The sequence below is a fragment of the Arthrobacter sp. NicSoilC5 genome (assembly GCF_019977395.1).
Taxonomy (GTDB): domain Bacteria; phylum Actinomycetota; class Actinomycetes; order Actinomycetales; family Micrococcaceae; genus Arthrobacter.
In genome coordinates, this window is the sequence record NZ_AP024660.1 from 2,446,644 (window position 1) to 2,502,635 (window position 55,992).

The window sequence follows — 55,992 nt, forward strand, 5'->3', positions numbered from 1 at the left end:
ACCACGGCGCCGACCAGGATGATCAGCGTAAAAATCCAGAACCATGGCTGCCCCAGGTCCAGCAGGGATGGGGCAGGCGTGAGCAGGAACATCACCCCTGACAGCACGAACATCACCAGGGTGAGTCCGGCGGCGAACCGCATCACGGCCAGCTTCCGGTACCGGTCCACGAACGTGCCGAAGCTGATGCTGGACAGGGCAATCAGCAGCATGTACGCGCCGCCCACCACCCCGGTGGCTATGACGTTGCGCGTCTCCAGGTACAGCCAGAACGTCAGGGCGAACCACAGGTAGCTGGTGGTGATGTTGGCCAGTGCCGTGTTGACCAGGATTCCGGCGAAGGTGCGGGAGCGCTCAGCCGGCGTGCGCAGGGAGGCGGCAACGGTATCCGGATCCGCGGCAGCACTGCCCGGTTCCTGCTGGGTCATGCGTCCCAGTGTAATGACGGGCAACAGGAGCCAACAGGGTGGAAACTGGGCTGATGGGGAGACAATCAGTTCCACGGGATGGGGAAGGGAGGGTCATGGACAGCGAAACGGACAAGGAAACACCTGCAGCCGGAGCGGATCCCCGCCTGACGCTGCTGCTGGCCTCGATCTTTGAGGCAGGCGACGACGCAACTGTGGAGCTCACCGTGGTGGTTGATGGTGCCGTGATCTCCGGATCGGCTGTATCGGAGCACGCCTGGACGCAGCGGCAAAATGACCAGGTCCGGATCGGCAGCTGGGCCATCGCCGGAGTTCTCGACGCCTATGGGTCCCCGGCGGGCGAGGCCGGCACGGAAGCCCAGCCACGGTACCTCCATTTCCTGGCGCCGGTGCTTCTCTCAGGGGGAACCAGGGTTCCGCTGCAGGCCACCCGGGTTGACCTGCGCAGGGTCGCTGCCTGGAGCATCGGCCGGATTCCCGGGGACTAGGATCGCACCATGGCCATTGAGGTGCGCCCGGCAACCAGCTTCGAGGACGTCAAAATACTCGTGGGGCCCAAACGGCCCGACGCCACCGTCTGCTGGTGCCTGAGCTACCGGATTCCCTCGAAGCAGAACGTGTCATTGCGGGGCGAAGAGCGCGGGGAGCTGGCCAGGCAGCTGGTGGCGCAGGATCCACCGCCAGGCGTGGTGGCGTACGACGGCGGCGAACCGGTCGGGTGGGCAGCGGTGCACCCGCGCGCGGACACCAGTTTCGCCCGGAACCGCAGAATCCCGCATGTGGATGACAGGGACGCCTGGTCTGTCTGGTGCTTGCGCGTCCGTCCCGGCCAGCGGGGCAAGGGAATCTCGCACCACCTGCTGGCCGGCGCAGTGGCTCTGGCGCGCGCTTATGGGGCTCCCGTGGTGGAGGGCTATCCCGTGGACAACGGCGGCCACAAGGTGGACCTCACCATGGCTTATGTGGGAACCCGCAGGCTGTTCGAGGATGCCGGCTTCACCAAGGCGGCAGACACAACCTCGGTGCTCAACGGCTTTCCCCGGGTGCTGATGCGCCTGGAGCTGGCATGACGGCGCTACTTCCGGCGCCAGTACTTCCCCCAGTCGACTTCCATGGCCCACAACGCAAGCAGCAGCGCGTCCATGGTCATGAGTCCTGCCATCAGGTACGACCAGCCCAGCAACAAACTCACAGCAATCTCCTGACTATCCCCCAGCCAATCGATTGCTGCTAAGTGTGGCACCTACAGGGCCGCGACGGAATGCCCTCCGCCCGCAGTCTTTAAAAGGGCCTCAAGCCTGTGGTGCGCCTCGGTCTCCAGCTTGAGCCGGTGCGTGAGCCTTTCCACCTGGCGGGACATGTCCTCCCCCACCTGCAGCCGGTCCCCCGGCCAACTGGATACTTCCCGCGATTCGGCGAGCGCATGCTCAAGTTCCCGGGCGGCGGCCCGCACTTTCCGGGAGTGGAAGAGGACGCGCAGCAGCGCCCTGGCTTTGTCCATCCCGCTCTTTTTGACGTATTCCATTGGCTTCCCCGCCTTCCGCAAGCCGTACAGCCCCCGCGCGGATCGTCGTCGTACCCTGTTGCCTGGAAAGCTGTTGCCGTTCTTCGAGTGTGACCGGCGTTCCTCAACGTCCCGGCAAGCAGGTGCCAAGATTTCCGCAAGATCTGCTGGGTGCGGAATTAATGCATCGGGACCTGTCAGCCACGTCACGGGAAACTGTGAAGCCTAAGACATGCCCTGTGCGCCTTAATACTGTAGAAGTAGAGCTATGGTCTCTCCCTCCGAATCCCGCCGTGCGGTTGTCATCGAAGATGACCCGGACATCCGCGGACTGCTGGTCCGTGTCCTGGTCAAGCAGGGCTTCGACGTCACCCAGGCGGGAGCCGGCCTGCCGGGCGTGGAGGAGGTCCGCCGCCGCAAGCCCGACCTGGTGACGCTGGACCTCAACCTGCCGGACCTCGACGGACTCGAGGTCTGCAAGCTGTTAAGGGAGTTCTCGGACGCCTTCATCGTGATGCTCACCGCGCGGGCAGACGAACTGGACAAGCTGACCGGCCTGGACAACGGCGCCGACGAATACATCAGCAAGCCGTTCAGCCCCCGCGAGCTGCAGTCCCGGATCAACGCGCTGTTCCGCCGGCGGCCCTCCGCCGCCGCTGAATCCGCAGCCCGCGGCGAGCTGGAACGCGCCACCGAGGTGCAGCAAAGCCTCCTCCCAAAGGAGGACATCCGGGTGGACGGCTACGATGTGGCGGGCCTCTTCCGGCCCTCCCGCAATGTGGGCGGCGACTTCTATGACTGGTACCAGACCCCGGGCGGGCTCCACCTGACGTTCGCCGACGCCATGGGCAAAGGCATGGGCGCGGCACTGATCGCAGCCACCGTCCGCGCCGTCATGCGCTCCACCGGCCTGCGCCAGGATCTCGACGCCGGGTTCGCCTCAGCCAGCAAGGCGATCGCTGCGGACCTGGACTCCTCCAACTCCTTCGTCACCCTGTTCCACGCCCGGCTGGACGCAGCGTCCGGCAACGTCAGCTACGTCGACGCCGGCCACGGCCTTGCGCTGCACGTCCAGCCCGCAGGCCCGGCGGACCGCCTCCCCTCCGCAGGACCGCCAGTGGGTGCCTGGCCCGGGACCCAGTGGCCCCAGGCAGAACTGGAACTGGCCCCGGGGGATTCCCTGGTAGTGGTCAGCGATGGCGTCCTGGACGTCTTTGAATCAGTGGAGGACTTCACCGACGCCGTGCAGGAGGCCACGCAGGCGGCTGCTTCGGCGCAGGAAGCGACCAACTCCATCCTGGCCCTCGCCCCCGCAGAGACCGCCCAGGACGACGTCACGGTGGTCGTGGTCCGCCGGCTCCCCCGGGAGGTGGCCGCGTGACCCGCTTCTGGACCCGCGTGGTGGTGGTGCTCACCGTCCTGACCGGCCTGAACTACATCGCCTGGCGCTGGGCGGCATCCCTCAACTGGGATGCCTGGTGGATTGCCCTCCCCCTGGTGGTGGCTGAAACTTACAGCCTCATCGACGTCATGCTCTTCGGCATGACGGTGTGGAAGCTGAAGATCCGCAAGGGGGCGCCGCAGCCCCCGCACGATGCCACCGTGGACGTCTTCATCACCACCTACAACGAGGACCTGGACATGGTCCTCACCACGGCGCTGGCGGCCCAGAAAATCCGGCACCCGCACAGCACCTGGATCCTGGACGACGGCGCACGGCCGGAACTCAAGGCGCTGTGCGAACAGCACGGCCTGGGCTACGTCACCCGGAGCGAAGACTGGACCAAAGACCTCCCCCGGCATGCCAAGGCGGGCAACCTCAACAACGCCCTCATGGTCACCCACGGCGAGTTCCTGCTGATCCTGGACGCGGACCAGATCCCCGAGCCGGACATCCTGGAAAAGACCCTGGGCTACTTCAACAACCGCCGGGTGGCCCTGGTCCAGACACCCCAGTACTTCAGCAACGTTCCTGACAGCGACCCGCTGGGCAGCCAGGCACCGCTGTTCTACGGCCCCATCCAGCAGGGCAAGGACGGCTGGAACGCCGCCTTCTTCTGCGGCTCCAACGCCATCCTGCGCCGCGAGGCCCTGATGCAGCTGGGCCTGGTGGGCTACGTCAAGGAAACCGAAAAGAGCATCCGCCGCGCTTTGGCCGCCTCCCGGGCAGCCATCAAGCAGGCCCGGAAGTCGGCGGACGTGGAGTCACCCCTGGTGGCGGAGGTCCTGGACGAGGTGGAGGCTGCCACCCGCGAAGCCCAGGAGGAAGTGGATGCCGGCCAGCCCCTCAGCGAGGTCACCTACCGGGTCCGCCGCCGCGTGGACGCCGCAGTGCAGACCCTGGTCCAGGCCGACGTCGCAGCCCTGCAGGCGGACCTTGAGGAAATCGCCGCCATGGAACTGGCCCACGTGGGCGAGTCCGGCGTCCCGGTGGTTGCGGACGACGCAGTCCAGCGCATGTCCGCCCGTGACTGGTCGCCCCTGGGCGCCCTGGAATCTGTCCAGGCCGTGCTGGATGCGCTGACCGTGGAACGCAGCAACGAAGCCCAGCCCGTCATGCCCCTGGCCACCATTTCCGTCACCGAGGACATGGCTACCGCCATGCGCATGCACGCCATGGGCTGGGAGAGCGTCTACCACCACGAGATCCTGGCGTACGGCCTGGCGCCCGAGGACATAGCCACCATGCTGACGCAGCGCCTCCGCTGGGCCCAGGGCACCATCCAGGTGCTGCTCCGGGAGAACCCCCTGGTGCAGAAGGGCCTCAAAATCGGCCAGCGCCTGATGTACTTCGCCACCATGTGGACCTACCTCAGCGGGTTCGCCGCCGTCATCTACTTCGCGGCCCCCATTATCTACCTGCTGCTGGGCATCCTGCCGGTCAGCAGCCTCAGCTGGGACTTCTTCATCCGTTTCATCCCGTTCATGGTGGTCAACCAGCTGCTGTTCGCCGTGGCCGGCCGCGGCATCCCCACCTGGCGCGGCCAGCAGTACAGCCTTGCCCTGTTCCCCACCTGGATCAAGGCGTGCACGACGGCGGCCCGCAACGTCTGGTTCGGCCGTCCCCTGGGGTTTGCGGTCACCCCCAAGGCCCGCCAAAGCGGCGGACCCAGCTGGAGCCTCATCCGGCCCCAGATCGTGGTGTCCGTCCTGCTCGCCCTGGCCGCCGTCGTCGGAATTGTCCGCCTGGCCACCGGGCTGGCGGAACCGCTGGGCACCCTGGTTAACGTCGTCTGGGTGGTCTTTGACCTGGTGGTCATGAGCATCCTGGTCCGCGCCGTCCTCTACAAGGGGTACGAGCCGGCCGCAGAACCTGCAAACAGAGAGGAATCCTGATGGAGTTCAGTTATGAGGTCAAAGACTCGTACGCGGAGGTCAAGGCGGACGGGCGGCTGAACATGGTCTCCGCGCCCAAGCTGCGCGAGTTCGTGACGGACGTGATCGCGGGCGGGTCCAACCGGATCGTGGTCAACCTGGAAAACACCGCGTTCATGGACTCCTCGGGCCTCGGCGCGCTGATCGGCTGCCTGAAGGCCGCCCGCCAGGCCGGCGGGGACCTGCGGATCGCTGCCGTACAGCCGCAGGTGAACATGGTCCTGAAGCTGACCAGCATGGACAAGGTCCTCACCGCCTACCCCACGGCCGAGGAGGCGTTCAGCAATGACTGAGGTCCTGGCTTCGCGCAGCTTCCGGGGACCCGCTGCCGAGGACGCCATCGAGGCGGTCCACAACGACCTCGACAGCCTCTGGCTCGACGTTCCGTTCGTCAATGACATGGACCAGATGACGTTCACGACGGCGGTCATCGAGTCCGCGTCCAACATCGTCCAGCACGCCCAGCCGGCCGGAGACCGGGAGGTGGAACTGGGTGTGGAGACCACCGTGCAGCCGGCCATGCTGCAGGCACGGGTCAGCGCCTACCACGCGAAGCCGCCGTTCGGCCCCATGGAGCCGGCCGTCCCGGGGGAGGACGCAGAGTCGGGGCGGGGGCTGGCGCTGATCGAGGCGCTGGTGACCACGGTGACCTTCGAACGCCAGGACGGCACCAACACCTGGGTCCTGTCGCGCACGTCATCACAGGACTAGGGTTCCCCAACGGCTTGACAGTGCACCGCACCTGCTCTTGAATATTACGTATGCTGAAATAACAGTTCCATGATGCGGAAGCCTTGCCGTGCGCAGGCGCCGGGTTGTCCGGCATCCGCATAGCCGTCACCATGGATGCCAGCATGACCCCAAGGATTGCGACCAGCATGAAGCTTGCCGAATTCAACAGCGCGGATCCCGCCGCCGCCCAAGCCATCCTCCGGCCCTGCATCGACGTCAGCCGCTGGGTGGAGGCGGTGGCCGGAGCCCGTCCCTACGCAAACCGCGACGGGCTCCTGGCTTTTGCCGCCAAGGCTGCCAGCCCATTCACACCGGCGGAGGTGGAAGCCGCCATGACCCACCACCCCAGGATCGGGGAACGCCCGACGACGGCCGGCACCGAGGCGTCCATGTCCCGTTCCGAGCAGGCGGGCGTGGACCCGGCGGACACTGCCGTCGCCGACGCCCTGGCGCGCGGGAACCGGGAGTACGAGGACAAGTTCGGCCGCGTCTTCCTGATCCGGGCAGCCGGACGCAGCGCGCAGGACATCCTGGCGGCGCTGGACCAGCGGCTCACCAACTCCGCCGAAGAAGAAGACAGGATCGTGGCCCAGCAGCTGCGCGAAATCGCCGTACTGCGGCTCGAAGGAGTGATCAGCGAATGAGCGTCTCCCATGTGACCACCCACATCCTCGATACCGGCGCCGGGCGCCCGGCGGCAGGTGTCGCCGTCGTCCTTTCGAAGAACGACGCCGGCACGTGGCGTGAGCTGGCCGTCTCCAGCACCGACGCCGACGGCCGGGCCAAGGACCTGGGGCCGGAGCAGCTTGATCCCGGCCACTACAAACTGAACTTCGCCACGGGCGCCTACTACGCGGGTTTGCAGACGCGGACGTTCTTCCCGGAAGTGGACCTGGTCTTCGAGGTCACCGGCCCCGAGCACTACCACGTGCCCCTGCTCCTGAGCCCGTTCGCGTACTCCACCTACCGCGGCAGCTAGCGGGTCCCCACGGGCTTCCGCAGCCGGGCCGGCCTGCCGCAATGTCACGGCCGTCACACTAACCGGCATAGGATCAGGAAGTATGGCTTCGAATAAGGAAACTGAATCCGATACCGATGCGGAAGGCGGACAGTCCGGCGGCGTGCAGTCCGTGGAGCGGGCCCTGACCGTCCTGGAGATCCTGGCACGGGAGGGACATGCGGGCGTGAGCGAGATAGCCGAGGAAATGGGGATCCACAAGTCCACCGTGTCCCGGCTGATGGGCTCCTTGGTCACCCGTGAGATGGTCCATCAAAACAGTGAACGGGGCAAGTACCAGCTCGGTTTCGGGATCCTTCGCCTGGCCAGCTCCATTCCCGGCCGCCTGAGCCTGGTGCGCGAGGCAAGGCCCGTCCTGGAGAGCCTGGCGGAAGAGTTCAAGGAAACCGTCAACCTGGCCGTCCTGCGCTCCAACTACGCCGTGAACGTGGACCAGGCCATGGGCCCCTCCACCCTGGCCACTTACGACTGGGTGGGAAGCCTGACCCCGCTGCACGCCACCTCCAGCGGCAAGGTCCTCCTGGCGGCACTGGAGGCGGACGACCGGGACCGGATCCTGAAGGAGACGGGCCTGACTGCCCGCACCGCCCGCACCATCACCTCCCGCAAGGAGCTGGACGCACAGCTGCTCGAGGTAGTGGCCAAGGGGTACGCGGTGGTGCGGGAGGAGTTCGAGATCGGCCTGAATGCCGTGGCAGTGCCCGTCTACAATCACCAAGGCGTCGTCATCGGTGCCCTCAGCATTTCCGGGCCGGCATTCCGGTTCGACCCGGAGAAGATCCCGGGCCTGCTGGAAACCCTTAAGGACGCGGGACTTAAAGTCAGCGCCAACATGGGATACACGCGGCACTGACAGCCGCCGAAGTCACCAGGGCAATAACCCCGGGTTCGTTGGAACCCGGGGTCATTGCCCTGTTAAGGGCACCCTGCCCTTTTCCGGCCGCCTGCAGGATGCCCTTTCGCTATGCGCGGCGCCCTTGACTTTGAAAGTGACGTACAGCACTCTTGTTGCTTAGCGCGAACTCTGTTGATCTTTGCGGAACACCTCCCCATGGGGCTTAAGGCCCTGACATCGCTGGCGACCGGCCAGGCGGCAACCCCTCCGCGGATTGCGCTGCCCCCAGCCAGCACTAAACGCAAGCCCATGGACTAGCCAAAGGACCCGCTTTCATGGCCATTAACAGTGACCTGAGCTCCGCCAAACCCAAAGTGCCGCCTTCAGGGGACGTTCCCCCCGAGCCGCTGGACACCTATCAAGAGGAAGAGACGACGACCCTTCCCGCCGTCAACGAACACGAGCAGATCCTGGAGGAACTGCGGCAGAGCAACAGGGAGCAAGCCGTCTCCCAGCGCCGCAACCGGAAGCTGACCCTGGACAAGGCGACGTTCGGCATCACCGGCGCCATCGCGCTGGCGTTCGTGGCGTGGGGGTTCCTGGACAAGGACGGCCTGGCCACCACTTCGAAGGACGCCCTCGACTGGGTCATGGAGTACACCGGCTGGCTCTTCATGGTCCTCGCGTCCCTGTTCGTCGTCTTCGTCCTGTGGTTGGCCCTGGGCAAGTTCGGCAACATTCCACTCGGCAAGGACGGTGAGAAACCCGAGTTCCGCACAGTGTCATGGATCGCCATGATGTTCGCCGCCGGAATGGGCATCGGCCTGATGTTCTATGGGGTGGCCGAGCCGCTGTACCACTTCGTCTCTCCCCCGCCCGGAACCGTTGACGGCCGGACCCCCGCAGCCATCCAGACGGCCATGGCCACCTCGATCTTCCACTGGACCCTGCACCCCTGGGCCATGTACGCGGTGGTGGGCATCGCCATGGCCTACGGCACCTACCGGCTGGGCCGCAGGCAACTGATCTCCGCTGCCTTCACCTCGCTGTTCGGCACCAGGACCGTAGAGGGGCCGGTGGGCAAGGTCATCAACATCCTGGCCATCTTCGCCACCCTCTTCGGCACCGCCGCGTCACTGGGCCTGGGCGCCCTGCAGATCGGCAGCGGCTTCACGTCCAACGGCTGGACAGGCGAGATCGGAACACCCGTGCTCGTGGGCATCGTGGCGATCCTGACAGCCTGCTTCATCGCGTCCGCCGTGTCCGGCATCAGCCGCGGCATACAGTGGCTGTCCAACGTCAACATGGTCCTTGCGGTGGTCCTCGCCCTCATCGTGTTCGTGGCGGGCCCCACTCTTTTCATCCTCAACCTCATCCCCTCGGCGGTCGGCGACTACTTGCGCGATCTGGCCGAAATGTCCTCCCGCACTGAGGCCGTAGGCGACGAGGCGCTCCGGACCTGGATGTCCGGCTGGACCATCTTCTACTGGGCCTGGTGGATTTCCTGGACGCCCTTCGTGGGCATGTTCATCGCCCGGATCAGCCGGGGCCGCACCATCCGCCAGTTCGTCACCGGCGTACTGCTGGTCCCCAGCATTGTCAGCGTCATCTGGTTCGGCATCTTCGGCGGCACTGCCTTCCATATCCAGCAGGAAGCGGACAAGGCCGGCACGCCTGGCCTGATGACCGTCACCGACGGCAAAGCAACCATCGATTTTGACGGCGCCCTGTTCAACCTTGTGAAGAACCTCCCCCTGCCCCCGTGGATGATTGCGGCCGTGATCGTCCTGGCCATGGTGCTGGTGGCAATCTTCTTCATCACCGGCGCCGACTCCGCGTCCCTGATCATGGCGTCGCTGAGCTCCAACGGCAGTTCCGACCCCAAGCGTGCACTGGTCATTTTCTGGGGCGCCCTCACCGGCGCCGTGGCGGCCGTCATGCTTCTGGCCGGCGGCGACCAGCCCTCCGAAGCGTTGTCAGGCCTGCAACGGATCACCATCGTCGCGGCCCTGCCGTTCGTCGTCGTCATGCTGTTGCTCTGTTTCGCCATCACCAAGGACCTGCGCAGGGACCCCCTCTCCCTGCGCCGCCGGCTGGCGGACTCTGTCGTGGAACGGGCCATCCGTACCGGCGTTGAGCAGCACCGCGGTGTCCAGTTTGAGCTGGTGACAAAGCATGAATGCGCCGAAGGATGCGCCCAGGGCGCAAACTGCACGGGCACGGGTCCGGACGTGGAAGAGCCGGAGCCGGAAAAGGCAGCCATACGGTAGCAGCGTGGAACACATGGAGCCCCGGCGCGGGACGCGCCGGGGCTCCATGGTTATTGCCTGCATTGGAAGCGGCAGCTCCCTGGGCGCCAGGGAGGGCTAAACCCAGATTTGGTAGCCGGAGGACTTGTCGAAAATGCGCCGGGTGCTGATGCCCTCGGCGGCGATCCAGAGCACCGAGCCGTCCTCCGCAGCCTGGTCCACCACCCCACTGGCCACGTGCTCCCCCCGCAGCCACACCTCGACGCTGCGGCCGGGCAGGCGCGCCCAGTCGGCCCGGAGGCCGAGAGCCGTCTTCGACGTGCCGCCGCCCTGGCCATCCTGTTCGAGGTCAGGGTCGGTGGCATCACGTGGGGCTTCAAGGGTTGCCTGGGAATTCACTGGTCACTCCGATCGCCGGCGCCGTCGCCGCTCGAATCCATCACTGATATTTGATTGATATATCAATCTGGATCCAGTGTATGGCCCAGGTCACACTCCGTGTCAACAGATGCCCGGGGCGAAAGGCGCTAGGCCTTGAAAAGCGCCTCACGGACCGCGCTCTCGAATCCGCTGACGTGGACGCGGGCAAGCTCCGCAGCCCGCTCCTCATCACCGTCGATGACGGCGCGGAGCAGATCGAGGTGTTCACGAACATGGTGGGACAGGTCCGGCAGCCGGTCGATGACCATGCACCAGATGCGCGTTGCCAGGTTATCGTAGCGGATCAGGATGTCTTCCAGGTGCGGGTTGGCGGCGGCGGCGTAGATGCCCCGGTGCACCTGGGCATCCAGCTGCAGCGTCTCGGTCACGCTCGCCGAGGACACATCGAACGCCTCAACCTTTTCGAGGGTGGCACGCAGCTCGTCCCGGACCGCGGGGGAAGCCACCCGTGCGGCACGGGCGGCCGCGAGGGGCTCGAGCTGGGCGCGGATCTCCGAAATAAAGGAAAGGTCGGTCACGTCCACCCGGGTAGCGAAAGTGCCACGCCGCGGGTAGGTCTTCACCAGCCGGTCCAGCTCCAGCCGCTTCAGGGCTTCGCGTACCGGAGTCCGGCCCACACCCAGATTCTTGGCCAGGAGCTCGTCGTTCAGCAGCTCTCCGGGCTTGATTTCAAGGGTCAGCAACCAGTCGCGGATGCTCTCGTAGGCGACGTCGGCAAGGGACTTCTTCCCCATGGCGTCCGCCACCGCTAAAGCTTCGAATGCCATGCTGAGCCCCTTCTTCCCAACCAGAAAATAACTATTGACCTCGCCTGTGGACCAGTATACGCTGGCACCCAATCTAATATATCAGTCCGTTGCTTTTGAATATATCTAGAAGGAGCAGGGTATGACCCTCATCGAAACAGCCCCAGCAACCACCACCCTGCCGGCACTCAAAGAAGAGCAGCCGCAGAAGTTCGTACTGACCCTGTCCTGCAAGGAGCAGGCAGGAATTGTGCAGGCCGTCACCACGTTCCTGTTCGAGCGCGGCTTCAATATCGACGAGCACCAGCAGTTCGACGACAGCCTGCGCGAGACACTCCACCTGCGCACCGCGTTCTCCGGCTCCCCCAACTACACGCCCGCCATGCTCGAGGAAGAGTTCGCGGGCATCGCCAGCCGGTTCGACATGAAGTTCAGCTTCCACGACCAGACCGCCAAGCGCGTCCTGGTCATGGTGTCCAAGTTCGGCCACTGCCTCAACGACCTCATCTTCCGCTGGCGGGGCGGCAGCCTTGGCGGCGAACTGGTTGCGGTCGTTTCCAACCACGAGACCCACCGTGCCATGGCGGAAGCCGCAGGGCTCCCCTTCATCTACGTCCCCGTCACCCCTGACACCAAGGCGGACGCAGAGCGCCGGCTGCTGGAACTGGTGGATGAGTACGAGGCCGACCTCGTGGTCCTGGCCCGTTACATGCAGGTTCTCTCCGACGATCTCTGCCGGGCGCTGGAGGGCCGTGCCATCAACATCCACCACTCCTTCCTCCCTGGCTTCAAGGGCGCACGCCCCTACCACCAGGCCTACGACCGCGGCGTCAAGCTGGTGGGCGCCACCGCCCACTACGTCACCGCCGACCTGGACGAGGGTCCGATCATCGAGCAGGAAGTCATCCGGGTGGACCACACCTACGGCCCGGCCCAGCTGTCCACCGTGGGCCAGGACGCCGAGGCACTGGCTCTCTCCCGCGCCGTCCGCTGGCACTGCCAGCACCGCGTGCTGCTGGACCAGACCAGCACCGTGGTGTTCCGGTAAGCACCCCTCGTTCGCAGACATGACCCGTAAAGCAGCAGGAGAGACCCCCTTGGAATCGTCACCACGCATTGTCATTATCGGAGCCGGGATCGTCGGCACCAACCTCGCGGATGAACTCGTCACCCGGGGCTGGAACAACATCACCGTCCTGGACCAGGGCCCCCTCAACATGCCCGGCGGCTCCACCTCGCACGCCCCGGGACTGGTCTTCCAGACCAACCCCTCCAAGTCCATGGCCCTGTTCGCCAAGTACACCGTGGAGAAGCTGCTGTCCCTGACCGAGGACGGGACCAGCTGCTTCAACCAGGTGGGCGGCCTTGAAGTTGCCACCACCGAAACCCGCCTCGCCGACCTGAAGCGCAAGCTCGGCTACGCGCAGGCGTGGGGCATCGAGGGCTCCATCCTCTCCCCGGCCGAGTGCAAGGAGCTCTACCCGCTCATCAATGACGAGGACATCCTCGGCGGCCTCCACGTTCCCAGCGACGGCCTCGCATTGGCCGCCCGCGCCGTACAGCTCCTGATCAAGCGCACAGAGGCCGCGGGCGTGAAGTACATCGGCAACACCGAGGTGACCGGCATCGAGCAGTCCGGCCGCCGGGTCACCGGCGTCCAGACCCCCGACGGCGTGATCCCGGCAGACATCGTTGTCTCCTGCGCCGGCTTCTGGGGTGCAAAGGTTGGCGAGCTAATCGGCATGTCCGTGCCGCTGCTGCCCCTGGCCCACCAGTACGTCAAGACCACCCCGGTTCCGGCACAGCAGGGCAAGAACGAACTGCCCAACGGCGCCCGGCTGCCCATCCTCCGGCACCAGGACCAGGACCTCTACTACCGCGAACACGGCGACCGCTACGGCATCGGCTCCTACGCCCACAAACCCATGCCCGTGGACCTGGACGAGCTCGGCAGCTTCAAGCCGAATGAGATCAGCGAGCACAACATGCCGTCCCGGCTGGACTTCACCCTCGAGGACTTCCTCCCCGCCTGGGAGGCCACCAAGCAGATCCTGCCGGCCCTGCGCGAAAGCGAGATCGAGGACGGCTTCAACGGCATCTTCTCCTTCACTCCGGACGGCGGCTCGCTGGTGGGCGAGTCCAAGGAACTGGACGGCTTCTTCGTGGCCGAAGCCGTCTGGGTCACCCACTCGGCGGGCATCGCCCGCGCCGTGGCCGAGCTCCTGGTGGACGGCAAGTCCTCCATCGACCTGGGCGACTGCGACATCCACCGCTTCGAGGACGTCCAGCTGACCCCCGAGTACGTCAGCGAAACCTCGCAGCAGAACTTCGTGGAGATCTACGACGTCCTGCACCCGCTGCAGCCCAAGCTCTCCCCGCGCAACCTGCGCGTCAGCCCCTTCCACGCCCGTCACAAACAGCTGGGCGGCTACTTCCTGGAAGGCGCCGGCTGGGAACGCCCCTACTGGTTCGAGGCCAACGCAGAGCTCCTCAAGGAGATGCCCGCAGACTGGCAGCCGCCGGCCCGCGACTCCTGGTCCGGCATGTTCAGCTCGCCGATTGCCGCGGCCGAGGCATGGAAGACGCGCACCGCCGTCGCCATGTACGACATGACCCCGCTCAAGCGCCTCGAAATCTCCGGACCCGGCGCGCTGAAGCTGCTGCAGGAACTGACCACTGCGGAAATGAACAAGAAGCCCGGAGCCGTCACCTACACGCTCCTGCTGGACGAGCAGGGCGGCGTCCGAAGCGACATCACCGTGGCCCGCCTGGACGAGCAGACCTTCCAGCTCGGCGCCAACGGCAACATCGACACCGCCTACTTTGACCGGGCAGCCCGGCACCAGACCGAAAGCGGCAGCGCCGAAGACTGGGTCCAGGTCCGCGACACCACCGGCGGCACCTGCTGCATCGGCCTCTGGGGCCCCCTGGCCCGTGAAGTGGTCGGCGCGGTCAGCAGCGACGACTTCACCAACGACGGCCTGAAGTACTTCCGGTCCAAGCAGGTGGTCATCGGTGGCGTTCCCGTCACGGCCATGCGCCTGTCCTACGTCGGCGAGCTGGGCTGGGAGCTCTACACCAGCGCCGACAACGGCCAGCGCCTCTGGGACGCGCTGTGGAAGGCCGGCCAGCCGTTCGGCATCATCGCCGCGGGCCGCGCCGCCTTCAGTTCCCTCCGCCTGGAAAAGGGCTACCGCTCCTGGGGCACGGACATGACCACCGAGCACGACCCCTTCGAGGCCGGCCTGGGCTTCGCCGTGAAGATGGCCAAGGACAACTTCGTCGGAAAGGCAGCCTTGGAGGGACGCACCGAAGAAAACTCCGCGCGGCGCCTGCGCTGCCTGACGGTCGACGACGGCCGCAGCCTGGTGTTGGGCAAGGAGCCTGTGTTCTACAAGGACCAGGCGGTGGGCTACGTCACCAGCGCCGCGTACGGCTACACCGTCCGCAAGCCCATTGCCTACTCCTACCTGCCCGCGGAAGTCTCGATCGGCGACTCCGTGGAAATCGAGTACTTCGGACGCCGGATCGTCGCTACGGTCACCCAGGACCCGCTGTACGACCCCACCATGACCCGGCTCCGCGGCTAGCACCATGATCAGTTCAGAAACAGTCAGCAGCTACCTCGCCCGGTTGGCCGCAAAGCAGCCGACGCCGGGCGGGGGCGCCGCCGCGGCCCTGCACGCGGCCCAGGGCGCCGCCCTGGTCGCCATGGTGGCGCGTTACACCACCGGCGCCAAATACGAAGAGCATGCACCACTGGTAGGGCGCATCACCCAGGCCGCCGACGACCTTGTCACCGAGGCACTGCGCCTGGCTGAAGCGGATGAAGAGGCCTTCCAGGCAGTCATCGACTCCTACAAGCTCCCGTCCGGCACTGATGACCTCAAGGCCGCCCGGGCGGCCGGGATCCAGTCCGCGCTCATCCAGGCAGCACAGACCCCCGCCCGGCTCATCAAGCTGTCGGGGGCCATCGTGGACCTCGCCACCGAGCTGTTCGGCGTCGCCAACGCCAACGTCATCAGCGACGTTGCGGCGGCCGCTGACGCCGCCCGCGCAGCTGCCACCACGGCGCGCGTCAATATCGACATCAACGTCGTTGCGGTCAAGGATCCGGAGGCACGCGCGCTGCTTGCCCAACAGACGGACGGCATTGAAGAGAAAGTGGTCCTGGCGGCAGATGCCCTCTCGGCCCGCGTTCGCGAAAGGATCCTGGGTTGAGCACAGCAGTACTATCCGGAAAGCCTTTAGCCGGTTTGTTCCAGCAGGAGGTCCAGGACCAGGTCCGGTCGCTTGAACGGGACGGCGTCCGACCGGTTGTTGCGGTGGTCATGGCGACCGCCGATGAGTCGACGCGCTGGTACGTCCGTTCCATCGAGCGAGCAGCGGAGCGCGCCGGAATCGGCTGCCGGATCATCGACCTTGGCCATGATGCAACGGAAGCGGCGCTGGCCAGGGTCCTGCGGGACCTGAGCGCCGAACCGTCCGTGAACGGCATCATCCTGCAAACCCCACTGCCGGAGGGTGTCCGGACCGACAACCTGGTAGGCCTCATCAGCCCGGAAAAGGACATTGACGGCGCCAATCCGCTGAGCCTGGGACGACTGGCCGTCGGCCAGCCGGCCTTTGCTCCCGCTACCGCGCGCTCCGTCGTCGAAATCCTTGACCACTACCAGGTTCCCGTGGCGGGCAAGGATGTGGTGGTGGTGGGCCGGTCCGCCGTTGTCGGCAAGCCGCTGTCCCTCCTCCTGCTGGCACGCGATGCCGCTGTGACGGTCTGCCATTCCAGGTCGGGTCCGCTGGAGCGCTACACCAAGGATGCCGATGTCGTGGTGGTCGCGGCCGGCCGCGCCGGGCTGCTGACCGGCAGCCACGTCTCCTCCCGGACGGTCGTGGTCGACGTCGGCACGAACGTCCTTGCCGACGGCTCGCTGGTGGGTGATGTGGACCAAGCCAGCGTCACCGGGACCGCAGCGGGGCTCACCCCCGTTCCTGGCGGCGTCGGCTCCGTGACCACGGCACTGCTGCTCCTGCACACCGTGGAGGCCGCGCGCCGGCAATCGTCCTCCACGCCGCGGGAGTCCGAAGCCGTGGACGCCCAGGTGCTGGAAGCGGCGGGCTAGGAAGGGCACAGCGTCAGCAACGGGTGTCCCGTTTTTCGTAAAAGGTGCTTCGGTGGGCCTAAGACCTGGGGAGGTATTCCTCATCGAAGCACCGTTTTCGGAAAACGGGGCCCCGCAGCCGGCATTTGCCGGTGAAACAGCAAGGAGGAGGCCCGTATGCCTGCCAATGGACCCACAGCCACCGTTTCCAGGAGTACAGCCGTGCCGGGTCCCGCGCCGGGCCCCGTCCCGGAACGGGGCTGCATACCGTGGTCCGAAGCGCGCCATGTCGCCTTCGGCTCGGCCAGTCCGCTCCCGCCCGTGGCCGTCCCGCTCGCTGACGCCATTGGGCGGACCTTGAGCCGGGACGTCACCGCACTCCAGGACCTGCCGCACTATGCCTCGTCCGCGATGGACGGCTGGGCCGTGAACGGACCGGGCCCCTGGCTGCTGGCCGGATCCGGCCAGCAAGGATCCCTGCCCCGTAAAGGCAACAGATTTTTACCCGCAAACAGTGCCGCCGTGATTGCCACCGGCGGCCTGGTACCGCACGGCGCCGATGCCGTCCTGCGGAAGGAAAGCGGCCTGGCCGCACGGGACACCAACGGCAACCAGGTCCTAAGACTTCGCCCGGAGGCGAAGGCCGGCGAGGCGCGCAGCGGCCAGCACATCCGTCCCGCCGGGCAGGAAGCCCGGTCAGGGGAGGTACTCCTACCTGCCGGCACTGTCCTCAATCCCGCGCAGGTGGCCCTGGCTGCGGCCGCAGGGCACGACACCGTGCAGGTCCGCGCCCGGCCCGCTGTCGCCGTCGTACTCACCGGGGCTGAAGTGGTGACGCAGGGTGTCCCGGCTCCCGGGCAGGTCCGTGACACCTTTGGCCCGCAACTGGGAAACGTGGTTTCCCTCCTCGGCGGTGTTGCCGGGAGCCCGCAAAGAATCGGTGACTCTTTTGGCAGCTGGCTGGATGCCCTGGACAGCCCCGTCCTGCCCTCCCGCGGCGTAGATGTCATCATCACCACCGGTGGCACCGGTAAGTCCGGGACGGACCATTTCCGCGCCGCCATCGATGCCCTGGGCGGACAGCTGCTGGTGGACGGCATCGCGATGCGTCCCGGCCATCCGGCCGTGCTCGCCGGGCTTCCGGACGGCCGGTTCGTGATCGGTCTTCCGGGCAATCCCCTGGCGGCCGTGATGGCCCTGCTCACTGTCGGCGCACCCCTGATCGCCTCGCTTGGGGGCGCGCAGCCGCCTCCGTTGCAGCTCATGATGTCCGGCTGCGACCTTGAGGGCGATCCGGGAAGGACACGCCTGGTCCCCTGCCGCTTCCTGTCCGGCCTTGCGTTCCCCGTCCAGCACACCGGGCCCGGCATGATGCGCGGGCTTGCCTGGGCCGACGCGGTCATGGCCGTTCCTCCCCAGGGCGTTGACTCGGGGGGACCCGTTCCCGTGCTCCCGCTTCCGTGGGCAGCACCAGAAACCCCAAGGACCCCCGGGGCGGAGGCCGCCAACCCACCCTGACGCAGAGGTTTGCCCTGCTTCCCCCTCACCGGGCACTCGATATGGCAGAGGTCTCCCTGTCCCAGCGGTCAGGGCCTTTGGTGTGCCCCGGAGTACCCAGCAGGAGCGCCTACACACTTCGCCTTTAGGGGGTCACACTCTTGACATTGAATGTGAGCTGGCGCACGATTTTGTTGCATACAGCGAAGGTTGTTGATCATCACGGAACGAAGCTCGCCCGGATACGCTCCTCCCGTCCCCCGGCTCCACCCGTGATGACTTTGGGGAACAGACGAACGAATTCATGATGGCCGATCCGAAAGGGGCCCTGGCCCGTGCATCGGCCGCACAACGGCTGCCAGCATCATGCGGCAGCGCCAGATCACCAAAGGAAACTGTCTATGACTATCAGGGATGGCAGCACCATCGATCAAAGCAGCGCAGGGCGCCGGAACCGGGGAACGACGCCGAAGCCTGTCCGTGGGTCCAGGAAACAGCGCTCTGGCACCTTCAGCGGTTTGCGCTGAAGCCGGAAGGGAACGAATCTTAATGATCAATCCGACCAAGACGACGGCAACCGTCGACACCTTCTCATCAAAAGAGACCAGCTCCAGGTTCAAACGCCGCTTCATGGTGCGGCTTGTCGCGGTCTTCATCGGCGGGATGTTCCTCGACGGCTACATCCTCGGAATCATCGGCCCCGTCACCGGACCCATGCGGTCAGATCTCCAGCTCGACGCACTGTCGCTGGGCATGATCGCTGCCGGCCCCCTGGCAGGTATCTTCATCGGCTCCCCGCTGGCCGGCTGGGCTACTGACAAGTTCGGACGCAAGCCCATGTTCCTCGTGGACATGGGGCTGTTCCTGGTGGCCTCAGCTGCCCAGTTCTTCGTAACCTCCGGAGACGGCGCCGTAATCCAGCTGGCGCTCATCCGATTCCTGATGGGCGTCGCGATTGGCGGCGAGTACTCAATCGGCGGCCCGCTGCTGTCAGAGTTCTCCCCTCCAAAGCTCCGCGGGCGGTTGCTCGGGCTGACCCTGATCGCCTGGTACGTCGGTTTCATGATGGCATTCATCATTGGCACCCTCCTGCACGACGCCGGCACCCCCTGGCGCCTTGTCATCGGCACGAGCACGATACTGGCCTTCGTTCTGTTCATCGCCCGCATAGGCCTCCCGGAATCGCCGAGCTGGCTTATCACGAAGGGACGGCGTGAGGAAGCACTCGCGATCGCCCACAAATACGTCGAATCGCCGCAGATGCACAACAGCATCACCGAGGAGATCGATCTGAGGATGCTCCAGGAGGCCCAGGCCGCGAAGGGCAGGACCAAGATCAAGAACGCCTCCTTTGGAATGTTGTTCTCGAGGGAGCACTGGCGGACCACCCTGTTCACCGCGGGTTTCTGGTTCTGCGCGGTCACCCCGTACTTTGCGATCGCGACCTTCGCCGACGACGTGCTCAGCCAATTCGGCTTCGGCGGCGGCTGGGCCGGTGGAGTCGGCCTGTCCGCACTTGCGGCCGCGGGCGTTGTCACCACCGTGCTTCTGATTGACAAGCTGGGCCGCCGAATCCTCACCGTGCCCGGACAGTGGCTCTGCGCAGGCATCCTGCTGGTCATCGGCATCTGGGCGGACGCACCGGCGATCCTCGTGCTCGCCCTGTTCCTCGCGTTCTCCTTCTTCAATGCCGGCTACACCACATTGACGCAGGTCTATCCGGCCGAGGTATTCCCCGCCCCCTTGCGCGGCATCGGCATGGGCTTCGCCGCGGCTTTCAGCCGCATCGGAGCCGCACTCGGCACCTTCGCCCTGCCGTGGGCAATCAGTAACATCGGCTTGGGCCCAAGCATGGTGGTGGCCGCCGTCGTCGCATTGCTCGGCGCAATCCTTTCGCAATGGCTCGCGCCTGAGACGAAGGGGCGCACCCTTGCCGAGATTTCAGCAGACGTTTCCCACTGACCCCGGGACCGGACGGCCCCGCGCCGCCGGATAACCGGAGATGCACCAAAGAGGCCTTCGCCGCACCCGCGGCGGGGGCCTCTTTGCCACCTGCGGACACAGCGCCGCCCATCCCCGCAACAAAGCAGGAAACCCTTGACATCCCATGTGAGCTGCGACACCCTGTTGCATATAGTGATGCGCGTTGCTCATAGCGAAGCAAATTCCATCACCCGGTCAGGCGGATTCCAGCAGCAACCAGGAGAACCCAACATCATGAGCGCATCACCCCGCGTCGTCATCATCGGAGCCGGCATCGTCGGTACCAACCTCGCCGACGAGCTGGCAAGCCGCGGCTGGAACGGCATCACCGTCGTCGAACAGGGCCCGCTGGAGCTCGCAGGCGGCTCCACGTCGCACGCCCCCGGCCTCGTGTTCCAAAACAATCCGTCCAGGACCATGACGGAATTCGCCACGTACACCGTGAACAAGCTCCTGGCCCTGGGCAAGGACGGCGAGTCCTGCTTCAACCAGGTGGGCGGACTGGAGCTGGCAACCACTCCCGAGCGCCTGGCCGACCTCAAGCGCAAGATGGGCGTCATGACCTCCTGGGGTGTCGAAAGCAGGATCGTCGACGCCGACGAATGCGAAAAGATCTACCCGCTGCTGAACACCGGCAAGCTCACCGGCGGCCGCGAGGTCCTGGGCGGCCTGCTCATCCCCACCGACGGACTCGCCCTGGCGGCCCGTGCGGTGCAGCTGCTGATCGAGCGCACGCGCGAACGCGGCGTCACCTACCGCGGCTCCACCACCGTCACCGGCATCGCCCAGGAGGGCGGCAAGGTCACCGGCGTCGAAACCTCCTCCGGTGTCATCCCTGCCGACATCGTGGTGTCCTGCGCAGGGTTCTGGGGCCGTGAACTCGGCCGGATGGTGGGCCTGGAAGTGCCGCTGCTGCCGCTGGCCCACCAGTACGCCATCACCACGCCCCTTGCCGAACTCGAGAACGTCAACGAGCTCCCCAACGGCGCCAGCAAGCCCATCCTGCGCTACCAGGACAAGGACCTGTACTACCGCGAATGGGGCGACCGCATCGGCATCGGCAGCTACGCCCACCGCCCGATGCCCGTGGACATGTCCGCACTGCCGAAGGTCTCAGCCGAGGACATGTCCGACCACCGGATGCCCTCCCGCCTGGACTTCACCCTCGAAGACTTCGTGCCCGCATGGGAGGACAGCCAGGACCTGCTGCCGGCACTGCGCAGCACCGAAATCCAGGACGGTTTCAACGGCATCTTCTCCTTCACCCCGGACGGCGGCCCGCTCATGGGCGAAGCGCCGGACCTCGAGGGCTTCTTCGTGGCCGAGGCCGTCTGGGTCACGCACTCGGCCGGCGTTGCCAAGGCCATGGCAGAGCTGATCATCGACGGCCAGCCGCAGACCGACCTGCACGGCTGCGAACTGACCCGTTTCGAGAAGGTCCAGACCTCCGACGCGTACGTCAGCGAGACTTCACAGCAGAACTTCGTGGAGATCTACGATGTCATGCACCCGCTGCAGCCGCGCGAATCGCCGCGGGACCTGCGCGTCAGCCCGTTCAACGTCCGCCAGAAGGAACTCGGGGCTTTCTTCCTGGAGTCCGCCGCCTGGGAGCGCCCGCACTGGTTTGAAGCCAACCGCGGGCTCCTTGAGGAGCTTCCGGCCGAGTGGCAGGCCCCGGAGCGGGACAAATGGTCGGCGATGTTCCACTCCCCCATCTCCGCCGCCGAAGCATGGAAGACGCGTACCGCCGTCGGACTCTTCGACATGACGCCGCTGAAGCGCCTCTCCGTCACCGGCCCCGGCGCCCAGGCACTGCTGCACCGGCTCAGCACGGGCAACATCGCCAAGAAGCCAGGTGCCGTGACGTACTGCCTGCTGCTGGCGGACGACGGCGGCATCCGCAGCGACGTGACCGTGGCCAGGCTCGCTGAGGAAGAGTTCCAGCTTGGCGTGAACAGCAACGTGGACTTCGATTACCTCCGGGTGGAGGCCCGCCGGCAGTCAGCGGCGGATCCCTCCCAGTGGGCGCACGTCACCGACATCACCGGCAGCACCTGCTGCATCGGCCTGTGGGGTCCGCTGGCACGCGAGGTGATGGGCAAGGTCAGCACGGACGACCTCACCAACGACGGCCTGAAGTACTTCCGGACCAAGCAGATCTCCGTTGGGGGCATCCCCGTCACGGCGATGCGGCTCTCCTACGTGGGCGAGCTCGGCTGGGAGCTCTACACCACGGCCGAATACGGGCTGAAGCTGTGGGACCTGCTGTTCGAGGCCGGCCGCGAATACGGCATCATCGCTGCCGGACGCGGCGCCTTCAACAGCATGCGCCTGGAGAAGGGCTACCGGCTGTGGGGCACGGACATGACCACCGAGCACCACCCGTACCAGGCCGGCCTGGGCTTCTCCGTGGCCAAGGACAAGACCGGGTTCGTGGGTGCCGAGGCGCTGGCGGTCCGCAGGGAACAGCCGGCAGCCAAGACGCTGCGGTGCCTGACGGTCGACGACGGCACGTCGGTGGTACTGGGCAAGGAACCGGTGTACGTGGCCGGGGAAGCCGTTGGTTACGTCACCAGTGCGGCGTACGGCTTCACCGTCCGCAAGCCCATCGCCTATGCCTGGCTGCCCACGTCGGTGACTGAAGGCGACTCCGTGGAGATCGAGTACTTCGGCAAGCGCGTCGCGGCCACCGTCAGCGCAGAGCCGCTCTTTGACCCGGGCATGGAGCGCCTCCGCGGCTGACCTGTCCCGGCGGTTGAGCCGACGAAATCTGGTGGTTGGGCCTGCTTGAGACCGGCAGGCCCAACCACCTTTTTCGTGCCCTCTGGCTGGTGCCATCCGCCGTGGGTCAAGGCCGTAGAATCACCTCGACAACCAAAAATTGGGGGATTTATGGTGTTCGGCAACGAGCAAACGAGCGGGATATGCGGGAAGGCAATGGCGGCCGACGACAGGGAGTGGCCGCACGACATCCTCGCCTCCCTGCCGTGAATCAGCGGCCTGCCCGCCGCGCCTGGACGTTCGCCGCCGTGTGCGTCATGGTGGCCTCACTGACGCTCCTGATATTCTGCCCGGCCCGCGGGCCGGTGATCCAGCTGCTGCCCTGGTATGTGGCGGCGTACCTGCTGATCGGGGCGTGCATCTTCGGCCCGTCCCGGGAGGGGGCGTACCTCCGGCAGGCGGCGGCCTTCCTGCTACCCGGGGCCCTGCTGGTGCCCCTGGCACTGCTGAACGCCGGCGTCTGGGCAGGCGGCTGGCTGCTCGGGCTCCCTGCATGGGGACTGCTGCTGAGCCGGTGGACGCCGGCCAACCCGCTCCGGGCCCTCGACGTGCTGAAGTTCCTTGGCCTGCTGGTGCTGGGCCTGCTGATCTTCACTTTCAACGCCACCTACCCGGTCGTCAGCCTCGGATTGTTCCTTCTCCCTGTCATCCCCCTGGTCCGGCTGGCCTACCCTGAGTACCGGGCCAGGTCGCTGCAGGCGGCCATTGAGGTCCTTTTGGCCGTGGCCGCCGTCGTCATCGCTTTTGCCCTTCCCACCCCCGAAGGATCCTGGGCCTCACCGTGGACATACGCGGGCGGGGCGGCGACGGCAGGACTCATGATCGCGTATTCGGCCCGGGACCGCCCACGTTCACGGCCGACGCGGCTCAATGACGGAGCCACTGTTTAGCGACCGCACCCGGCCCCTCTGTTTGTCAGACCCCTTTGTCATGATGGGTTTATGGGGAAGGCAGCGGTGGTAAGGGCTTTTGAGGAGATCAAGGCTGCCCTTGCTGTGCTGAATGCGGAGGTGGATGGGGCCGGTGCGGTGCCTTTTTCTGCGGCTGACCCTCTGGCTGGTTTGGCGGATGGTTGCCTGGAGATCCTGGCCGGGTCCCGTGAGGTTGAGTCCGGGATCGCTGGGGTGAAGGCGAGAGCTGCGGTTGGGTATGTGGAGAGCGCCGCTGCTGTTGCGGGCCTGGATGTTCCGGTTCGGGCGCAGGAGATGGCGGTCTCGGCGGAGATCGGGTGTGTGCTGGCCCTGGGGCCGCGGGCGGCGTCGTCGTTCCTGGTCACCTCGCACGCGGTTACGGCGACGTTGCCGCGGACGTTGGAGGCGTTGCAGGCCGGGGCGATCTCCTGGAGCCACGCGGTGGTGATGGCCGATGAGACAGCGTGTCTGGATGGTGCGGGGGCTGCAGCGTTGGAAGCCCATTTCCTTGACCCGGACGCCCCGGACCCGGCGCGGGGGTGCCCGGTGGGGCAGTTGCCGGCGCACCGGTTCAAGGCCAAGGCCCGTACCTGGCGGGAACGCCACCAGGCCGGGTCCATCGAAAAACGCCACGCCAAAGGGGTCGCGGAGCGGCGGGTGGAGTTCCGGCCGGACCAGGACGGGATGGCCTGGCTGTCCGCCTACCTGCCCGCGGACCAGGCCCAGGCCGGGTGGAACCGGCTCACCGCGGCCGCCCGGGGCATGCAGGGACCGGACGAGCCCCGCAGCATGCCCCAACTCCGGGCCGACACCTTCACCGACGCGATCCTCACCAACGGCACCACGAACGACGCCGAAACCCGCGGCAGCAGTAGCGTCACCGAGGGCGCGGGTGCCGCCCGGGACCATGGGCAATCACCGATCCGGGCGCAGGTGCTGGTCACGGTCCCGGTGTTCTCCCTGCTGGGCCAGACCGACGAACCGGCCATGCTGGACGGGTACGGCCCCATCCCGCCGTCAATGGCCCGGGCACTCGTCGCCTCCGGTGCTGGCTCGTTCTACCGGGTCCTGGTGGACCCGCGGGACGGGGCACCGTTGGAAATCGGCCGGACAAGCTACCGGGTCACCGGCGCGATGCGGGCCTGGCTGCGGCTGCGAGACGGCAAATGCCCGTTCCCGGGCTGCAGCAACAACTCCCTCGACAACGACGCCGACCACATCCTCGCCTGGGCCAACGGCGGCACCACCGGGATCAGCAACCTGGGACAGCCCTGCCCAAAACACCACAAACTCCGCCACACCACCGCCTGGAAACCCACCCCCGCCACGAAAAACGAACCACCCGGCTGGACCTCACCCACCGGCCGCCACTACCAAAGCGAACACCAGGACTGGGAACCACCACGCTGGCCGAATCTCCAAAACCGCGGCCGGGCGCCAAAGGAAGGCAGTCCGCTTGGCGCTGTTCCGGATCTCGTTCACTTCCAGCTATCCCCGGCAGAAGATTGGCTGGACCGGGTCCTGCACCCGCCATCCGCCTGAGACGGCGAGGTTAATGCGGCCCTGCGCGGAAGAATGTGGCGCCCGGGTCTGAGGAGCCACCGCAGGACGTCCAGGAGGACCAGTTCGCGCCAGGCCAGACGAATGCCGGGCAGCAGGTAGCCGGGCTTGCCTCAGCCAGCGGCTATGGCAAGGACCCGGACCCGGAAGCCGGTCCAGACGGGAACCACCCAGTGTAAAACCTGGTTGGGCCAACAGCGACGGCGACACCCGGCACCTGCGGGACTGCCGCCGTCGTTAGTCTGCGCACCGGCGCAGCCAACCCGCCGCGGTGGGGCTAAGAGTGCGTTCCGGCCAGCGCCCCCGCGGACTCTTCGGCCACCGCTGCCCCACCCCGATGCGGCTCGAAGCGGACGAACATTGCCTTGAAACCCGGCGTATTGGACACGCGGGCCACGTTTTCCTTGTGGACCAGTGCGTTGGCCTCCGGGAAGTACGCGGCGGCGCAGCCCCTGGCAGTTGGGTACGCCACCAGGCGGAACTTGTCCGCCCTGCGGTCCACGCCCTGGAAGGTGCTCACCACATCGACCAGTTCCCTGTCCTGGAAGCCCGATTCAGCGAGGTCCTCCGGGTGGATCAGGATCACGCGGCGGCCGTCGGAGATGCCGCGGTAGCGGTCGTCCAGGCCGTAGAACGTGGTGTTGTACTGGTCGTGGCTTCGGATGGTCTGCAGCACCAGGTGGCCCGGCGGCGGCGTCAGGTACTCAAGGGGGCTGACCGTGAACCGGCCGCGGCCGATGTCCGTGGCGAAGGAGCGGGTGTCGCGCGGCGGGTTGGGCAGCACGAACCCGTTCTTGGTGCGGACCCGGGCGTTAAAGTCCTCGAACCCCGGCAGGACGCGGGCGATGTGGTCGCGGATCACGTCGTAGTCCTCGGCCATGCCGCGCCAGTCCACGGAGTGGTCCGGGCCGAAGGTAGCCTCGGCCATCCGGGCCACGATCACGGGTTCGGCGAGCAGGTGCTCGGAGACCGGCGTGAGGCGTCCCTGGGTGGAGTGGACCACAGACATGGAGTCCTCCACGGACAGGAACTGGGCGCCCTTGGGGTGCTTGTCGTCCTTGTCCGTGCGGCCCAGCGTGGGCAGGATCAGCGAGGTGCGGCCGTGCACAATGTGGGAGCGGTTGGGCTTGGTGGAGATGTGCACGGTCAGCCCGATCCGCTGCATGCCCGCCTCCAACGCTTCAGTGTCAGAGCACGCCAGCGAGAAGTTGCCGCCCATGGACACGAAGACGTCCACCTCGTCGCGCTCGAACGCCTCCATCGACTCAACGGCGTCGTAGCCGTGGTGCCGCGGGGATGAGATGCCGAACTCGGAATCCAGTGCCGAGAGGAGCCATTCCTTCGGCTTTTCCCAGATGCCCATGGTCCGGTCGCCCTGGACGTTGGAGTGCCCGCGGACGGGGCAGGCGCCGGCGCCGGGTTTGCCGAAGTTGCCCTGGAGCAGCAGGACGTTGACCATCTCCTTGATGGTGTCCACCGAGTGCGGCTGCTGCGTCACGCCCAGCGCCCAGCAGAAGATCGAGGCCTTGGACGCCACCAGCATCCCCGCAACCTTCTCGATCTGCGCGCGGGAGAGGCCCGTGGCCTTCTCGGTCTCATCCCAGTCGAGGGTGCGGCGGGCGTCGCGGTAGGCGTCGAACCCGTCCGTCTGCGCGGCAATGAAGGAATGGTCGACGACGGTTCCCGGGTTTTGTTCCTCAGCCTCCAGGAGCAGGTGGCCCAGCGCCTGGAACAGCGCGAGGTCGCCGCCCACCTTGATCTGCAGGTATTCGTCGGCGAGCGGGGTGCCGCCGCCCACCACGCCCGAGATGGTCTGCGGGTCCTTGAAGTTGAACAGTCCGGCCTCGGGCAGCGGGTTCACGGCCACCACCTTGCCGCCCTTGTCCTTGCACTCCTTCAGCGCAGAGAGCATGCGCGGGTGGTTGGTGCCGGGGTTTTGACCGACGACAAAGATCAATTCGGAGTCGTGGATGTCGTCGAGGGACACGGTGCCCTTGCCGATGCCGATGGTCGGGTTCAGCGCCGATCCGGAGGACTCATGGCACATGTTGGAGCAGTCCGGCAGGTTGTTGGTGCCCAGGGCCCGAGCGAACAGCTGGTACAGGAACGCGGTCTCGTTCGCGGTGCGCCCGGAAGTGTAGAAAACGCTGCGGTCCGGGGTGGTCGCCCGGAGGTGCTCTCCGATCAGCTCGAAGGCGTCAGCCCAGGAGATCGGTGAATAGTGGGTATCACCCTCGCGGATCACCATCGGTTCACTGAGCCGGCCCTGGTTCCCCAGCCAGTACTCGGTCTTCCCTGAGAGTTCGGCAATGGAGTGGTTGGCCCAGAACTCCGCGCCCACGGTCCGCAAGGTGTTCTCCTCGGCCACGGCCTTGGCACCGTTCTCGCAGAACTCGGCAGTCTTGCGCTTCTTGTCCGACTCCGGCCACGCGCAGCCGGGGCAGTCGAACCCGCCGCGCTGGTTCAGCCGGAGCAGGGAATGTGCCGTGCGGGTCACGCCTGCCTGCGCCACCGCGCGCTCCAGTGCCACCATGACGGCCTTGACGCCGGCGGCCTCGGTCTTGGGCTTGTGGACTTCGAGGTTGTCCTCGTTGATGTCCGCGACGGGGGCAGGCTGTTTGCCGAACTTCATTGTTCCAACTTCCTCGCCGGCACCCGGGAACTCCCGTGACGGCTCAATTGTTCATTTGCAGTGGAGGCGCGCCGGAATCCCGGCGCGCCTCCAGGGCACTCGCTGCCGATTTCCGCTACTCCGGAACCTTCGCCAGCGTTTCCTGCTCCGCCGCGATGGTGGTGTCCCCGCCATGGCCGGTGCGGACCACGGTCTGAGCCGGAAGCGTCAGCAGGCGTTCGCGGATGGACTTCAGGATGGTGGGGTAGTCGCTGTAGGACCGGCCGGTGGCACCCGGGCCGCCATTGAACAGCGTGTCCCCGGTAAATACCGTTCCTTCGCTTTCGAGGTAGAAGCAGGTGGACCCCGGGGAGTGGCCGGGGGTGTGGATTGCCCGCAGGGTGGCGCTGCCCACCTCGAACACGTCCCCGTCGGAGTGGTAGCGGTCCGGCTTGGCGTCCGGGTAGACCTGCTCCCACAACACCAGGTCCTCCTCGTTCAGGATGATCGGGGCGCCCAGCGCGTCAGCGACTTCGCGGGCGGCACCGATGTGGTCGTTGTGCGCGTGGGTCAGCAGGATGGCCTTGACCTTCCGGCTGCGTACCTGGTTGATGATCTCGGCGGCATCGTGGGGCGCATCGATAATGACGCATTCCTCGTCGTTGCCCACGATCCAGACGTTGTTGTCCACGTCCCAGGTGCCGCCGTCGAGCGAGAACGTGCCCGAGGTGACCAGGTTCTCAATGGTGACGGCCATCAGACCCCCACCGGGCTGACTTCAACAACGGAACGCAGGACCTTGCCCTCGTGCATCTTGCCGAAGGCCTCCTCCACCTGGTCGATGGTGATGCGTTCGGAGACGAACGCGTCCAGGTCCAGGTTGCCCTGCTTGTAGTGGGACACCAGCATCGGGAAGTCCCGGGAGGGCAGGCAGTCCCCGTACCAGGAGGACTTCAGCGACCCACCACGGCCAAAGACATCCAGCAGCGGCAGCTCCAGCTGCATCTCCGGCGTCGGCACACCCACCAGGACCACGCGGCCGGCGAGGTCGCGGGCGTAGAACGCCTGCTTGTACGTTTCGGGACGGCCGACGGCGTCAATCACCACGTCAGCGCCGTTGCCTCCGGTGAGGGCCCGGATGGCCTCCACTGCGTCCTCCTGCTTGGAGTTCACGCCATGGGTGGCGCCGAGGGACTTGGCCATCCCGATCTTGTTGTCGTCGATGTCAACGGCGATGATCGTCGTCGCTCCCGCCAACTTCGCGCCGGCGATCGCGGCGATGCCCACACCGCCGCAGCCGATCACTGCCACGGATTCCCCGCGTTTGACCTCGCCGGTGTTGATCGCGGCGCCGATGCCGGCCATGATGCCGCAGCCCAGCAGGCCCACCGCGGCCGCGTCGACGTCGGGGTCCACCTTGGTGCACTGCCCGGCAGCCACCAGAGTCTTTTCCGCGAAGGCACCGATGCCCAGGGCGGGAGAGAGGACCGTGCCGTCCTCAAGCGTCATCTTCTGGGTGGCGTTGTGGGTGTTGAAGCAGTACTGCGGCTGGCCCTTGGCGCACGCCCGGCACTCGCCGCACACGGCGCGCCAGTTCAGGATGACCCGGTCACCCGGCGCCACGGACGTCACGTCCGGACCAACTGCAGAGACCACACCGGTGGCCTCATGGCCCAGCAGGTACGGGAAGTCATCGCCGATGCCGCCCTGCTTGTAGTGCAGGTCCGTGTGGCAGACACCGCAGGTCAGGATGTCCACCAGGGCCTCCCCCGGGCCCGGATCCGGCACCAGGATGGTCTCCAACGACACCGGAGCGTTCTTCTCCCGGACAACGACGGCTTGAACTTTATGGACCATGGTTCTTGTGTTCCTTTCCTGGATCCGGCCGGATCCGGTGAGTCGGCACCAAGTGCCAATCTAGCCGACATGCCACCTCCGGGGACCACGTCGTTGCCGCAAAGCTGGACGCGTCGAATTGCGCATGGCACAACTTGTTGCGCATAGTGCTCACAGCAGAATATGACACTGGCCACACTTTGTGTCAATAGATATATCAGTTACAGCCTGCGTGGCTATCAGGATCGAGTCCTGAATTCGGCGCGTGTCTCCAGGGACGGACGGCGACGGACCCGTTACACCCGCTGTTTCGTCCGGCAGTAGGCTGGATGTCATGGCTTTTCACGAAACCCCTGCCGAGCGGCGCGAAGTGACCGTCCGCCGCGCACCCAAGTACGTTCCTTTTTTGATTGTGGGTGCACTGGCAGGCATTATCGCCGCCGCAGTGGTGGCTTACGCGCTGCCCGGCGACGCAACCTTCGACCCCGGCGCCGTCTTCGGATTCTTCATGGTGATGTTTGCGGCTGGCGGCGCCCTGCTTGGCGCCCTGCTGGCGCTGGTCCTGGACCGCCGCAGCGTGAGGCGGCAGGAACGGGCCGTCGTGGAGGCCGTCCCGGACTCGGAACCGGACACCGATCCCCAGGGCTAGCCGGGTCACAATCTGAAGCGGGGGAAAGTCATACCCCATAACGTGCGATAATCGATCAGTGGCACGCGGCGATGGCAAACTTTCCCATGATCTTCTTCCCGGCGAAAAAGGACCCCAGGATGCCTGTGGCGTCTTTGGTGTTTGGGCACCTGGTGAAGAAGTAGCAAAACTTACCTATTACGGGCTGTATGCACTGCAGCACCGCGGTCAGGAGTCGGCTGGCATAGCCACCAGCGACGGCAAGCGGATCAACGTCTACAAGGACATGGGCCTCGTTTCCCAGGTCTTCGACGAGACCACGCTGAACACCCTGACCGGGCATCTGGCCGTGGGCCATTGCCGCTACTCCACCACCGGTGCCAGCCACTGGGCCAACGCGCAGCCCACCCTGGGCGCCACCTCCACCGGCACGGTGGCCCTGGCGCACAACGGCAACCTGACCAACACCGCCGAACTCAACGCCATGATCACGGAGCGCAACGGCGGGCAGCTCACCGGCGAAATGAAGCAGGGCAACACCTCGGACACCGCGCTGGTCACCGCCCTGCTGGAAGGTGAGCCGGGCAAAAGCCTGGAAGAGACCGCTACCGAGCTTCTCCCCAAGATCAAGGGCGGCTTCTGCTTCGTCTTCATGGACGAAGGCACCCTGTACGCAGCCCGCGACACCTACGGCATCCGCCCGCTGGTCCTGGGCCGCCTGGAACGCGGCTGGGTTGTCGCCTCCGAACAGTCCGCACTGGCCACCGTGGGTGCCAGCTTCATCCGCGAGATCGAGCCCGGCGAGTTCATCGCCATCGACGAAGAAGGCGTGCGTTCAAAGAAGTTTGCAGAGCCGACGCCGGCCGGTTGCGTTTTCGAGTACGTCTACCTCGCCCGTCCGGACGCCGCGATCGCCGGCCGTTCCGTCTACGAGTCCCGCGTGGAAATGGGCCGCCAGCTGGCCCGCGAAAACACCCACGAAGCGGACATCGTCATCCCCGTCCCGGAGTCGGGCACCCCTGCAGCCGTGGGTTACGCCGAGGAATCCGGTATTCCGTTCGCACACGGCTTCGTCAAGAACTCCTACGTTGGCCGCACCTTCATCCAGCCCTCGCAGACCCTCCGCCAGCTGGGCATCCGGCTCAAGCTCAACGCCCTTGAGTCCGTGATCCGCGGCAAGCGCGTGGTGGTGGTGGACGACTCGATCGTCCGCGGCAACACCCAGCGGGCCATCGTCCGGATGCTCCGGGAGGCCGGCGCCGCCGCCGTGCACGTCAAGATCTCCTCCCCGCCGGTGCAATGGCCCTGCTTCTACGGCATCGACTTCGCCTCCCGCGCCGAGCTGATCGCCAACGGCGCCACCATCGAAGAGATTTCGCAGGCCATCGGCGCCGACTCGCTGGCCTACATCTCCGAGGACGGCATGATCGGCGCCACCCGGCAGCCGCGCGAACGCCTGTGCACCGCCTGCTTCACCGGTAAGTACCCCATCAAGCTTCCGGACGCGGACAAACTGGGCAAGAACCTCCTGGAGCGCACCGACCTGGGCGGCCTCAAGCCCTCCCCCGCGGCCCTTCCCGGCGAAACGGCCGCCCTGGCCGTCGACGCCACCGAGGACCCGGCGGAAAAGGCCGGCGCCACGGGCTGCGATCCCGGCCCCGACTCCGAATTCGAGAACCTGCTGACCGAAGCCGACCTCGTGCCCGACGTACACGCCGCCACCAGCGCCGACAAGAAGGACTCCGTATGACCTCCGCCAGCCCTGCCGCAGACAACGCCGGCATCACCTACGCGTCCGCGGGCGTGGACGTCGAAGCCGGGGACCGCGCCGTCGAGCTCATGAAGGATGCCGTCAAGGCAACCCACAACTCCTCGGTGATCGGCGGGGTGGGCGGCTTCGCCGGCCTCTACGATGTCTCCCGGCTGCTGACCTACAAGAAGCCGCTGCTGGCCACCTCCACGGACGGCGTCGGCACCAAGGTCGCCATCGCCCAGGCCATGGACATCCACGACACCATCGGGTTCGACCTGGTGGGCATGGTGGTGGACGACATCGTGGTGGTGGGCGCGGAGCCCCTGTACATGACCGATTACATCGCCTGCGGCAAGGTGGTCCCCGAGCGCATCGCCGGCATCGTCCGCGGCATCGCCGCTGCCTGCTCCGTGGCCGGCACCGCCCTGGTGGGCGGCGAGACCGCCGAACACCCCGGCCTGCTGGGCGAACACGAATACGACGTCGCCGGTGCAGCCACCGGCGTCGTGGAAGCCGATGCGCTGCTGGGGCCGGACCGCGTCCGCGCCGGCGACGTCGTGATCGGCATGGCCTCCTCCGGCCTGCACTCCAACGGCTACTCCCTGGTCCGCCGCGTCATCAACCACGCCGGCTGGGCCCTGGACCGCCAGGTCTCCGAACTGGGCCGCACCCTGGGTGAGGAACTCCTGGAACCCACGCGCGTCTACGCGGCCGACTGCCTGGACCTGGCCCGTACCTTCCCGGTCAGCGCCGGCGCGGCCGTCCATGGGTTCAGCCACGTCACCGGTGGCGGCCTTGCCGCCAACCTGGCCCGCGTCCTCCCGCAGGGCCTGGTGGCCACGGTGGACCGTGCCACGTGGGAACTGCCCGCCATCTTCAAGCTGGTGTCCGAGCTGGGCAACGTTCCGCTGGCCGACCTGGAACGTACCCTGAACCTCGGCGTGGGCATGGTGGCCATCGTGTCCCCCGACGCCGCGGATGCCGCCGTCGCGCGCCTGAACGAACGGGGCCTGCCGTCCTGGATCATGGGCACGGTCACCGAGGACTCAGACTCCATCCTCAAGTCCGGACCTGACTACGTCCAGGGCGCCAAGGGTGTGGACGGCGGCGCTGTCCGCCTGGTCAACGCCTACGCCTAAAGCTTTCTTTGAGTGCTCCCCTCCACCGGCGGGGAGCACTTGGCGTTTAAGCGGCGGTCTGGATCAAGTTGAGGACGCCGCCCTGCGGGTCCCTGATGGTGGCGAGTGACCCGTCGGCGGGACGCTCGTCCGGCTCGACGAGGACCTCTCCCCCCGCTGCCTGGACGGCCGCTGCCGCCGCGGCAACGTCTGCCGTGCCGAAGTAGATCTGCCAGTCCGCTTCGTCGCCCTCATCGGCAGGGATGATCCCGGCCACCTCGTTGCCGTCGACGAGCAGCGTGCTGTAGCTGCCGCCGTCGTCCTGCGGGTACTCGGTGACCTCATGCCCAAAAAGCTGCTGGAAGAAGCCGACGGCGGCCTGGGGCTCGGGCGTGAAGAGTTCCGCCCAGGCCAGCGCGCCCGGCTCGTTGAATAATTGGCCGCCGTAGTGGCTTCCTGCCTGCCAAATGCCGGTGGTTCCGCCACCGGGAGGGGCAAGGAAGCCCAGAACACCGGTGTCGCCCACCGTCTCCGGCCCGAATTCGGCGGCCCCTCCTGCGTGGGCAGCCTGCTCCAGTACATCCGCAGCGTCTGCGGCGGCGAAGTAGACGTTCCACTTTGCGGAGGTGCCGGCCTGCAGTTGCAAGGGGCTTTGCGGTGCAATGGTGGCCACCAACCGGCCACGGACAAAGGCCTGCGCGTAGCTGCGGCCGTCCGGGGTGGGGAAGTCCTGGAACGTCCAGCCGAAGAGCCGCCCGTAGAAGTCCTTGGCAGCCGCAACATCCGGGGTCTGCAGATCCGCCCAGCAGGGCTCGCCGTGACGGTATCCCTCAACTAATGCCATGCAGGCAAGGCTACACGGACCCCTTGAGCAGCCAAGGGGTGAGGGGCACAATAACCCCTACACAACTGGGCTCAGGGATCAGCGGCATCATCAGGAGAACGTCGATCCGGAACGGGAGAACACATGGCCGGCATCGTAGACATCGAGGGACACCCCACATGGTTGGAGGACCGCGGCGGCAATGGCGCTCCACTGCTCCTGCTGCACGGCGGCCTCAGCAACAGTGATGCCCTTCTTGGCACTATTGGCGCCGGACTCGCGGAACACTACCGGCTCATCGCCTTCGACCGTCCCGGCCATGGATACACCGCCGACACCGATGCCGACTTCCACTACAGCGATATGGCGCGGGAGGCAGTCAGCGTCCTTGAGAAGGTGGCCGCCGGCCCCGCACACATCGTCGGCTGGAGCGACGGCGGCATCATTGCCCTCCTCGTGGCACTGGCGCGGCCGGACCTGGTGGCGAAAATGGTGGTCATCGGCACCAACTACCACGTGGACGGCATCCAGCCCTTGGACATGGACCCGGACTCGCCGGTGTTACAGGAGCTTGGCCGGGCCTACGCCGAGCGTTCTCCTGACGGACCCGGGCATTTTGAGGCGGTAGCCCGGAAAGGCATGCAGCTGATCAGCACCGAGCCTTCGCTCACTACGTCCCAGATCTCGCGGATCCAGCAGCCGGTACTGGTGGCGGTGGGGGACGACGACATTGTGACCCTGCCGCACACCATCTCCTTGTATGAGGCTTTGCCCAATGGGCAGCTGGCGGTGATTCCGGGGGCGTCCCATGGCCTGCCGCTCGAGCAGCCTGCCACGCTCACCAGCCTTATGCTCCCATTCCTGGCAGCCGAAGGTCCTCCCCGGACGCTCATGCCCGTCAGGCGCCGCGCGCATTAGCCGGGAACGGCAAAAGGTCCATTGGGGCACACCGGAAACAGGTGTGGCCCAACGGACCTTTTTTGACTGCGGTCAGCACCGATAGCGCTGCAGAAGAAGCAGCGAGGCGAAGATTATTGAGACCGGCGTGCACTGCCCAAAGAGGCAGCCGCTGCCGGCGACAACTAGCCGATGCGACGGTTGTCTACCTCGTCGTCATCGTCATCCAAATCATCCGCGTACTTATCCACATAAGCCGAATAGTCCGGTTCAACCGGCTCATTCGAGTAACGGCTCGTCGAACGACTGCCCGGACCCGTCAGCTCACGCTGAAGTGCCGAATAGTCAGTGTTCGGGGAGTAGTACTTAATGTCCCGAGCCTGCTTGGTAGCTTTTGCCTTTTGACGGCCGCGCCCCATGGCGTGACCCCCTTTTGTACTTGGACCGGAGGTGGTCACCTTGGCGATCGGTGAGGCCCCGGAATGTTTGGTCAATTTGTCGTACACCTAGATTACATGCTTTCGGCGGGCCCTGCTTGCCGCCTCATGGCCCGGACGCCCGCGTGGGGTAACATCACGCACCTGCGCCCGCGGGATTCCGGGATTTTTCTTCGGTAGAGTCACTTAAGAACTGCCGATTTTGTGTGGCCTTTGGCGAGCCGCGGTACCAAACCCAGGAGGATGCGCACCCGTGAACCACCAGGACATCCCGCCGAAACCAGCCTTGCCACCGCGGACCGGAAGCCTGCCAATAGTCAAGGGCGGGGACGCCGGTTCGGCGCCCGCTCCGGAGTCTGTGACCTGGTCCCAGCCACGCCAGGATCCCGGGCCGGAAAAGCGGGCCAACAGGAGGCCTGCGTTCTGGAAAGCGTTCCTCATCGTCGTCATCCTCGCCGTGGCCGGCTCGCTGGCATGGCTCGCCGTGTGGCTGAACTCCGCTCCCGGCACCGACACAGCGAAAAGCGCAGCGCCGGGCGTGCTGCAGACCGCCGTCACTCCGCCGGCCACTCCCCAGCCCCTGCCCCGCGACGGGGTTGCGCCCGCAGCCTACGCGGTAGGTGACTGCTTCAAGGACTTTGATCCGCAGGCCCTGGCGTCCACGGTGGTGCCGTGCGACTCGGGCCATTCGGCGCAGTTGGTGGCCACCCTCCACTACCCGGACAGCGCCAAGTATCCGGGGGCTGACCCGCTCAAGGCCAAGGCGCTGGAAGTTTGCCAGGCAGCGAAGCTCGGCCCGGCGGCCAAGCAGTTCCAGCTGAACTACCAGCGCAGCTTTCCCAGCAACACCAGCTGGGAGTCCGGGGACCGCAGGGTGGATTGCTACGTCACTGCCGACGGCGGCAACGTCATCAACGCGAGCGTGCTGCCCTGACGGCCAAACCGCCAGGGCAGCACTCCCCAGCCCTGCGGGCCGGCTAGTCCTTCCGCCGCACTGAGAGGCCGGAGCTCGGGGCACCCGTCAGTGCGTCCACGTTGCCCTCGGTGAGTTCGCCCAGGTCAGCGGCGGTGTCAACCACCACGGTGTCGCCGTCGCTGATCCCACCGGCAAGGATGGCCTTGGCCAGCCGGTCGCCGATCTCACGCTGCACCAGGCGCCGCAGTGGCCGGGCGCCGTAGGCGGGGTCGTAGCCGGACAATGCCAGCCACGCCTTGGCGCCGTCGGTGACTTCCAGGGTGAGACGCCGTTCGCGCAGCCGCCGCCCCAGCTCTTCCACGTGCAGCTCCACAATGTGGGCCAGTTCGTCCACCGTGAGAGCGTCGAACAGCACCACTTCGTCGAGCCGGTTGAGGAACTCCGGCTTGAAGGATGCGTTCACCGTGGCCATGACGGCGTTGCGCTTGGCCGTGGCGTCCAGGGACTGGTCCACCAGGAACTGGCTGCCCAGGTTGGAGGTCAGCACCAGGATCACGTTGCGGAAGTCCACGGTGCGGCCCTGCCCGTCGGTGAGGCGGCCGTCGTCGAGCACCTGCAGGAGGATGTCGAACACCTCGGGGTGCGCCTTCTCCACCTCGTCCAGCAGCACCACGGAGTACGGACGGCGGCGGACGGCCTCGGTCAGCTGGCCGCCTTCCTCGTAGCCCACGTATCCCGGAGGCGCCCCGACCAGCCGGGCGACGCTGTGCTTCTCGCCGTACTCGGACATGTCGATGCGCACCATGGCGCGTTCGTCGTCGAACAGGAAGTCCGCCAGCGCCTTGGCCAGCTCGGTCTTGCCGACGCCGGTGGGGCCCAGGAACAGGAAGGAGCCGGTGGGGCGGTTGGGGTCGCTGATGCCGGCCCGGGCACGGCGTACAGCGTCAGACACTGCCGTCACGGCCTTGGCCTGCCCGATCAGGCGCCGGCCCAGCTCCTCTTCCATGTGGAGCAGCTTCTGGCTTTCACCCTGCAGCATGCGGCCGGCCGGGATACCGGTCCAGGCGGAGATGACCTCGGCGATATCCTCCGCGGTGACTTCCTCCGCCACCATCTGCGCGGACTTGTCCGTCACGGCGGCCTCGGCCTCCGCGGCGGCGTTGACCTCGCGTTCAAGGGCCGGGATTTCCCCGTAGAGGATCCGGGACGCGGCCTCCAGGTCGCCCTCGCGCTGGGCCTTGTCAGCGGCGGAGCGCAGTTCGTCCAGCTTCGCCTTCAGGTCACCCACCCGGTTGAGGCCGGCCTTCTCCGCTTCCCAGCGGGCGTTCAGGGCCGAGAGCTCCTCTTCCTTGTCCGCCTTGTCGGCGCGCAGTGCCGCGAGCCGCTCCACGGATGCGGGATCGGATTCTCCGGACAGTGCCAGTTCCTCCATGGTGAGCCGGTCCACCTGGCGCCGCAGCTGGTCGATCTCCTCCGGAGCGGAGTCGATTTCCATGCGGAGGCGGGACGCTGCCTCGTCCACGAGGTCGATGGCCTTGTCCGGAAGTTGGCGCCCCGTGATGTACCGGTTGGACAGCGTGGCGGCGGCTACCAGGGCTGAATCGGCGATGGAGACCTTGTGGTGCGCCTCGTAGCGCTCCTTGAGGCCGCGGAGGATGCCGATGGTGTCCTCCACGCTGGGCTCGCCCACGTACACCTGCTGGAAGCGGCGTTCCAGGGCTGCGTCCTTTTCGATGTTTTCGCGGTACTCATCCAGGGTGGTGGCCCCGATCAGGCGGAGTTCGCCGCGGGCCAGCATGGGCTTGAGCATGTTGCCGGCGTCCATGGAGGAATCACCGGTGGCGCCTGCACCCACCACGGTGTGAATCTCGTCGATGAACGTGACCACCTGCCCCTCGGAGCCCTTGATCTCCTCGAGGACCGCCTTCAGCCGTTCCTCGAACTCGCCGCGGTATTTGGCGCCGGCCACCATGGACCCAAGGTCCAGGGAGATGAGCGTCTTGCCGCGCAGGCTTTCCGGGACGTCGCCTGCCACCATCCGCTGGGCCAGGCCTTCGACGACGGCGGTCTTGCCCACGCCGGGCTCGCCGATCAGCACCGGATTGTTCTTGGTGCGCCGGGACAGCACCTGCACCACGCGGCGGATTTCGGAGTCGCGCCCGATCACGGGGTCCAGCTTGCCGGCGCGGGCCATGGCAGTAAGGTCCGTGCCGTACTTCTCCAGGGCCTGGAACGTGTTTTCAGGGTCCGGGCTGTCCACCTTGCGGTCGCCGCGGACCCCGGGGAGGGCAGCGAGCAGAGCCTCCCGTGAGGCACCGGCTTCACGCAGCAGGCGCGCAGCAGCATCATTGCCGGCGGAGAGGCCCACCAGGAGCACCTCGGTGGACACAAAGGAATCGCCCAGCCGGTCCGCTTCCTCCTTGGCGTGCTGGATGGCCTGCAGGGCGGGGCGGGACAGCTGCGCCTGCTGGCTGGAGCCGCCGGAAGTGGCGGGCAGGGCCTTGATGGCGCTGCTGGCCTGGACGCTGACGGCATCCGGGTCCGTGCCCGTGGCCTTGAGGAGTGCGACCGCCACACCCTCCCGCTGGTCCATCAGCGCTTTGAGGAGGTGGGCCGGTTCCACCTGGGGATTGCCGGCCGTCGAGGCGTTCATTGCCGCCGCGGAAAGAGCCTCCTGGCTCTTGGTGGTGAATTTGACGTCCAAAGAGAGCTCCTTTCGGGGGCTTGTTGACTAAGTTGAGTGTACTACGCTCAACTTTGCGCGGCGAGGTTCCCCTGCCATGTTTGCCCACGGCGAAACAGCTGTCCAGAGCCGGAAGTCCTTCCGGCCCGCACCGGCTGGTCCTGGCGTTATGTGCCGTACACGGACACGGCGGCGGCCTTGACCACGAAGTGCACGGTCATCCCGGGAGCAAGGCCCAGGTCCGCCGAGGCAGCCGGCGTGATGTCGGCGGCGAGGCTGCCGGCGCGCACGCGGATCTGGTCGCCATGGGGCTCGAGGTCGGTGATGGTGACGGCAAACGAGTTCCGCGGGCTTCCATGCGCGTCGTCGAGGAACACAGACACGGCCGACGGCGGGAACACGGCCACGCCCGGACCGCCCGGCCCGGGCAGCCGGCCGGGCTCCCCGGAGCCGCCCAGTTCTTCGTCGTGCCCCGCGATCCGCAGGCCCTGGCTGGTGCGCACGCCGGCACCGTCGAGGGTGCCGGGGATGAAGTTCAGTCCGGCCAGTCCGGCAGCAAAGGAGCTGCGCGGGCGTTCCAGCACGGCACGCGTGGGACCCTCTTCTGCAACCTTCCCGTCTTCCAGGATGACCACGCGGTCCGCAAGGACCAGCGCATCCAGGACATCGTGCGTGACGATGATGGCCTGCCGGCCCGCGAGGACCCGTTTGAAGAGGCGGCGCAGCAGCGGTGCGGAATGGATATCCAGGGCGGCCAGCGGCTCATCCAGCAGCAGGAGTGCGGGGTCGGCGGCGAGCGCGCGGGCTACGGCAATACGCTGGGCCTGGCCGCCGGAGAGTTCGGCGGGACGGCGCCCGGCGAGGTGTTCCGCTTCCACCTCAGCCAGCCAGCGCAGGGCACGTTCCTTCGCGTCCCGCTTGGGGACGCCGGCGCTGCGCGGCCCGAATGAGACGTTGTCCACCGCGCTCAGGTGGGGAAAGAGCAGGGGTTCCTGGGCGAGCAGGGCGGTGCCGCGGTGATGGGGAGGTACCCAGGAGGGCTTTCCGCCGTCGAGGTCAAAGAGCGTCCTGCCGTTGAGTTCGGCGCGGCCGCTGTCCGGCCGCAGCAGGCCCGCGATGCTGGCCAGCAGGGTCGATTTGCCGGCGCCGTTGGGTCCCATGACGGCCACCGTTTCACCCGGCCGGACGGCAAGGTCCACGTCGAAACCCCGCCCGGCCACGGCCGCCTGGAAGGACAGCGTCACCGGACGTCCCCTCCGGCCGGTGCGGCCGTCGTCGTCCGCTGCCCTGCTCCGGCACGTGCCGCTGCCGGCTGCCGGTATGCGAGCGCCACCACGGCGACAGCGACGGCCACCAGCACCAGGGACAGCGCGACGGCGGCGTCCGGGTCCGTTTCCCGCTGCAGGTAGATCTCCAGCGGCAGGGTCCGGGTGACCCCCTGGAGGCTTCCCGCGAAGGTCAGCGTGGCGCCGAACTCGCCCAGGCTGCGGGCGAAGGACAGGACCGCGCCGGAGGCCAGTCCGGGCAGGACCAGCGGGAGCGTGACGCGCCGGAAGACGGTGCCGGGGCGCGCGCCCAGCGTTGCGGCCACGGCCTCGTAGCGGGAGCCGGAGGTGCGAAGCGCCCCTTCCAGGCTCACTACCAGGAAAGGCAGCGCCACGAACGTCTGCGCCAGGACCACCGCCGTCGTGGAGAAGGCGATGCGCAGCCCGAGCACCTCCAGGGCCTGCCCCAGCAGCCCTTGGCGGCCAAACGTGTAGAGCAGGGCGATCCCGCCCACCACCGGGGGAAGCACCAGGGGCAGGAGCACCAGCGAGCGCAGCAGCCCCTGCAGCCGGAAGGAGTCCCTGGCCAGGACCAGGGCCAGGGGAACCCCCAGCAGGATGCACAGGAGGGTACTTGCCGCCGAGGTCCGAAGGCTCAGCCCCAGTGCCGTCAGGGACGGCTCCGACGTCACCAGCGGGATGAACTGCGCCCAGTCAACGCGCAGCACCATCGCCAGCAGGGGAAGCACGACGACGACGGCCGCCAGGACTGCCAGCGCACGGACCCACGCGGGGATGCCGGAGTAGGCGGCGGCTGGGGTGCGCGGCCGCGCCTGGGGTGGCTTCCCTGGCCGCTGTATCACTTGCTGCCCGGGCCGGAGCTGGCTGACCCGGAATTGCCCGGGCCGGAACTGGCTGACCCGGAACCGTCCGGCCCGAATCCTGCCGGGCCGAACCCCGCCGCGGCGAGGACCTTCTGGCCCTCGGGACCGGTGACCATCTCCACGAACGCCTGGGCGGTGGCCTTGTTCCGGCCGTTGGCGACGGCCGCAATCGGATAGGTGTTGACCGCGCTCCCCGATTCCGGGAACTGAATGCCTGCCACTTTGGTCCCGGCGGCCTTGATGTCCGTGCCATAGACCAGCCCCGCATCCGCCTCGCCGGAGGTGACCTTGCCCAGGACGTCAGTGACTGCGTTCTCCTCGCTGGCCGGGCTCAGCGCGACGCCCGCCGCTTCCGCCACTTTGGCTGTGGCAGCCCCGCAGGGGACCTGCCGGGCGCAGGTCACCAGCTTGATGCCCGGCCGGCCCAGGTCCTGCAGGGATGCGACCTTCGCCGGGTTGCCCGGCGGCACGGCGATGGCCAGGGTGTTGGTGGCGAAGTCCTCCGGCGTTCCCTCGGTGAGGCCGGCGTCCAGCACCTTCTTCATGTTGGCCGTGTCCGCGGAGGCGAAGACGTCAGCGGGCGCCCCCTGGTTGATCTGGCCGGCAAGGTCCGAGGACCCGGCGAAGCTCAAGGTGACCGTCGCGCCCGGGTGTTCCGCTTCGAAAGTGCTCGCGAGTTCGGTAAAGGTCTGCTTGAGTGAGGCGGCCGCGAAAACGGTGATGGCGCCTGCCGGCTTGGTGCCGGAACCGGTGGCAGTGCCGGCACTTGTTCCCGCGTCCGGATTGCCCGCCGTGGCACAGCCAGACAGGACGGCAAGCAGCAGCACGGCCAGTGCGGGGACGGCGCCCCGGAGGGTGGAAACCGCGGACCGGACGGGTTGCCGGCTCATGCGGCGGCCCGGCCCTTCGGCGACTCGATGATGACGGTCGTTGCCTTGACCACGGCGGTGGCCACGGCACCAGGTTCCAGCCCCAGCTCACGCACCGCCTCGCTGCTCATCAGCGAGACCACCCGGAAGGGCCCGCACTGCAGTTCCACCTGCGCCATGACCTTGTCCGTAATGACGTTGGTCACCAGGCCCATGAGCCGGTTCCGCGCCGAACTGCTGCCGCTCTTCGGGTCATCGGGAAGCTGGGCGAGCTTCTGCGCGTGCGTTGCCAGTTCCAGCCCGTCCACCGCCAGGCGGCCGGAGGGGTCCCGCAGCGCGGTGAGGGTTCCCTGCTCCGTCCACCGGCGGACGGTATCGTCGCTCACCCCCAGGAAACGGGCGGCCTCTGAAACGCGGATAAGTGCCATTCGGCGATTCTAGCCCGCAAATGAGGGTTGATGGCACGTTTTAAGACGCAGCAGCGGTCATGAACGTGCCGCGTGGCTGCAGGGCGTTCGACGGAAGGGCGGCACTAGACTCCTTGCATGGCCATCTACATCGACCCGCCGCTGTGGCCTGCACACGGAACACACTTTTCGCACCTGGTCTCGGACGCGTCCCTGGACGAGCTGCACGCGTTCGCTGCCGCCGCGGGGGTCCCCGAGCGGGCGTTCGACGGCGACCACTACGATGTGCCAGAACGCCGCTTTGATGACCTGGTGGCGGCAGGAGCGGTTCCGGTGGAGGGCCGGGTGCTGGTCCGCAGGCTCATTGCCAGCGGACTGCGGATCCCGGCACGCCGGCGGAACAAGTCATTGAAGGTCCCTCTCCTGAACCGCTGGGAAGCCATCATGCCGGGCCAGGACGCCCTGTTCCTGGACCTGCTGGACCGCTGGAGCGAACCGCACCGGCACTACCACGGCTGCACCCACCTGCTGTCCGTGCTGGAGGCGCTGGACCTGCTCACCGAACCGGCTGAAGCGCCCCGGACAGTACTGCTGGCTGCCTGGTTCCACGACGCCGTGTACCGCGGCGCAGCCGGCATGGATGAGGAGGAGTCGGCACGGCTGGCGGAGGAACGGCTTGCCGACGCCTGCCTTCCGGAGGCAGAGGTGGCGGAAGTGGCGCGCCTGGTCCGGCTGACCTCGGACCACCGGCCGGAACCGGGTGACAACGACGGCGCCCTCCTCTGCGACGCCGACCTCTCGATTCTCGGCGGCGAACCGGAGGAATACGCCCGCTACGCAGCTGCCGTGCGGAAGGACTACGCGCACATCGGCGACGCCGACTTCGCAGCCGGCCGGGCCGCCGTCGTCCGGCACCTGCTGGAACTGGACCCGCTCTTCCACCACCAGCGGGCCAAAGAACTGTGGCAGGACGCCGCGCACCGCAACCTGAACGGCGAATTGCAGTGAACGCGCCCGGCAGCAGCCCCCGGCACACATACTCCGCCAACGCGGCGCACCGGCAGCTGCCCTTCACCGTGCGGCTGGACTGGGGTCTGGAAGGGGGCAGGACGGTGGCCGCCGGCGCCGACATCGCCGTGGTGGTGGACGTCCTGTCCTTCGGCACCTGCGTCAGCGTGGCACTGGACCGGGGCGCCGACGTCTTCCCCTACCGCTGGCGGGACACCACCGCAGAGGACTTCGCCGCCCACCACCAGGCCCAGCTGGCGGGCCCCCGGAACGGCGGCGGGCTGAGCCTGTCCCCCGCCAGCCTCCGCGCGGCAGCCTCGCTGGAACGGCTGGTCCTGCCCTCCCCCAACGGTTCTGAACTCTGCCACGCCCTGGCGGCCGAAGTGCCCCTGGTGGCCGCAGTATGCCTCCGGAACGCCGCGGCCACCGCAGACTGGGTGGCCGCCAACCTTCCCGGCGACGTAGTAGTGGCGGTGGTCGCCGCGGGCGAACGCTGGCCGGACGGCACCCTCCGCCCTGCCGTGGAGGACCAGATCGGAGCCGGAGCTTTCATCGCAGGACTGGTGGCCGCCGGCAAGGGCGGCTATGAGGCCGGGGACGGCAGGCACGGCTATGCTCCGGAGGCCGTGGCGGCCATGGCTGTCTTCGAAGCGGCCGAGCCGCGCCTGCGCGAAACGCTCCAGCACTGCGCCAGCGGCCGGGAACTGTCCGGGGCCGGCTACGCGGAGGACGTGGACATCGCCGCTGAACTGGATGACAGCGACTCGGCAGCCATCCTGCGGGACGGGGCGTTCCGCCCGCTGTGACGGGACGGCCGTCCTGCCTGGCGGTACGTCCTGCCTAGCGGTACGTCCCGCCTAGCGGTAGGTCCTGACGGGATAGGTGCTCGCAAACGGCGTGGTGCTGGGCACGATCTGCTTCCCCAGCGGCATCAGGGACACCGGAATGAGCTTGAGGTTGGCGATGGCCAGCGGGATGCCAACGATGGTCACAGCCATGGCGAACGCTGTGACCACATGTCCAATGGCAATCCAGATCCCGGCCACCAGCAGCCAGATCACGTTGCCCAGCAGCGGGAAGACACCTGTGCCGCCGGGCTTGTCCACCACCATCCGGCCAAACGGCCACAGCGTGTAGGCAGCGATCCGGAATGAGGCAATGCCCCACGGAATGGTGACGATCAGCAGGCAGCAGACCACACCCGCGAGGAAGTAGCCCAGGGCCAGCCAAAAGCCGCCGAAAACCAGCCAGATGATGTTCAGAAGTGTCTTCATGCACCCATTGTGCCTTCGCCCCCTGACAAAAAGGCCCTTCGGCCAAAAGATGGGGGACATCCCTGATCCTGCCCTGACCCGCAGCCGCCCGGGCCACGGAGCCGCCCGCCGCTAAACTGTGGCAGCCGCTTTTGCAGCCTGGACGAACGCCCGGACTTTGGCCAGGTCCTTCACGCCGCGGGTCGCTTCAACGCCGGAGGAAACATCCACGCCCCAGGCATGCGCGGCGGCTGCTGCCTGGCCGACGTTCGCCGCCTCAAGGCCGCCGGCGAGCAGCCAGTTCCGTCCCTGAAGCACGGGCAGGGCCGCCACGGAGGAGTAATCCCAGGACTCACCGGAGCCCGGCACGGCGGCATCGATCAGGAGCAGGTCCTCACCCCAGTCTTCGAACTCGTCCTGGCCCGCACCCATGGTGATGGCCCTGACCAGCTTCATGCCGGCGTCGTGCACTGTTGCCACGTCTGCGCGTGACCGGTCGCCATGCAACTGGATCCACTCAAGGCCCGCGGCCCGGGCAATGGCGATGGCATCGGCTACGGGCTCGTCGCGGAAGACTCCGATCGGGGTGACGCTCTCCGGAACCCCCGCCAGCAGGGAGGCCACCTGCGACGGCGAGACGACCCGGGGGCTGGCGGTGAGGACGAATCCCACGGCGTCTGCGCCGGCGTCCACCGCTTCGCGGACAGATTCGGGCGTGCTGAGACCACACACTTTGACGAACATTCCCGGGCTCCTTCAGGCTGTTTTCGTGTTGACCCCCCGGAGGAGATTAGCAGGGACCGGACACAACTGCGACGAGCGGCCATGGCGGGGAACTAGGCTGGGCTGATGCAGATCATCCGCTTCGCTGACCTTAAGGCCGAACCATGGCGCAACGGCGGCGGGGTGACCAGGGAAATTGCCCGCCAGGCTTCAGCCGACGGCGGCTGGGACTGGCGGTTGAGCATCGCGGACGTCACCAAGGCAGGCGACTTTTCGCCTTTTCCTGGCATGGAGCGCGTCCTGACCGTCATCGAGGGCGAGCTGCTGCTCCTCACCGTGGACGGCGTGGAGCAGCCCCTGGAGAAGTACCGTCCGTTCCGGTTCGACGGCGGCGCCGCCACCGGGGCCAAACTGCCCACCGGCGACATCCGCGACCTCAACGTCATCACCCGGACCGGGGCGTTCAAGGGCTTTACCTCCATTATTGAGCTGTCCAAAAAGCGCGCCCACCCCGTGTTCGAGGGGCAGCTCGGGGTGCTGTTGCAGGGACAGGCGAAGGTCAGCGACAGCGCTGGGGAACCGCTGGACCTGGGCCGTTACGACGCAGTAGTGGGCTCTGACAGCGATTCCCCGGAAATCCTGGGCCGCGGCTTCCTGGCTGTGGTGTCCATCGACCCGAACGGCCCCACGGGCTGACTGCCGCCGCCCGGTGGTGGGCTTGGGCACCAACGGTGGAACCCGCCGTCGTGCCTTGCTACCTTGGAATTCAAGGCTCCGCACCGGGGCCTCCGGACGACGGTTCAGTACCCGGCACGCGACAAGACTGGCCAAAGGAACTGTCATGTCGTGGATAATCCTCATTATTTCCGGGGCGCTGGAGGCTGTCTGGGCCGCCGCCCTGCACCGTGCTTCCCAGGCTTCCGGACGCCGGCGGGTTGCCCCCGCTGCCCTGTTCCTGGTGGCCGTGGCCGCCAGCACCGGCGGCCTTGCCGTGGCCATGCAGTCCATCCCCACCGGTACGGCCTACGCCGTGTGGGTGGGTGTGGGCGTGGTCCTCACCTCCGCCTACGCGATGGCCAACAGGGTTGAACGTCCGACGGCGGCGCGCCTGCTGCTGCTGTCCGGCATCGCCGCGAGCGTGGTCGGCCTCAAGGTGGTGGCGTAATGGTGAAGCGGGGCCTTCCATGGTTGGTGCTGCTGGCCTCGGCCGTCCTGGAGGCGGTCTGGGCCACCGCGCTCGGCCTGTCCGACGGCTTCACCCGACCCGTGCCCACCATCGTCTTCGCCGTCACCGCCACGCTCAGCATGGTGGGACTCGGCATGGCCATCCGGAGCATCCCGCTGGGCACCGCCTACGCCGTCTGGGTGGGCATCGGCGCCGCGTTGACGGTGGGCTGGGCGATGGCCACCGGCGTCGAACCCTTCAGCGTGGTGAAGCTGCTGTTCATTGCGGGGATCGTGGGCTGCGCCGCGGGCCTGAAGGTGTTGCCGGCCCAAAAAGATGCGCCGCGGGTGCGCAGCGGTGACTAGGCTTTTGCCATGCACTCCCCCGAGATCGCCATGGCCGTGGATACGCTGCGGCGCCGGCTGCTGCCCGGAACGCGCACCATCCTGGGCATCGCCGGGGCGCCGGGATCCGGCAAGTCCACCTTTGCCGCCTGGCTGCAGGAGCAGTTCAGCCCCGGAACCTCGGTAGTGGTGCCGATGGACGGCTTCCACCTGGGCAACGCGATCATCGAAGGGACCCCGCTCCGGCAGCGCAAGGGAGCCATTGATACGTTCGACGCCGGCGGCTACCTTTCGCTGCTGCGGCGCCTGGCGCAGCGGGACGAGGCCGTGGTGTACGCACCGGAGTTCCGCCGCACCCTGGACGAGCCGGTGGCCGCCTCCATCGCCGTCCCGGCCGAGGTCCCACTGGTGATCACGGAGGGCAACTACCTGCTGGCGGACCAGGAGCCGTGGAAGGAGGTGCGGGCGCAGCTGGACGAGGTGTGGTTCCTCGAAACCCCGCCCGCGCTCCGGCTGCAGCGGCTGGTGGACCGGCACATCTCGTTCGGCATGGAACGGGACGCAGCGGTCGCCTGGGCCAATGGACCCGATGAAGCCAATGCCCGGCTGATCCAGGCCAGCCGCCCGGCGGCGGACCGCGTCCTACCTTGGCTGTAATTTTCAAAAGCAGGAAACGAACAGGAGAACCATGGCAAACGCACCCACTGAACCCGGCACCCCTGAAGCCGCGGGAACTGTCCAGCTCGGCGACGGATTGACCGTCAGCCGCCTGGGCTTCGGCGGCATGGCCCTCACGCCGGTCTACGGCGAGGTGGACCCTGCCGAGGCACTGCAGACCCTGCACCACGCCGTCGACGCCGGGGTCAGCTTCCTCGACACCGCGGACATCTACGGCGGCGGCAGCAATGAGGAACTCATTTCACAGCTGCTCAAGGACCGGCGGGACGAAGTCCAGCTGGCCACCAAGTTCGCGCTGGTGGGAACGCCCACGGACGGCTACACGGATATCCGCGGCGACGCCGGGTATGTGCGCGAGGCCGTGGACCGGAGCCTGCAGCGGCTGGGCACCGAGGTGATCGACCTCTATTACATGCACCGCCGCGATGTCCGCGTCCCCATCGAGGAGACCGTTGGGGCCATGGCCGAGCTGGTCAAGCAGGGAAAGGTCAAGCACCTGGGCCTGTCCGAAGTGACGGCACAGGAACTGCAGGATGCGTCGGCGGTCCACCCGATCGCGGCGGTCCAAAGCGAATGGTCCATCTGGAGCCGGGACGTGGAACGCAACGTGGTTCCGGCCGCCGCCGGCCTGGGCGTCGGCTTCGTCCCGTACTCCCCGCTGGGCCGCGGCTTCCTCACCGGAACCGTGGACACGTCAAGCCTGGGTGCCAAGGATTTCCGGCGGAACATCCCCCGTTTCGCTCCGGACGCCGCGGGCGCCAACCAGGCCGTGGTGGACGCCGTCCGGTCCGTGGCCGACCAGCTCAACGCCACGCCGGCGCAGGTGGCCCTGGCCTGGCTGCTGGCACAGGGCAAGCGGCTCGGCCTGCCGGTCGTTCCCATCCCCGGCACCCGCAAGGCCGCCCGGATCGACGAAAACCTCGGCGCACTTGCCCTGGAGCTCACCCCGGCGCACCTGGAGGCTCTGGACGCAGCGTCTGACGCCGTCGTCGGCTCCCGTTCCGCGGACCCCACGTGGGTGTCCGAGGGCCGGGAATAGGGCGCGTTTGCCGAAGCCATCACACCGTATTTTTTGACCGATACCCCTAGGAGCCCCATGACTGCCATCGTCCATTTTGAAGTCCAGATCGATCCCGCCCGCCGGGAGGACGCCGCCAAGTACCTCTCCGAGACCTTGGCCGCCACCCGGGCGTGGCCCGGCAACCAGGGGATCGAGGCTCTCGTTGACGACGCGGACCCGTGCCACATCCTGGTGGTGGAAACGTGGGCCACCACGCAGGACCACGACGACTACGCCGCCTGGCGGAACACGCCGGAAGGCAAGAGCGCGCTCCACGAGATCCTGGCCGGCCCGCCGTCCAAACAGGTCTACTCCACCACCATGCCGCTTGACCTGCAGCCGTCCGCGGGCTGACGATCATGGACTCACTTCGATATGACCTGCCGGCCCTGACCATCCGCAGCATCTCCGTCAGCGGGATGGACAACAACGTGTACCTGCTGACCGCCAAGGAAAGCGGCGAGCAGGTGCTGATTGATGCCGCTGACGATCTCCCGGCCATCCGCCAACTGCTGTCGGACGGGGCTGCGGACACCTCTGCAGCCCCGCGGCTTGCCCTGGTGGCCACCACCCACCAGCATTGGGACCACGTGCGGGCCCTGAAGGAACTGGTGGAAGCCACGGGGGCGCGGACGGCAGCAGGGGCGGACGACGCCGATGCGCTGCCGGTCCCGGTGGACGTTCGGCTCAGCCACGGCGACGTGGGCAACTTCGATGGCTTCGACATAACGGCCGTGCACCTGCGCGGCCATACGCCCGGCTCCATCGCCTTCGTGTACCAGGACCCGGACGGCCCGGCCCACATCTTCTCGGGTGACTCGCTGTTCCCGGGCGGCGTGGGCAACACGGACAAGGACCCTGAACGGTTCAACCAGCTCCTGTCCGACGTCGCAGAGCGGCTGTTCGGCGCCTACCCGGACACCGCCGTCGTCCATCCCGGGCACGGCAAGCCCACCACGCTGGGTGCCGAGCGGCCGCACCTCGACGAGTGGCGCGCCCGCGGCTGGTAGATCCCTTAAACGGCTGAGCGGGCCCACCTAAAAGGCGGGCCCGCTCAAGAGGCACTTCTAGCGGCCGCGGCGCTCGTTCGACGCCGGTGCCGACGCGCGGCGGGGGCCGCTGCGGGCGGGACGGCCCGAGCCGCCGTTGCCTGAACTGCCGCTGCCGGAACCGTAGGAGCCTCCGGAGGTTCCGCCGGTGTTGGAGGACCAGACTGCCTTGCTTCCGCCGGTTGCGCCGGAGCGCTGGCCGGAGGTACCCGCTGCGGCGCGCTGGCCGGTTGCGGGGCGCCCGCTGCGCTGGCCACCGCCCGAGGCAGGACGTCCGCCGGTGGCGGGGCGTCCGGTGCCGCCGCGGGGAGCGTCGCTGCGGGTGATCCGGGAATCGGTGCGGCCCTCGGCTGCACGTCCGTTCGATCCGCGGCCGGCCGATGAACGGCCACCTGCTGCGGGAACGTCGTTGCGGTGCGTGGAAGCCGTGCCGCGGCCGCGGGCGTTGCGGCGGGCAGCGGCTGCTGCCACTGCGCGGTCCTCGTTCTGCTCGGCATTGCGGTCGAATGCTGCACGGGCTTCCGTGCGGCCTTCGAAGGCGACAGCCCGGCGCTCGGCGCGGGTGGCGTCGCTGCGGGCGGGTTCGGCCGAAACCTTGCCGCGTCCACCACGTCCGCCACGCCCACCGGTGGTGGGAGCAGCCTGGCGGCGTGCACGCTTGCGCTCCGCGTTGGCTCCGGTGGAGGTGCCGCCGCCCTGCTTGGGGGCTTTGGCTGCCAGGAGCGCGGCACGGGTGCGGGGGTCAACCTTCTCCGCAATGTCGCCAACCAGTTCAGCCACGATGGGTGAGCTGGCCGTGACGCGCTCGAAGCTGACGTCCACGCCGGCGGCCTTCATGAGCTTCTTCACGTCGGCCTGCTGTTCGGGCAGGGTCAGCGTGACCACGGTGCCGTCGGAACCGGCACGCGCGGTGCGGCCTGAACGGTGGAGGTACGCCTTGTGCTCGGTGGGCGGGTCCACGTGGATGACCAGTTCGACGTCGTCGACGTGTACACCGCGGGCGGCGACGTCTGTTGCCACCAGGACGCGGACGTCGCCGTTGGAGAACTCGGCCAGGTTGCGGTCACGCGCATTCTGGGAGAGGTTGCCGTGCAGGTCCACGGCGGGGATCCCGGCGTCGGTCAGGGTCTTGGCCAGCTTGCGGGCGTGGTGCTTTGTCCGCATGAACAGGACGCGGCGGCCGGCGCCGGAGGCGAGCTCCACGATCAGTTGCTTCTTGACGGTCTGGTCGTTGACCACCAGCACGTGGTGCTCCATGGTGGTTACCGCTGCCTGCGGATCGTCCACGGAGTGGGTGAGCGGGTTGGACAGGTAGCGCTGGACGATCTTGTCCACGCCGTTGTCCAGGGTGGCGGAGAAGAGCAGGCGCTGGCCCTCGCTGGGGGTCATGTCCATGAGCTTCTTGACCACCGGCAGGAAGCCGAGGTCGGCCATGTGGTCGGCCTCGTCCAGGACGGTGATCTCCACCGCTTCAAGGGTGAGGATGCGCTGGCGGATCAGGTCCTCCAGGCGGCCGGGGCAGGCGATGACGATGTCGACGCCGGCGCGCAGCGCCTTTTCCTGACGGGCCTGGGAGATGCCGCCGTAGATCACGGTGGTGTTCAGGCCGGCGGCCTTGGCCAGCGGCTCGATGGTGGCGTTGATCTGGGTTGCCAGTTCACGGGTGGGTGCCAGGACCAGGCCCATGGGGCGTCCGGGCTTGCGGAAGTGCTTGGCTTCCCGCTCAGCGAGTCTTGCTACAAGCGGGATAGCGAAAGCAATGGTTTTACCGGATCCGGTCCGGCCCCTGCCCAGGACGTCACGGCCGGACAGCGTGTCCGGAAGGGTCTTCACCTGGATGGGGAACGGTTCAACGATTCCCTGGGCGGTAAGGGTGTCTGCAAGGGCCTTGGGAGTACCGAGGGCAGCAAAAGTAGTCATGTAGTTTTTTACGGTCTTTCTGGCGGTATCCAGGCGGATATCGGCCCCCGATGCCGGTTGGACCAGGGGTTTCGCCGAAGAAAAGTCAGGTGATCAACCGGGCGCTGTAAATCAGGACAGCCGGCCGGGACCAAATGGAACGCGTTCATCGACGCAGGATGTGCCTCTCACATGAAGAAAGCCCACTCCCTGGAAAGGAACCTCCAGATCCGGAGCAGGCGGCATCACTGCACATCAAGTTCCTCCAGTCTAGCATCCCTGCGCCCGGAACCCATCGTCGGCGTTGCCTTCGGGGGCACGGCGGGGCAATGTTGAGGCATGAGCGAGCACCAGGAAACGCAGCAGCACGAAGGGCACGCGCACGACAACGGCGGGTCGCCGGACGGGGGCGGCGGCGGCATTGACACGGCTTCCGCCCGGGACGAGAGGTACCGCAGCAAAGCAAGGCTGTGGAGCGGGAAGCCGAACCCGCAGCTGGTCCGGGAGGCCGGTGGCCTGCGGCCCGGGAAGGCGCTGGAACTGGGATGCGGCGAAGGCGCCGACGCTATCTGGCTGGCGCAGCAAGGCTGGTCCGTGACCGCCGTCGACGTCTCCACCGTTGCCCTGGAACGGGCCCGCTCCCATGAGCTGGCCGAACTGGCGCGGGAAAGCGTGCACGCCTCGAACGGCACTATGGAAAGCCGGATTACCTGGCAGCTGGCGGACCTGACGCAGTGGCAGCCGGGAGATGCCTACGACCTGGTGACGTCGCAGTTCCTGCATTCCCAGGAGCTGGACTGGCGGATCCCGCTGCGCACCGCGGCCTCGGCCGTCAAACCGGGTGGAACGCTGCTGGTGGTTGGGCACCACCCGGACCGGCTGCCGCCGTGGGGTCCGGGGCACCATCATGAAGGCATGTTCTACACAGGCGACCAGCTGGTGCAGGAACTGGGACTGGATCAGCCCGGATGGCAGGTGGAGGTCCTCACCAGCCGGGAGCGCCCAGTGACCGGGCCGGAAGGGCAGGAGGCCACCATCGCTGACGTCATCGTGCGCGCCACCCGCCTTACCTAACCGCCGGCGCGCCCCCCGGTGGTGACGCGCGGCGCCACCAGGACCGCGGCGACCCCGATGGCGGCAGTGAAGGCGAAGACCCCCGCGAAGGACTGGACCGGCGTCGTGAATGCCGCGAAGACAATCCCTGTGGTGGCCAGCGACAGCGCGCCGCCCAGGGAGTCCGAGATGGACATGGCCGAGCTGTTGAAGCCCGCGTTCTCCTTGGTGGACAGCGCCAGGGTCATCACGCTCAGGCGCGGGTAGAGCAGGCCCATGCCGCCCCCTGCCAGCACCCAGCCCGCGATGGCGGTGGCGGGCGGCCAATGCAGCGCGGTGGTGGCCAGGGCCACGGTTATTGCGGCCAGGACCATGAGCGATCCGGCCTGGACGGCGCGGCGGTGCGGCAGCCGTGTGCCCATCCGGCCCTGTACGGCGGCGGCCCCCGCCCAAGCGAGCGCGCCGCCGGTGAGGGTCAGCCCGGCCAGTGTGGGCGGGACCGAATACTGGTCGATCAGGAGATACGGAAGGTAGACCTCGGCGCCGAAGAACGAGGCCGACGCGAGGCCGCGCGCCAGGATCACGCTGGGCAGGCCGCGGCGGGCGGCGAGGGTACCGGAGGGCACCAGCGGACGCACAGCCACCAGGGCAAGGACGACGGCGGCGAGCGCCAGGAGTGCCGTGGCTGCCGGGAAGGCGGGGATGCTGGCGTCCGCGGAAAGATTCAGCCCCAGCACCGCGAGCGCGGCCAGTGCCGCCCAACCCAGCCGGCCCAGGGCCCACGGCGGTGCGGTTTCTTCGGGTTGGCTTGTACCGGCCGGCCCCCCCTCCGCGTCGGGCCCGTCCAGCCCGCGCAGCACCGGCACGATCATCGCCAGCGCCGGAATGACCAGGCCCACCACGCCCAGGAACACCCAGTGCCAGCTGAAGACCTGCGCCACCACCCCTGCCGCGAAGGGTCCCACCAGGGACGGGACCACCCAGGCCGCCGAGAAGGCAGCGAAGATCCTCGCGTGCAGCTGGCCTGGGAAGAACCGCGCCACGAGCACGTAGAGCGCGACGGTGAGGGCGCCGCCGCCAAGACCCTGCACCAGGCGGCCGGCGACGAGCATGGGCATGGTCAACGAGGTGCCCGCGATGAGCAGGCCCAGCACGAACAGCGCTACGGAGGCGTACAGCGGCGCGGCGGGCCCGCGGCGGTCTGACCAGTTTCCGGCCCCCACCATGCCGATCACGCCCGTGGCCATGGGCCCCGCAAAGGCCAGCGCGTAGAGGCTTCCACCGTTCAACTCCCGGCTGACCAGGGGCATGATGGTGGTTACGGCAAGCGATTCGAAGGCGGCCAGGAACACCAGGGCACAGGTCCCCACGGTCACCCAAAGGTATGGGGGCCGGAAGATCCCGGCGGCGTCGCGGGTTCCCGGGAGCGTGGAATCCTGCACAGCGGTTCCTACTCCACGAACCGGTTCCGGCCGGACCGGTAGCCAAAGACCGCCGCGAGCAGGCCCACCACCATAAACAGGACTCCGGCGGGAACGAAGGACCCCGTTGCCTGGTGCAGCTGGCCCACCATGAGGGTGCCCGTGGAGCCAACCCCGTAGCCCACACCCTGCATCATGCCGGAGAGGTGGGCGGCGGTGTGCCCGTCGCGGGTGCGGAGCATGATCAGCGTCAGTGCGGCGGCGGTGAGGCTCCCCTGCCCCAGTCCGAGCAGGCCGGCCCACACCCAGATGAGGTCGAGCGGGCCCAGGATGCTCAGCACGAATCCCCCGCCGGTCATCAGTGCCACCACCGTGTTGATGGCGCGCTGGTCGCGGAACCTCGCGGCAAGGGCCGGTGCGAACAGGGAGCCCAGCATCTGCAGCACGATGCACACGGCAACGATCAGCCCTGCGGTGGCCCCGTCCACGCCCCTTTCCCGGAGGATGGGCGCCAGCCAGGCGAAGCCGCTGAAGGACATCATGGCCTGCAGCACCATGAAGATGGTGACCTGCCACGCGACCGGAGAGCGCCACACATTGACGCCGTCCTTGACGGCCTGGTGCCGGACACTTCCCTGCCGCACGGCAACGGGAAGGAACAACAAGAGGACGACGGCGGCGGGCAGCGCCCAGACCCACAGCGCCTTGGTCCACTCCCCCGTCGCCGTGTAGACCGGGTAGGTGAAGCCGGCCCCGAGGGCGGCTGATGCGCAGATCGCGGTGGTGTAGAGGCCGCCCATGAGCCCCAGCCGGTGCGGGAAGTCGCGCTTCACCAGGCCGGGGAGAAGCACGTTGCACAGGGCGATTGCCGCTCCGCAGGCCGCCGTTCCAACGAGGAGGGCCGGCAGGTGGCCCGAACCGGCGGCGGCTGCACCGGTGTCCACCGGCCGCAGCAGTAGTCCAGCGGTCAGCAGTGCCATGGCGCCCAGCAGCACACGCTCCGCGCCGAACCGCCGGGCCAGGACCGGGGCGACCGGCGCGAAGACGCCCAGCAGTGTCACGGGAACCGTGGTCAGCACCACCACGGACCAACCGGGCAGCCCGGCTTGCGATGTCACTTCCGGCAGGACGGCGGAGAGGCTGGAAAAGACGCTGCGCAGGTTCAGGCCGATCAGGACCAGGCACACACCCAGGTAGGCCAGGGCGCGCCGGCTGCCCACGCGGGTGGGTTCCGCAGCCGGCAGCTCATCAATTTCTGCATCCACCAGGGTGCTGAGGTCCACCAGGCTGCTGCCCGTCCTGGTCCGGCCATGGGCTTCCCCGGAATCAGCCCTTCGCTGCTGCATCCCCGGTTCGGCATTCGTTGCGTCGGTCATCCGCCCATTCTTGCAGGCGGGCACCAGCGCGGAGTTTTCCACATACGGACGCGCGCACCTTCCGGCGCTCCAGGCAGATTCGTAGGTTGTTACCAGCCGCGGCCACGCACCTGGCCGCACCTTACAACGGGAGCACCATGGAAACGACACCGCAGCCGGAACCACGCCCCGCCCCGCCCGAGAGCCGGGCGCTGAAGGGTGGACCACTGGAGGGCACAAAGTTGGAGAGCACAGTGCCGGAGAACGCACCGGCGGACGGGACGGGGCCGCCTCCCGTCCATGGCGGCCCTGGCCAGCCGCCGGGAGCACCCGGCCATAAAGCGACGAACAGCCTGGTCCTGGCGATCCTTGCCCCGGTCAGCATGCTCCTGACCGGACCGTTCGCCGGGCTGGCCATGCTCCTGACGTATTCGGACAACGGCTACTCGCGCACTCCCTGGGCAGCTCCCTTCGTGCTGTTCAGCCTGCCTCTCCTCTTTGCCTTCCTCGGTCTCCGGCTTTCACTCCCAGCGCTGAAACAGTTGCCGCGGGGATGTGGAAGCCGGTCCGCGGCGGCAGTTGCCCTCTGCATCTGCGGTGTGGTCTTCGCCCTGGCACTCGGTCCCGCCCTCGACCTCATAGGCGTGTTCTGAGCATCGGAGTGCTCCGGGCCCAGGTGTCTTCACGGCGCTCCG

General features: G+C 67.4%; 54 protein-coding genes and 1 riboswitch (1 of these 55 cut by a window edge). Of the genes, 35 read left to right on the forward strand and 19 right to left on the reverse strand.

What is annotated here, in order from left to right:
• Window positions 1–428: the 5' portion of an MFS transporter gene (locus tag LDO22_RS11515; protein WP_224023233.1), read on the reverse strand. Its footprint begins 961 nt before the window's first position; only the first 428 of its 1,389 coding nucleotides appear in the window; the start codon lies at window positions 426–428; its stop codon lies off the left edge, out of view.
• Window positions 429–523: 95 nt separating this feature from the next.
• Between LDO22_RS11515 and LDO22_RS11520 the strand changes: the two genes are divergently transcribed.
• Entirely contained in the window at window positions 524–916 is a 393-nt protein-coding gene (locus LDO22_RS11520; protein ID WP_224023235.1) for a hypothetical protein, read from the forward strand.
• Window positions 917–925: 9 nt separating this feature from the next.
• Window positions 926–1,498 (forward strand): GNAT family N-acetyltransferase, encoded by a 573-nt coding sequence (locus tag LDO22_RS11525; protein WP_224023237.1) that lies wholly within the window; start codon window positions 926–928, stop codon window positions 1,496–1,498.
• A gap of 173 nt (window positions 1,499–1,671) precedes the next feature.
• On the opposite strand, the gene LDO22_RS11530 is transcribed toward LDO22_RS11525, so the two are convergent.
• Complete coding sequence (locus LDO22_RS11530; RefSeq protein ID WP_224023239.1) at window positions 1,672–1,953, reverse strand: hypothetical protein; 282 nt, start codon at window positions 1,951–1,953, stop codon at window positions 1,672–1,674.
• 247 nt (window positions 1,954–2,200) lie between these two features.
• Between LDO22_RS11530 and LDO22_RS11535 the strand changes: the two genes are divergently transcribed.
• The 8 genes from LDO22_RS11535 to LDO22_RS11570 all read left to right on the forward strand — a co-directional run bounded on the left by LDO22_RS11535 (window position 2,201) and on the right by LDO22_RS11570 (window position 10,162).
• Window positions 2,201–3,313, forward strand: a complete 1,113-nt coding sequence (locus tag LDO22_RS11535; RefSeq protein WP_224023240.1) for a SpoIIE family protein phosphatase — start codon at window positions 2,201–2,203, stop codon at window positions 3,311–3,313.
• Complete coding sequence (locus LDO22_RS11540; protein WP_224023242.1) at window positions 3,310–5,268, forward strand: glycosyltransferase; 1,959 nt, start codon at window positions 3,310–3,312, stop codon at window positions 5,266–5,268. The genes LDO22_RS11535 and LDO22_RS11540 overlap by 4 nt, the downstream gene beginning before the upstream one ends.
• Window positions 5,268–5,600 (forward strand): STAS domain-containing protein, encoded by a 333-nt coding sequence (locus LDO22_RS11545; RefSeq protein ID WP_141945622.1) that lies wholly within the window; start codon window positions 5,268–5,270, stop codon window positions 5,598–5,600. Before LDO22_RS11540 ends, LDO22_RS11545 begins: the two co-directional genes overlap by 1 nt.
• On the forward strand, window positions 5,593–6,018 hold the full coding sequence (locus LDO22_RS11550; RefSeq protein ID WP_224023244.1) for an ATP-binding protein: 426 nt from the start codon (window positions 5,593–5,595) through the stop codon (window positions 6,016–6,018). Before LDO22_RS11545 ends, LDO22_RS11550 begins: the two co-directional genes overlap by 8 nt.
• 167 nt (window positions 6,019–6,185) lie before the next feature.
• Window positions 6,186–6,683, forward strand: a complete 498-nt coding sequence (gene uraD, locus LDO22_RS11555) for a 2-oxo-4-hydroxy-4-carboxy-5-ureidoimidazoline decarboxylase (RefSeq protein ID WP_224023246.1) — start codon at window positions 6,186–6,188, stop codon at window positions 6,681–6,683.
• Window positions 6,680–7,018, forward strand: a complete 339-nt coding sequence (gene uraH / locus LDO22_RS11560; protein WP_224023248.1) for a hydroxyisourate hydrolase — start codon at window positions 6,680–6,682, stop codon at window positions 7,016–7,018. Before uraD ends, uraH begins: the two co-directional genes overlap by 4 nt.
• An 82-nt stretch (window positions 7,019–7,100) precedes the next feature.
• Entirely contained in the window at window positions 7,101–7,910 is an 810-nt protein-coding gene (locus LDO22_RS11565; RefSeq protein ID WP_224023249.1) for an IclR family transcriptional regulator, read from the forward strand.
• 317 nt (window positions 7,911–8,227) lie between these two features.
• Window positions 8,228–10,162, forward strand: coding sequence for a BCCT family transporter (locus LDO22_RS11570; protein ID WP_224023251.1), 1,935 nt, complete (start codon window positions 8,228–8,230; stop codon window positions 10,160–10,162).
• A 96-nt stretch (window positions 10,163–10,258) separates the two neighbouring features.
• On the opposite strand, the gene LDO22_RS11575 is transcribed toward LDO22_RS11570, so the two are convergent.
• Both LDO22_RS11575 and LDO22_RS11580 read right to left on the reverse strand, forming a co-directional pair.
• The gene (locus LDO22_RS11575; RefSeq protein ID WP_224023253.1) at window positions 10,259–10,540 is read right to left on the reverse strand and encodes a hypothetical protein; all 282 of its coding nucleotides are present in this window, start codon (window positions 10,538–10,540) and stop codon (window positions 10,259–10,261) included.
• 128 nt (window positions 10,541–10,668) lie between these two features.
• Window positions 10,669–11,349, reverse strand: coding sequence for a GntR family transcriptional regulator (locus LDO22_RS11580; protein WP_224023255.1), 681 nt, complete (start codon window positions 11,347–11,349; stop codon window positions 10,669–10,671).
• A 121-nt stretch (window positions 11,350–11,470) separates the two neighbouring features.
• Here LDO22_RS11580 and purU point away from each other — a divergent pair, with 121 nt between their 5' ends.
• The 9 genes from purU (at window position 11,471) to LDO22_RS11625 (ending at window position 25,144) form a co-directional block, all read left to right on the forward strand.
• Window positions 11,471–12,376, forward strand: coding sequence for a formyltetrahydrofolate deformylase (gene purU, locus LDO22_RS11585; RefSeq protein WP_159629860.1), 906 nt, complete (start codon window positions 11,471–11,473; stop codon window positions 12,374–12,376).
• A gap of 49 nt (window positions 12,377–12,425) precedes the next feature.
• Window positions 12,426–14,918, forward strand: coding sequence for an FAD-dependent oxidoreductase (locus LDO22_RS11590; RefSeq protein ID WP_224023257.1), 2,493 nt, complete (start codon window positions 12,426–12,428; stop codon window positions 14,916–14,918).
• Window positions 14,919–14,922: 4 nt separating this feature from the next.
• Window positions 14,923–15,549: a cyclodeaminase/cyclohydrolase family protein gene (locus tag LDO22_RS11595; RefSeq protein WP_224023259.1), complete on the forward strand. Its 627-nt coding sequence runs from the start codon at window positions 14,923–14,925 to the stop codon at window positions 15,547–15,549.
• A complete protein-coding gene (locus LDO22_RS11600; protein WP_224023261.1) occupies window positions 15,546–16,451 on the forward strand; it encodes a bifunctional 5,10-methylenetetrahydrofolate dehydrogenase/5,10-methenyltetrahydrofolate cyclohydrolase in 906 nt (301 codons plus the stop codon). The genes LDO22_RS11595 and LDO22_RS11600 overlap by 4 nt, the downstream gene beginning before the upstream one ends.
• Before the next feature lie 156 nt (window positions 16,452–16,607).
• Window positions 16,608–17,948 carry a molybdopterin molybdotransferase MoeA gene (locus tag LDO22_RS11605; protein WP_224023263.1) on the forward strand — a complete coding sequence of 447 codons (1,341 nt, stop codon included), beginning with the start codon at window positions 16,608–16,610 and terminating at the stop codon, window positions 17,946–17,948.
• 528 nt (window positions 17,949–18,476) lie between these two features.
• A complete protein-coding gene (locus LDO22_RS11610) occupies window positions 18,477–19,889 on the forward strand; it encodes an MFS transporter (RefSeq protein WP_224023265.1) in 1,413 nt (470 codons plus the stop codon).
• A 255-nt stretch (window positions 19,890–20,144) separates the two neighbouring features.
• A complete protein-coding gene (locus tag LDO22_RS11615; protein WP_224023267.1) occupies window positions 20,145–22,652 on the forward strand; it encodes an FAD-dependent oxidoreductase in 2,508 nt (835 codons plus the stop codon).
• 245 nt (window positions 22,653–22,897) lie between these two features.
• Window positions 22,898–23,581 carry a hypothetical protein gene (locus LDO22_RS11620; protein ID WP_224023269.1) on the forward strand — a complete coding sequence of 228 codons (684 nt, stop codon included), beginning with the start codon at window positions 22,898–22,900 and terminating at the stop codon, window positions 23,579–23,581.
• A gap of 51 nt (window positions 23,582–23,632) precedes the next feature.
• A complete protein-coding gene (locus LDO22_RS11625) occupies window positions 23,633–25,144 on the forward strand; it encodes an HNH endonuclease signature motif containing protein (RefSeq protein WP_224023271.1) in 1,512 nt (503 codons plus the stop codon).
• 295 nt (window positions 25,145–25,439) lie between these two features.
• Here LDO22_RS11625 and LDO22_RS11630 read toward each other — a convergent pair whose 3' ends face one another.
• The 3 genes from LDO22_RS11630 to LDO22_RS11640 form a co-directional block, all read right to left on the reverse strand.
• The gene (locus tag LDO22_RS11630; protein WP_224023273.1) at window positions 25,440–27,794 is read right to left on the reverse strand and encodes an FdhF/YdeP family oxidoreductase; all 2,355 of its coding nucleotides are present in this window, start codon (window positions 27,792–27,794) and stop codon (window positions 25,440–25,442) included.
• 115 nt (window positions 27,795–27,909) lie between these two features.
• Window positions 27,910–28,530 carry an MBL fold metallo-hydrolase gene (locus tag LDO22_RS11635; RefSeq protein ID WP_224023275.1) on the reverse strand — a complete coding sequence of 207 codons (621 nt, stop codon included), beginning with the start codon at window positions 28,528–28,530 and terminating at the stop codon, window positions 27,910–27,912.
• Window positions 28,530–29,630, reverse strand: a complete 1,101-nt coding sequence (locus LDO22_RS11640; RefSeq protein ID WP_159629839.1) for an S-(hydroxymethyl)mycothiol dehydrogenase — start codon at window positions 29,628–29,630, stop codon at window positions 28,530–28,532. Before LDO22_RS11640 ends, LDO22_RS11635 begins: the two co-directional genes overlap by 1 nt.
• 313 nt (window positions 29,631–29,943) lie before the next feature.
• Here LDO22_RS11640 and LDO22_RS11645 point away from each other — a divergent pair, with 313 nt between their 5' ends.
• From LDO22_RS11645 to purM, 3 genes are read left to right on the forward strand one after another with little or no spacing between them, the layout of a single operon-like run.
• The gene (locus LDO22_RS11645) at window positions 29,944–30,258 is read left to right on the forward strand and encodes a hypothetical protein (RefSeq protein ID WP_159629837.1); all 315 of its coding nucleotides are present in this window, start codon (window positions 29,944–29,946) and stop codon (window positions 30,256–30,258) included.
• A gap of 58 nt (window positions 30,259–30,316) precedes the next feature.
• Complete coding sequence (gene purF, locus LDO22_RS11650; protein ID WP_159629835.1) at window positions 30,317–31,987, forward strand: amidophosphoribosyltransferase; 1,671 nt, start codon at window positions 30,317–30,319, stop codon at window positions 31,985–31,987.
• Window positions 31,984–33,129, forward strand: coding sequence for a phosphoribosylformylglycinamidine cyclo-ligase (purM, locus tag LDO22_RS11655; protein ID WP_159629833.1), 1,146 nt, complete (start codon window positions 31,984–31,986; stop codon window positions 33,127–33,129). Before purF ends, purM begins: the two co-directional genes overlap by 4 nt.
• 46 nt (window positions 33,130–33,175) lie before the next feature.
• Here purM and LDO22_RS11660 read toward each other — a convergent pair whose 3' ends face one another.
• Entirely contained in the window at window positions 33,176–33,952 is a 777-nt protein-coding gene (locus LDO22_RS11660; protein WP_224023277.1) for a VOC family protein, read from the reverse strand.
• 123 nt (window positions 33,953–34,075) lie between these two features.
• Here LDO22_RS11660 and LDO22_RS11665 point away from each other — a divergent pair, with 123 nt between their 5' ends.
• Window positions 34,076–34,849 (forward strand): alpha/beta hydrolase, encoded by a 774-nt coding sequence (locus LDO22_RS11665; protein ID WP_224023279.1) that lies wholly within the window; start codon window positions 34,076–34,078, stop codon window positions 34,847–34,849.
• A 164-nt stretch (window positions 34,850–35,013) separates the two neighbouring features.
• Here LDO22_RS11665 and LDO22_RS11670 read toward each other — a convergent pair whose 3' ends face one another.
• Window positions 35,014–35,247, reverse strand: a complete 234-nt coding sequence (locus LDO22_RS11670) for a DUF3073 domain-containing protein (RefSeq protein ID WP_159635036.1) — start codon at window positions 35,245–35,247, stop codon at window positions 35,014–35,016.
• A 271-nt stretch (window positions 35,248–35,518) separates the two neighbouring features.
• Here LDO22_RS11670 and LDO22_RS11675 point away from each other — a divergent pair, with 271 nt between their 5' ends.
• Window positions 35,519–36,199 (forward strand): septum formation family protein, encoded by a 681-nt coding sequence (locus LDO22_RS11675; protein ID WP_224023282.1) that lies wholly within the window; start codon window positions 35,519–35,521, stop codon window positions 36,197–36,199.
• Window positions 36,200–36,242: 43 nt separating this feature from the next.
• Here LDO22_RS11675 and clpB read toward each other — a convergent pair whose 3' ends face one another.
• The 5 genes from clpB to LDO22_RS11700 form a co-directional block, all read right to left on the reverse strand.
• Window positions 36,243–38,885 (reverse strand): ATP-dependent chaperone ClpB, encoded by a 2,643-nt coding sequence (clpB, locus tag LDO22_RS11680; protein WP_224023284.1) that lies wholly within the window; start codon window positions 38,883–38,885, stop codon window positions 36,243–36,245.
• 146 nt (window positions 38,886–39,031) lie between these two features.
• Complete coding sequence (locus LDO22_RS11685) at window positions 39,032–40,108, reverse strand: ABC transporter ATP-binding protein (RefSeq protein WP_224023286.1); 1,077 nt, start codon at window positions 40,106–40,108, stop codon at window positions 39,032–39,034.
• Window positions 40,105–40,989: an ABC transporter permease gene (locus LDO22_RS11690; protein ID WP_224027227.1), complete on the reverse strand. Its 885-nt coding sequence runs from the start codon at window positions 40,987–40,989 to the stop codon at window positions 40,105–40,107. The genes LDO22_RS11685 and LDO22_RS11690 overlap by 4 nt, the downstream gene beginning before the upstream one ends.
• A complete protein-coding gene (gene modA, locus LDO22_RS11695; protein ID WP_224023288.1) occupies window positions 40,989–41,903 on the reverse strand; it encodes a molybdate ABC transporter substrate-binding protein in 915 nt (304 codons plus the stop codon). The genes LDO22_RS11690 and modA overlap by 1 nt, the downstream gene beginning before the upstream one ends.
• Window positions 41,900–42,310 (reverse strand): TOBE domain-containing protein, encoded by a 411-nt coding sequence (locus tag LDO22_RS11700; RefSeq protein WP_224023290.1) that lies wholly within the window; start codon window positions 42,308–42,310, stop codon window positions 41,900–41,902. The genes modA and LDO22_RS11700 overlap by 4 nt, the downstream gene beginning before the upstream one ends.
• 117 nt (window positions 42,311–42,427) lie before the next feature.
• Between LDO22_RS11700 and LDO22_RS11705 the strand changes: the two genes are divergently transcribed.
• Together LDO22_RS11705 and LDO22_RS11710 are read left to right on the forward strand one after the other, a co-directional pair.
• Window positions 42,428–43,297 carry a DUF4031 domain-containing protein gene (locus LDO22_RS11705; protein WP_224023292.1) on the forward strand — a complete coding sequence of 290 codons (870 nt, stop codon included), beginning with the start codon at window positions 42,428–42,430 and terminating at the stop codon, window positions 43,295–43,297.
• Window positions 43,294–44,103 carry a 2-phosphosulfolactate phosphatase gene (locus LDO22_RS11710; protein WP_159629815.1) on the forward strand — a complete coding sequence of 270 codons (810 nt, stop codon included), beginning with the start codon at window positions 43,294–43,296 and terminating at the stop codon, window positions 44,101–44,103. The genes LDO22_RS11705 and LDO22_RS11710 overlap by 4 nt, the downstream gene beginning before the upstream one ends.
• A 51-nt stretch (window positions 44,104–44,154) precedes the next feature.
• Here the strand turns inward: LDO22_RS11710 and LDO22_RS11715 are convergent, their stop codons facing one another.
• A complete protein-coding gene (locus LDO22_RS11715) occupies window positions 44,155–44,571 on the reverse strand; it encodes a YccF domain-containing protein (protein WP_159629813.1) in 417 nt (138 codons plus the stop codon).
• Between the two features lie 111 nt (window positions 44,572–44,682).
• Window positions 44,683–45,294, reverse strand: coding sequence for a phosphoribosylanthranilate isomerase (locus tag LDO22_RS11720; RefSeq protein ID WP_224023294.1), 612 nt, complete (start codon window positions 45,292–45,294; stop codon window positions 44,683–44,685).
• A gap of 105 nt (window positions 45,295–45,399) precedes the next feature.
• On the opposite strand from LDO22_RS11720, the gene LDO22_RS11725 reads away from it, so the two are divergent.
• From LDO22_RS11725 to LDO22_RS11755, 7 genes are all read left to right on the forward strand, one after another.
• A complete protein-coding gene (locus LDO22_RS11725; RefSeq protein ID WP_224023296.1) occupies window positions 45,400–45,969 on the forward strand; it encodes a HutD family protein in 570 nt (189 codons plus the stop codon).
• A gap of 70 nt (window positions 45,970–46,039) precedes the next feature.
• A riboswitch (guanidine-III (ykkC-III) riboswitch) is annotated at window positions 46,040–46,105 on the forward strand.
• 9 nt (window positions 46,106–46,114) lie between these two features.
• On the forward strand, window positions 46,115–46,438 hold the full coding sequence (locus LDO22_RS11730; protein WP_224023298.1) for an SMR family transporter: 324 nt from the start codon (window positions 46,115–46,117) through the stop codon (window positions 46,436–46,438).
• A complete protein-coding gene (locus LDO22_RS11735; RefSeq protein WP_159629805.1) occupies window positions 46,438–46,803 on the forward strand; it encodes a multidrug efflux SMR transporter in 366 nt (121 codons plus the stop codon). Before LDO22_RS11730 ends, LDO22_RS11735 begins: the two co-directional genes overlap by 1 nt.
• A 9-nt stretch (window positions 46,804–46,812) precedes the next feature.
• Complete coding sequence (locus LDO22_RS11740) at window positions 46,813–47,439, forward strand: nucleoside/nucleotide kinase family protein (protein ID WP_224023300.1); 627 nt, start codon at window positions 46,813–46,815, stop codon at window positions 47,437–47,439.
• A gap of 31 nt (window positions 47,440–47,470) precedes the next feature.
• A complete protein-coding gene (locus tag LDO22_RS11745) occupies window positions 47,471–48,499 on the forward strand; it encodes an aldo/keto reductase (RefSeq protein WP_224023302.1) in 1,029 nt (342 codons plus the stop codon).
• 57 nt (window positions 48,500–48,556) lie between these two features.
• Window positions 48,557–48,874 (forward strand): antibiotic biosynthesis monooxygenase family protein, encoded by a 318-nt coding sequence (locus tag LDO22_RS11750; protein ID WP_224023304.1) that lies wholly within the window; start codon window positions 48,557–48,559, stop codon window positions 48,872–48,874.
• 5 nt (window positions 48,875–48,879) lie between these two features.
• Window positions 48,880–49,530: an MBL fold metallo-hydrolase gene (locus tag LDO22_RS11755; protein WP_224023306.1), complete on the forward strand. Its 651-nt coding sequence runs from the start codon at window positions 48,880–48,882 to the stop codon at window positions 49,528–49,530.
• A 57-nt stretch (window positions 49,531–49,587) separates the two neighbouring features.
• Here the strand turns inward: LDO22_RS11755 and LDO22_RS11760 are convergent, their stop codons facing one another.
• A complete protein-coding gene (locus tag LDO22_RS11760; protein WP_224023309.1) occupies window positions 49,588–51,489 on the reverse strand; it encodes a DEAD/DEAH box helicase in 1,902 nt (633 codons plus the stop codon).
• A gap of 318 nt (window positions 51,490–51,807) precedes the next feature.
• Between LDO22_RS11760 and LDO22_RS11765 the strand changes: the two genes are divergently transcribed.
• A complete protein-coding gene (locus LDO22_RS11765; protein WP_224023311.1) occupies window positions 51,808–52,542 on the forward strand; it encodes a class I SAM-dependent methyltransferase in 735 nt (244 codons plus the stop codon).
• Here the strand turns inward: LDO22_RS11765 and LDO22_RS11770 are convergent.
• Together LDO22_RS11770 and LDO22_RS11775 are read right to left on the reverse strand one after the other, a co-directional pair.
• On the reverse strand, window positions 52,539–53,963 hold the full coding sequence (locus LDO22_RS11770; protein ID WP_224023313.1) for an MFS transporter: 1,425 nt from the start codon (window positions 53,961–53,963) through the stop codon (window positions 52,539–52,541). The genes LDO22_RS11765 and LDO22_RS11770 overlap by 4 nt on opposite strands.
• Window positions 53,964–53,971: 8 nt before the next feature.
• Window positions 53,972–55,318: an MFS transporter gene (locus tag LDO22_RS11775; RefSeq protein ID WP_224023315.1), complete on the reverse strand. Its 1,347-nt coding sequence runs from the start codon at window positions 55,316–55,318 to the stop codon at window positions 53,972–53,974.
• A 233-nt stretch (window positions 55,319–55,551) separates the two neighbouring features.
• Here LDO22_RS11775 and LDO22_RS11780 point away from each other — a divergent pair, with 233 nt between their 5' ends.
• A complete protein-coding gene (locus tag LDO22_RS11780) occupies window positions 55,552–55,950 on the forward strand; it encodes a hypothetical protein (protein WP_224023317.1) in 399 nt (132 codons plus the stop codon).
• Window positions 55,951–55,992: the final 42 nt, after the last annotated feature.

Excerpts from the sequence above, each read along its gene's own strand:
- LDO22_RS11550 (WP_224023244.1), top strand. The coding sequence starts at position 5,593 with ATGACTGAGGTCCTGGCTTCGCGCAGCTTCCGGGGACCCGCTGCCGAG.
- LDO22_RS11640 (WP_159629839.1), bottom strand. The coding sequence starts at position 29,630 with ATGGTCCATAAAGTTCAAGCCGTCGTTGTCCGGGAGAAGAACGCTCCG.
- LDO22_RS11525 (WP_224023237.1), top strand. The coding sequence starts at position 926 with ATGGCCATTGAGGTGCGCCCGGCAACCAGCTTCGAGGACGTCAAAATA.
- LDO22_RS11740 (WP_224023300.1), top strand. The coding sequence starts at position 46,813 with ATGCACTCCCCCGAGATCGCCATGGCCGTGGATACGCTGCGGCGCCGG.
- LDO22_RS11670 (WP_159635036.1), bottom strand. The coding sequence starts at position 35,247 with ATGGGGCGCGGCCGTCAAAAGGCAAAAGCTACCAAGCAGGCTCGGGAC.
- LDO22_RS11660 (WP_224023277.1), bottom strand. The coding sequence starts at position 33,952 with ATGGCATTAGTTGAGGGATACCGTCACGGCGAGCCCTGCTGGGCGGAT.
- purM (WP_159629833.1), top strand. The coding sequence starts at position 31,984 with ATGACCTCCGCCAGCCCTGCCGCAGACAACGCCGGCATCACCTACGCG.
- LDO22_RS11570 (WP_224023251.1), top strand. The coding sequence starts at position 8,228 with ATGGCCATTAACAGTGACCTGAGCTCCGCCAAACCCAAAGTGCCGCCT.
- LDO22_RS11750 (WP_224023304.1), top strand. The coding sequence starts at position 48,557 with ATGACTGCCATCGTCCATTTTGAAGTCCAGATCGATCCCGCCCGCCGG.
- LDO22_RS11715 (WP_159629813.1), bottom strand. The coding sequence starts at position 44,571 with ATGAAGACACTTCTGAACATCATCTGGCTGGTTTTCGGCGGCTTTTGG.
- LDO22_RS11645 (WP_159629837.1), top strand. The coding sequence starts at position 29,944 with ATGGCTTTTCACGAAACCCCTGCCGAGCGGCGCGAAGTGACCGTCCGC.
- LDO22_RS11760 (WP_224023309.1), bottom strand. The coding sequence starts at position 51,489 with ATGACTACTTTTGCTGCCCTCGGTACTCCCAAGGCCCTTGCAGACACC.
- LDO22_RS11615 (WP_224023267.1), top strand. The coding sequence starts at position 20,145 with ATGAGCGCATCACCCCGCGTCGTCATCATCGGAGCCGGCATCGTCGGT.
- LDO22_RS11630 (WP_224023273.1), bottom strand. The coding sequence starts at position 27,794 with ATGAAGTTCGGCAAACAGCCTGCCCCCGTCGCGGACATCAACGAGGAC.
- uraD (WP_224023246.1), top strand. The coding sequence starts at position 6,186 with ATGAAGCTTGCCGAATTCAACAGCGCGGATCCCGCCGCCGCCCAAGCC.
- LDO22_RS11705 (WP_224023292.1), top strand. The coding sequence starts at position 42,428 with ATGGCCATCTACATCGACCCGCCGCTGTGGCCTGCACACGGAACACAC.
- purU (WP_159629860.1), top strand. The coding sequence starts at position 11,471 with ATGACCCTCATCGAAACAGCCCCAGCAACCACCACCCTGCCGGCACTC.
- LDO22_RS11765 (WP_224023311.1), top strand. The coding sequence starts at position 51,808 with ATGAGCGAGCACCAGGAAACGCAGCAGCACGAAGGGCACGCGCACGAC.
- LDO22_RS11775 (WP_224023315.1), bottom strand. The coding sequence starts at position 55,318 with ATGACCGACGCAACGAATGCCGAACCGGGGATGCAGCAGCGAAGGGCT.
- LDO22_RS11610 (WP_224023265.1), top strand. The coding sequence starts at position 18,477 with ATGATCAATCCGACCAAGACGACGGCAACCGTCGACACCTTCTCATCA.
- LDO22_RS11530 (WP_224023239.1), bottom strand. The coding sequence starts at position 1,953 with ATGGAATACGTCAAAAAGAGCGGGATGGACAAAGCCAGGGCGCTGCTG.
- LDO22_RS11580 (WP_224023255.1), bottom strand. The coding sequence starts at position 11,349 with ATGGCATTCGAAGCTTTAGCGGTGGCGGACGCCATGGGGAAGAAGTCC.
- LDO22_RS11605 (WP_224023263.1), top strand. The coding sequence starts at position 16,608 with ATGCCTGCCAATGGACCCACAGCCACCGTTTCCAGGAGTACAGCCGTG.
- LDO22_RS11535 (WP_224023240.1), top strand. The coding sequence starts at position 2,201 with ATGGTCTCTCCCTCCGAATCCCGCCGTGCGGTTGTCATCGAAGATGAC.
- LDO22_RS11595 (WP_224023259.1), top strand. The coding sequence starts at position 14,923 with ATGATCAGTTCAGAAACAGTCAGCAGCTACCTCGCCCGGTTGGCCGCA.
- LDO22_RS11730 (WP_224023298.1), top strand. The coding sequence starts at position 46,115 with ATGTCGTGGATAATCCTCATTATTTCCGGGGCGCTGGAGGCTGTCTGG.
- LDO22_RS11635 (WP_224023275.1), bottom strand. The coding sequence starts at position 28,530 with ATGGCCGTCACCATTGAGAACCTGGTCACCTCGGGCACGTTCTCGCTC.
- LDO22_RS11720 (WP_224023294.1), bottom strand. The coding sequence starts at position 45,294 with ATGTTCGTCAAAGTGTGTGGTCTCAGCACGCCCGAATCTGTCCGCGAA.
- LDO22_RS11625 (WP_224023271.1), top strand. The coding sequence starts at position 23,633 with ATGGGGAAGGCAGCGGTGGTAAGGGCTTTTGAGGAGATCAAGGCTGCC.
- LDO22_RS11700 (WP_224023290.1), bottom strand. The coding sequence starts at position 42,310 with ATGGCACTTATCCGCGTTTCAGAGGCCGCCCGTTTCCTGGGGGTGAGC.
- LDO22_RS11565 (WP_224023249.1), top strand. The coding sequence starts at position 7,101 with ATGGCTTCGAATAAGGAAACTGAATCCGATACCGATGCGGAAGGCGGA.
- LDO22_RS11725 (WP_224023296.1), top strand. The coding sequence starts at position 45,400 with ATGCAGATCATCCGCTTCGCTGACCTTAAGGCCGAACCATGGCGCAAC.
- LDO22_RS11745 (WP_224023302.1), top strand. The coding sequence starts at position 47,471 with ATGGCAAACGCACCCACTGAACCCGGCACCCCTGAAGCCGCGGGAACT.
- modA (WP_224023288.1), bottom strand. The coding sequence starts at position 41,903 with ATGAGCCGGCAACCCGTCCGGTCCGCGGTTTCCACCCTCCGGGGCGCC.
- LDO22_RS11755 (WP_224023306.1), top strand. The coding sequence starts at position 48,880 with ATGGACTCACTTCGATATGACCTGCCGGCCCTGACCATCCGCAGCATC.
- uraH (WP_224023248.1), top strand. The coding sequence starts at position 6,680 with ATGAGCGTCTCCCATGTGACCACCCACATCCTCGATACCGGCGCCGGG.
- LDO22_RS11520 (WP_224023235.1), top strand. The coding sequence starts at position 524 with ATGGACAGCGAAACGGACAAGGAAACACCTGCAGCCGGAGCGGATCCC.
- LDO22_RS11545 (WP_141945622.1), top strand. The coding sequence starts at position 5,268 with ATGGAGTTCAGTTATGAGGTCAAAGACTCGTACGCGGAGGTCAAGGCG.
- LDO22_RS11735 (WP_159629805.1), top strand. The coding sequence starts at position 46,438 with ATGGTGAAGCGGGGCCTTCCATGGTTGGTGCTGCTGGCCTCGGCCGTC.
- LDO22_RS11665 (WP_224023279.1), top strand. The coding sequence starts at position 34,076 with ATGGCCGGCATCGTAGACATCGAGGGACACCCCACATGGTTGGAGGAC.